The 56,917-nt window shown below is 58.3% G+C and carries 55 protein-coding genes (1 of these 55 cut by a window edge); 28 read left to right on the forward strand and 27 right to left on the reverse strand.

Features of this window, described 5'->3' with window-relative positions:
* The first annotated feature begins 95 nt into the window (after positions 1-95).
* The 3 genes from L2I46_RS12810 to dacC all read left to right on the forward strand — a co-directional run bounded on the left by L2I46_RS12810 (position 96) and on the right by dacC (position 2,368).
* Complete coding sequence (locus L2I46_RS12810) at positions 96-335, forward strand: hypothetical protein (protein WP_048334555.1); 240 nt, start codon at positions 96-98, stop codon at positions 333-335.
* A gap of 2 nt (positions 336-337) precedes the next feature.
* Positions 338-655, forward strand: a complete 318-nt coding sequence (locus L2I46_RS12815; RefSeq protein ID WP_224998366.1) for a hypothetical protein — start codon at positions 338-340, stop codon at positions 653-655.
* A 510-nt stretch (positions 656-1,165) separates the two neighbouring features.
* Positions 1,166-2,368 (forward strand): serine-type D-Ala-D-Ala carboxypeptidase, encoded by a 1,203-nt coding sequence (dacC, locus tag L2I46_RS12820; protein ID WP_004201290.1) that lies wholly within the window; start codon positions 1,166-1,168, stop codon positions 2,366-2,368.
* 53 nt (positions 2,369-2,421) lie between these two features.
* Here dacC and deoR read toward each other — a convergent pair whose 3' ends face one another.
* Both deoR and ybjG read right to left on the reverse strand, forming a co-directional pair.
* Entirely contained in the window at positions 2,422-3,180 is a 759-nt protein-coding gene (gene deoR / locus L2I46_RS12825; RefSeq protein WP_023288975.1) for a DNA-binding transcriptional repressor DeoR, read from the reverse strand.
* A gap of 102 nt (positions 3,181-3,282) precedes the next feature.
* Positions 3,283-3,876, reverse strand: a complete 594-nt coding sequence (gene ybjG / locus L2I46_RS12830) for an undecaprenyl-diphosphate phosphatase (protein WP_032455240.1) — start codon at positions 3,874-3,876, stop codon at positions 3,283-3,285.
* Positions 3,877-4,202: 326 nt separating this feature from the next.
* Here ybjG and kdeA point away from each other — a divergent pair, with 326 nt between their 5' ends.
* Entirely contained in the window at positions 4,203-5,435 is a 1,233-nt protein-coding gene (kdeA, locus tag L2I46_RS12835) for a multidrug efflux MFS transporter KdeA (protein WP_004201293.1), read from the forward strand.
* 38 nt (positions 5,436-5,473) lie between these two features.
* Here kdeA and L2I46_RS12840 read toward each other — a convergent pair whose 3' ends face one another.
* On the reverse strand, positions 5,474-6,286 hold the full coding sequence (locus L2I46_RS12840) for a Cof-type HAD-IIB family hydrolase (RefSeq protein ID WP_023288977.1): 813 nt from the start codon (positions 6,284-6,286) through the stop codon (positions 5,474-5,476).
* Complete coding sequence (locus L2I46_RS12845) at positions 6,286-7,488, reverse strand: MFS transporter (RefSeq protein ID WP_236947914.1); 1,203 nt, start codon at positions 7,486-7,488, stop codon at positions 6,286-6,288. The genes L2I46_RS12840 and L2I46_RS12845 overlap by 1 nt, the downstream gene beginning before the upstream one ends.
* Positions 7,489-7,570: 82 nt before the next feature.
* Between L2I46_RS12845 and L2I46_RS12850 the strand changes: the two genes are divergently transcribed.
* Complete coding sequence (locus L2I46_RS12850) at positions 7,571-8,134, forward strand: TetR/AcrR family transcriptional regulator (RefSeq protein ID WP_044521890.1); 564 nt, start codon at positions 7,571-7,573, stop codon at positions 8,132-8,134.
* A 178-nt stretch (positions 8,135-8,312) separates the two neighbouring features.
* Here L2I46_RS12850 and L2I46_RS12855 read toward each other — a convergent pair whose 3' ends face one another.
* A complete protein-coding gene (locus L2I46_RS12855) occupies positions 8,313-9,998 on the reverse strand; it encodes an aspartate:alanine antiporter (protein WP_004179131.1) in 1,686 nt (561 codons plus the stop codon).
* Between the two features lie 267 nt (positions 9,999-10,265).
* Between L2I46_RS12855 and ybjM the strand changes: the two genes are divergently transcribed.
* Entirely contained in the window at positions 10,266-10,649 is a 384-nt protein-coding gene (ybjM, locus tag L2I46_RS12860; protein ID WP_002896351.1) for an inner membrane protein YbjM, read from the forward strand.
* A 6-nt stretch (positions 10,650-10,655) separates the two neighbouring features.
* Here the strand turns inward: ybjM and L2I46_RS12865 are convergent, their stop codons facing one another.
* Positions 10,656-10,919: a GrxA family glutaredoxin gene (locus tag L2I46_RS12865; protein WP_002896352.1), complete on the reverse strand. Its 264-nt coding sequence runs from the start codon at positions 10,917-10,919 to the stop codon at positions 10,656-10,658.
* A 202-nt stretch (positions 10,920-11,121) separates the two neighbouring features.
* On the opposite strand from L2I46_RS12865, the gene L2I46_RS12870 reads away from it, so the two are divergent.
* The 12 genes from L2I46_RS12870 (at position 11,122) to L2I46_RS12925 (ending at position 22,241) form a co-directional block, all read left to right on the forward strand.
* Positions 11,122-11,409 (forward strand): YbjC family protein, encoded by a 288-nt coding sequence (locus tag L2I46_RS12870; protein ID WP_004201326.1) that lies wholly within the window; start codon positions 11,122-11,124, stop codon positions 11,407-11,409.
* A complete protein-coding gene (gene nfsA, locus L2I46_RS12875; RefSeq protein WP_032455244.1) occupies positions 11,393-12,115 on the forward strand; it encodes a nitroreductase NfsA in 723 nt (240 codons plus the stop codon). Before L2I46_RS12870 ends, nfsA begins: the two co-directional genes overlap by 17 nt.
* 114 nt (positions 12,116-12,229) lie before the next feature.
* Positions 12,230-13,132, forward strand: a complete 903-nt coding sequence (rimK, locus tag L2I46_RS12880; RefSeq protein WP_023288981.1) for a 30S ribosomal protein S6--L-glutamate ligase — start codon at positions 12,230-12,232, stop codon at positions 13,130-13,132.
* 88 nt (positions 13,133-13,220) lie between these two features.
* Positions 13,221-13,700 carry a YbjN domain-containing protein gene (locus L2I46_RS12885; RefSeq protein WP_002896365.1) on the forward strand — a complete coding sequence of 160 codons (480 nt, stop codon included), beginning with the start codon at positions 13,221-13,223 and terminating at the stop codon, positions 13,698-13,700.
* A gap of 348 nt (positions 13,701-14,048) precedes the next feature.
* The gene (potF, locus tag L2I46_RS12890; RefSeq protein ID WP_023288982.1) at positions 14,049-15,161 is read left to right on the forward strand and encodes a spermidine/putrescine ABC transporter substrate-binding protein PotF; all 1,113 of its coding nucleotides are present in this window, start codon (positions 14,049-14,051) and stop codon (positions 15,159-15,161) included.
* Between the two features lie 161 nt (positions 15,162-15,322).
* Complete coding sequence (gene potG, locus L2I46_RS12895) at positions 15,323-16,456, forward strand: putrescine ABC transporter ATP-binding subunit PotG (protein ID WP_044521950.1); 1,134 nt, start codon at positions 15,323-15,325, stop codon at positions 16,454-16,456.
* Positions 16,457-16,466: 10 nt separating this feature from the next.
* Positions 16,467-17,420 (forward strand): putrescine ABC transporter permease PotH, encoded by a 954-nt coding sequence (gene potH, locus L2I46_RS12900; protein WP_004201331.1) that lies wholly within the window; start codon positions 16,467-16,469, stop codon positions 17,418-17,420.
* Entirely contained in the window at positions 17,417-18,262 is an 846-nt protein-coding gene (gene potI, locus L2I46_RS12905; RefSeq protein ID WP_023288984.1) for a putrescine ABC transporter permease PotI, read from the forward strand. Before potH ends, potI begins: the two co-directional genes overlap by 4 nt.
* 57 nt (positions 18,263-18,319) lie before the next feature.
* Positions 18,320-18,808, forward strand: coding sequence for a YbjO family protein (locus L2I46_RS12910; RefSeq protein ID WP_023288985.1), 489 nt, complete (start codon positions 18,320-18,322; stop codon positions 18,806-18,808).
* A gap of 41 nt (positions 18,809-18,849) precedes the next feature.
* Positions 18,850-19,977, forward strand: a complete 1,128-nt coding sequence (rlmC, locus tag L2I46_RS12915) for a 23S rRNA (uracil(747)-C(5))-methyltransferase RlmC (protein WP_032455246.1) — start codon at positions 18,850-18,852, stop codon at positions 19,975-19,977.
* A 78-nt stretch (positions 19,978-20,055) separates the two neighbouring features.
* The gene (locus L2I46_RS12920; protein ID WP_023288987.1) at positions 20,056-20,772 is read left to right on the forward strand and encodes a response regulator transcription factor; all 717 of its coding nucleotides are present in this window, start codon (positions 20,056-20,058) and stop codon (positions 20,770-20,772) included.
* Positions 20,769-22,241, forward strand: coding sequence for a sensor histidine kinase (locus L2I46_RS12925; RefSeq protein ID WP_110211720.1), 1,473 nt, complete (start codon positions 20,769-20,771; stop codon positions 22,239-22,241). Before L2I46_RS12920 ends, L2I46_RS12925 begins: the two co-directional genes overlap by 4 nt.
* Positions 22,242-22,324: 83 nt before the next feature.
* Here L2I46_RS12925 and artJ read toward each other — a convergent pair whose 3' ends face one another.
* From artJ to yahO, 7 genes are all read right to left on the reverse strand, one after another.
* Positions 22,325-23,056 (reverse strand): arginine ABC transporter substrate-binding protein ArtJ, encoded by a 732-nt coding sequence (gene artJ / locus L2I46_RS12930; protein WP_032455247.1) that lies wholly within the window; start codon positions 23,054-23,056, stop codon positions 22,325-22,327.
* Positions 23,057-23,239: 183 nt separating this feature from the next.
* A complete protein-coding gene (gene artM, locus L2I46_RS12935; protein WP_004201338.1) occupies positions 23,240-23,908 on the reverse strand; it encodes an arginine ABC transporter permease ArtM in 669 nt (222 codons plus the stop codon).
* Positions 23,908-24,624, reverse strand: a complete 717-nt coding sequence (gene artQ, locus L2I46_RS12940) for an arginine ABC transporter permease ArtQ (RefSeq protein WP_023288989.1) — start codon at positions 24,622-24,624, stop codon at positions 23,908-23,910. Before artQ ends, artM begins: the two co-directional genes overlap by 1 nt.
* A 6-nt stretch (positions 24,625-24,630) precedes the next feature.
* A complete protein-coding gene (artI, locus tag L2I46_RS12945) occupies positions 24,631-25,362 on the reverse strand; it encodes an arginine ABC transporter substrate-binding protein ArtI (RefSeq protein WP_002896390.1) in 732 nt (243 codons plus the stop codon).
* A gap of 20 nt (positions 25,363-25,382) precedes the next feature.
* Positions 25,383-26,111 (reverse strand): arginine ABC transporter ATP-binding protein ArtP, encoded by a 729-nt coding sequence (gene artP, locus L2I46_RS12950; RefSeq protein WP_032455249.1) that lies wholly within the window; start codon positions 26,109-26,111, stop codon positions 25,383-25,385.
* Positions 26,112-26,337: 226 nt separating this feature from the next.
* Entirely contained in the window at positions 26,338-26,853 is a 516-nt protein-coding gene (locus L2I46_RS12955) for a lipoprotein (RefSeq protein ID WP_023288991.1), read from the reverse strand.
* 253 nt (positions 26,854-27,106) lie between these two features.
* Positions 27,107-27,379 carry a DUF1471 family periplasmic protein YahO gene (gene yahO / locus L2I46_RS12960; protein WP_023288992.1) on the reverse strand — a complete coding sequence of 91 codons (273 nt, stop codon included), beginning with the start codon at positions 27,377-27,379 and terminating at the stop codon, positions 27,107-27,109.
* A gap of 361 nt (positions 27,380-27,740) precedes the next feature.
* On the opposite strand from yahO, the gene L2I46_RS12965 reads away from it, so the two are divergent.
* Positions 27,741-28,880, forward strand: a complete 1,140-nt coding sequence (locus tag L2I46_RS12965; RefSeq protein ID WP_023288993.1) for a GGDEF domain-containing protein — start codon at positions 27,741-27,743, stop codon at positions 28,878-28,880.
* A gap of 31 nt (positions 28,881-28,911) precedes the next feature.
* Complete coding sequence (locus tag L2I46_RS12970) at positions 28,912-29,742, forward strand: N-acetylmuramoyl-L-alanine amidase (RefSeq protein WP_048297142.1); 831 nt, start codon at positions 28,912-28,914, stop codon at positions 29,740-29,742.
* Here the strand turns inward: L2I46_RS12970 and L2I46_RS12975 are convergent.
* From L2I46_RS12975 to poxB, 4 genes are all read right to left on the reverse strand, one after another.
* On the reverse strand, positions 29,739-30,752 hold the full coding sequence (locus tag L2I46_RS12975) for an NAD-dependent epimerase/dehydratase family protein (RefSeq protein ID WP_065881864.1): 1,014 nt from the start codon (positions 30,750-30,752) through the stop codon (positions 29,739-29,741). The genes L2I46_RS12970 and L2I46_RS12975 overlap by 4 nt on opposite strands.
* A gap of 87 nt (positions 30,753-30,839) precedes the next feature.
* Complete coding sequence (locus L2I46_RS12980; protein ID WP_236947915.1) at positions 30,840-32,282, reverse strand: SDR family oxidoreductase; 1,443 nt, start codon at positions 32,280-32,282, stop codon at positions 30,840-30,842.
* Between the two features lie 10 nt (positions 32,283-32,292).
* Complete coding sequence (gene ltaE / locus L2I46_RS12985; RefSeq protein WP_236947916.1) at positions 32,293-33,294, reverse strand: low-specificity L-threonine aldolase; 1,002 nt, start codon at positions 33,292-33,294, stop codon at positions 32,293-32,295.
* Between the two features lie 38 nt (positions 33,295-33,332).
* Entirely contained in the window at positions 33,333-35,051 is a 1,719-nt protein-coding gene (gene poxB / locus L2I46_RS12990; protein WP_236947917.1) for a ubiquinone-dependent pyruvate dehydrogenase, read from the reverse strand.
* A gap of 151 nt (positions 35,052-35,202) precedes the next feature.
* On the opposite strand from poxB, the gene L2I46_RS12995 reads away from it, so the two are divergent.
* A complete protein-coding gene (locus tag L2I46_RS12995) occupies positions 35,203-35,637 on the forward strand; it encodes a DoxX family protein (RefSeq protein ID WP_236947918.1) in 435 nt (144 codons plus the stop codon).
* Positions 35,638-35,723: 86 nt separating this feature from the next.
* On the opposite strand, the gene hcr is transcribed toward L2I46_RS12995, so the two are convergent.
* From hcr to aqpZ, 4 genes are all read right to left on the reverse strand, one after another.
* A complete protein-coding gene (hcr, locus tag L2I46_RS13000; protein WP_236947919.1) occupies positions 35,724-36,692 on the reverse strand; it encodes an NADH oxidoreductase in 969 nt (322 codons plus the stop codon).
* Between the two features lie 10 nt (positions 36,693-36,702).
* Positions 36,703-38,355 carry a hydroxylamine reductase gene (gene hcp, locus L2I46_RS13005; RefSeq protein ID WP_032455260.1) on the reverse strand — a complete coding sequence of 551 codons (1,653 nt, stop codon included), beginning with the start codon at positions 38,353-38,355 and terminating at the stop codon, positions 36,703-36,705.
* 143 nt (positions 38,356-38,498) lie between these two features.
* Entirely contained in the window at positions 38,499-39,398 is a 900-nt protein-coding gene (locus L2I46_RS13010; protein ID WP_023289001.1) for a lysine exporter LysO family protein, read from the reverse strand.
* 115 nt (positions 39,399-39,513) lie between these two features.
* The gene (aqpZ, locus tag L2I46_RS13015; protein ID WP_004201355.1) at positions 39,514-40,209 is read right to left on the reverse strand and encodes an aquaporin Z; all 696 of its coding nucleotides are present in this window, start codon (positions 40,207-40,209) and stop codon (positions 39,514-39,516) included.
* Positions 40,210-40,627: 418 nt separating this feature from the next.
* Between aqpZ and L2I46_RS13020 the strand changes: the two genes are divergently transcribed.
* The 3 genes from L2I46_RS13020 (at position 40,628) to macB (ending at position 45,485) form a co-directional block, all read left to right on the forward strand.
* Positions 40,628-42,286 carry an ATP-dependent endonuclease gene (locus L2I46_RS13020; RefSeq protein ID WP_023289003.1) on the forward strand — a complete coding sequence of 553 codons (1,659 nt, stop codon included), beginning with the start codon at positions 40,628-40,630 and terminating at the stop codon, positions 42,284-42,286.
* A gap of 146 nt (positions 42,287-42,432) precedes the next feature.
* Positions 42,433-43,548, forward strand: a complete 1,116-nt coding sequence (gene macA, locus L2I46_RS13025) for a macrolide transporter subunit MacA (RefSeq protein WP_023289004.1) — start codon at positions 42,433-42,435, stop codon at positions 43,546-43,548.
* Complete coding sequence (gene macB / locus L2I46_RS13030) at positions 43,545-45,485, forward strand: macrolide ABC transporter ATP-binding protein/permease MacB (RefSeq protein ID WP_023289005.1); 1,941 nt, start codon at positions 43,545-43,547, stop codon at positions 45,483-45,485. The genes macA and macB overlap by 4 nt, the downstream gene beginning before the upstream one ends.
* Positions 45,486-45,561: 76 nt before the next feature.
* Here the strand turns inward: macB and cspD are convergent, their stop codons facing one another.
* Positions 45,562-45,783, reverse strand: coding sequence for a cold shock-like protein CspD (cspD, locus tag L2I46_RS13035; protein WP_002896516.1), 222 nt, complete (start codon positions 45,781-45,783; stop codon positions 45,562-45,564).
* Between the two features lie 325 nt (positions 45,784-46,108).
* Here cspD and clpS point away from each other — a divergent pair, with 325 nt between their 5' ends.
* Both clpS and clpA read left to right on the forward strand, forming a co-directional pair.
* The gene (gene clpS / locus L2I46_RS13040; protein WP_002896520.1) at positions 46,109-46,426 is read left to right on the forward strand and encodes an ATP-dependent Clp protease adapter ClpS; all 318 of its coding nucleotides are present in this window, start codon (positions 46,109-46,111) and stop codon (positions 46,424-46,426) included.
* A gap of 30 nt (positions 46,427-46,456) precedes the next feature.
* Entirely contained in the window at positions 46,457-48,736 is a 2,280-nt protein-coding gene (gene clpA / locus L2I46_RS13045; protein ID WP_236947920.1) for an ATP-dependent Clp protease ATP-binding subunit ClpA, read from the forward strand.
* 122 nt (positions 48,737-48,858) lie between these two features.
* Here the strand turns inward: clpA and infA are convergent, their stop codons facing one another.
* The 5 genes from infA to trxB all read right to left on the reverse strand — a co-directional run bounded on the left by infA (position 48,859) and on the right by trxB (position 54,743).
* Entirely contained in the window at positions 48,859-49,077 is a 219-nt protein-coding gene (infA, locus tag L2I46_RS13050; protein WP_001040187.1) for a translation initiation factor IF-1, read from the reverse strand.
* A gap of 353 nt (positions 49,078-49,430) precedes the next feature.
* Entirely contained in the window at positions 49,431-50,132 is a 702-nt protein-coding gene (gene aat / locus L2I46_RS13055) for a leucyl/phenylalanyl-tRNA--protein transferase (RefSeq protein WP_023289006.1), read from the reverse strand.
* Between the two features lie 39 nt (positions 50,133-50,171).
* Entirely contained in the window at positions 50,172-51,893 is a 1,722-nt protein-coding gene (gene cydC, locus L2I46_RS13060) for a heme ABC transporter ATP-binding protein/permease CydC (RefSeq protein ID WP_023289007.1), read from the reverse strand.
* Positions 51,894-53,660 (reverse strand): heme ABC transporter permease/ATP-binding protein CydD, encoded by a 1,767-nt coding sequence (gene cydD, locus L2I46_RS13065; RefSeq protein ID WP_023289008.1) that lies wholly within the window; start codon positions 53,658-53,660, stop codon positions 51,894-51,896.
* Positions 53,661-53,774: 114 nt separating this feature from the next.
* Positions 53,775-54,743, reverse strand: a complete 969-nt coding sequence (gene trxB, locus L2I46_RS13070) for a thioredoxin-disulfide reductase (RefSeq protein WP_002898019.1) — start codon at positions 54,741-54,743, stop codon at positions 53,775-53,777.
* Positions 54,744-55,275: 532 nt separating this feature from the next.
* Between trxB and lrp the strand changes: the two genes are divergently transcribed.
* Positions 55,276-55,770: a leucine-responsive transcriptional regulator Lrp gene (lrp, locus tag L2I46_RS13075; protein WP_000228469.1), complete on the forward strand. Its 495-nt coding sequence runs from the start codon at positions 55,276-55,278 to the stop codon at positions 55,768-55,770.
* A 135-nt stretch (positions 55,771-55,905) separates the two neighbouring features.
* Positions 55,906-56,917, forward strand: the 5' portion of a protein-coding gene (gene ftsK / locus L2I46_RS13080) for a DNA translocase FtsK (protein ID WP_236947921.1). 3,269 nt of this gene lie beyond the right edge of the window; 1,012 of the gene's 4,281 nt are visible here — the first part of the coding sequence; its start codon is at positions 55,906-55,908; its stop codon lies off the right edge, out of view.

Raw genomic sequence — 56,917 nt, forward strand, 5'->3', positions numbered from 1 at the left:
CAGGAGCCCGGTGCGTAAATCGCGCACGCCGGGATCTGTGCGGGGGGTATCCGGTAACGGGTATCCCTACCGCGACAAGTTTGACAGGGGGAAGTATGCCGCGTTTATACGAAATCGAGACGGCCTGCCGTAAGGCAATAGATATCCTGCCTAACGGAAAGCGCATCCTCACCACCAGGCGATTTCTGCAGGAACTGGAGAGATATAACTGGCACTGGTCACCGCGGCAGGCTAATCAGTGGATAGAGGGCTACGTGACAACATTCCGCGACGTCTCAACGCAGGAAGGTGACGATCGCACGTTCCAGCTTTACAACCCGAATGGAGGGCTGTAATCGTGGGATTTCCATCGCCAGCATCAGACTATGTGGAGGGGCGGTTAACGGTTAACTCGATCTGCAATGTCGGTCCAAATACGCTCGTCTTCGAGCAATCTGGCGGTTACGTTGTGCTGGATGTCTCCCTGAAACCAAAGCAGGGTAGTCAGGTTCTGATCCAGCACGGCGGCGGGACGGAGCTCGCCACGCTTAGAGGAAAGTCTCTGATTACCGAGGATGGCGAAGCGATCGAAGGTGAGGCTCTGGACGATGTCATTGTTATCGGCGTCGTGACATTTACTATCTGCGATGCCCGCGGGGACAACACCGTTGTTTAGTTGCTGTTGGTTGTACCGGCGGCGGTGGCGCTGATAGCATCATGGTGTTTGAAGAGCTGGCGAAATGGCTTACTCACCTGCGCGACCTTCGATGAAATCAGTCCATAACTTCATTATCATCCCTGATGGGCTTTTTGAGAGCAGAGGCTGGCAATTTTGGGGCAGATTTTGGGGCAAATCGGCGTTTGGGGCATGATTTGGGGCAACCAAATGTCCGCATTTGTCCGCATTTGTCTTGCCATAAATTTTTGTATCTTATTGAAATGTGGCTATATCATTGATTTTTGAACGGTAAGTTTTTTCTTGCCATAATAAAGTTAATATTTAGGCAATCACGATCAAAAAAATTGTTCTGATTAAAGCACAGCGGCATGTTATTGCGTAAACTTTAAAAACTTTACCAACTCGCTGTTTCTTTAAGGTCATTTGTACGCTTTACTCACCGGTTGCTGCGGCGCGGTCAGAGTGGCGCGGCATATTTTGTTTGGAAAGGATACTTGGGTGGCTCTTATGATGCATGACGCTTTTTCCCTTCGCGGCCTCGCGGCAGGTTGCGCGCTGTTATTTCTTGTCGCACCTGCGGTGCAGGCTGCAGAACAACTCCCCGACGCCCCTTCGATTGACGCTCGCGCCTGGATCCTGATGGACTACGCCAGCGGGAAGGTGCTGAGCGAAGGCAATGCCGATGAAAAACTCGACCCGGCCAGTCTGACGAAGATCATGACCAGCTACGTGGTGGGGCAGGCGATAAAAGCGGGAAAAATTAAACTGACCGATATGGTGACCGTCGGGCGCGATGCCTGGGCGACCGGCAACCCAGCGCTGCGCGGTTCATCGGTGATGTTCCTCAAGCCCGGCATGCAGGTTTCAGTAGAAGATCTGAACAAAGGGGTCATCATTCAGTCCGGTAACGACGCCAGCATTGCCATTGCGGACTACGTGGCGGGCAGCCAGGACGCTTTCGTCAGCCTGATGAACGGCTACGCCAAAAAAATGGGGCTGACCAACACCACCTTTATGACCGTCCACGGCCTCGATGCGCCGGGGCAGTTCAGTACCGCCCGCGATATGGCGTTACTGACCAAAGCGATGATCCACGACGTACCGGAAGAGTACGCGGTACATAAAGAGAAAGAGTTTACCTTTAATAAAATTCGCCAGCCAAACCGTAACCGCCTGCTGTGGAGCACCAACCTCAACGCCGATGGCGTGAAAACCGGGACCACCGCCGGGGCCGGCTATAACCTGGTTTCTTCGGCTACTCAGGGCGATATGCGTCTGATTGCCGTGGTGCTGGGGACCAAAACCGACCGCATTCGCTTTAACGAGTCGGAAAAACTGCTGACCTGGGGCTTCCGCTTCTATGAAACCGTGACGCCGATTAAACCGGATGCCACCTTCGTCACCCAGCGCGTGTGGTTTGGCGATAGCAGCGAAGCGAAACTGGGGGCCGGCGAAGCGGGCTCTATCACCCTGCCGAAGGGCCAGCTGAAAAACCTGAAAGCCAGCTACACCTTAAACCAGCCGCAGCTTACCGCGCCGCTGGAGAAGGGGCAGGTGGTCGGGACTATCGACTTTAAGCTGAATGATAAAACCATCGAGCAGCGCCCGCTGATCGTCATGGAGCCGGTGAAAGAGGGCGGCTTCTTCAGCCGGATGATCGACTTCGTACTGATGAAACTGCACGGCTGGTTCGGCAGCTGGTTCTCCTGATGCCATGACCGCGCCCGGCGGGGCGCGGTCAGTTACGCTTCAATAGTGACGCTTCAATACAGCAGGGAGATCTGCTGTGCCTTCGCCAGCGCCACCAGCTCATCATCCGGGCAGATATCGCTGGCGATCACGTCAAACTTCGCTAACGCCCCCATGCGCGCCGGACGCACTTTGCCAAACTTGCTGTGGTCGACCACCAGCACGTGGTAGCGCGCGTGTCGCATCGCCCAGTGTTTGACCGGCAGCTCCTCCAGGTTATAGCAGGTCGCCCCCTGTTCGCAGTCAATGCCCGCCGCCGAGTAAAAGGCGATGTCAGGGCTCAGATGGCTGAGGGTATCCTCAAGGCTCAGCGGCATAAAAATCGCGTTGCTGGCATGAAATTCTCCACCACACAGGACCGCGCGGCACTGGGGCTTTTCCTGCAGGGCCAGAAAGGTGTTCAGGGAGTAGCAGACGCCGGTGAAGGGCAGGGCATCGTCAATGGCGTCGATGATCCACGGGGTGGTGGTCCCGCAGTCGAAGAAGGCCATCTGATGGGGCTCCAGCAGCGCAGCCGCATGGCGGGCGGCGCGGCGTTTCTCCTCGACCAGCCGGGTCTTTTGGTCGCTGAGCAGGTAATGGGTGGCGCTGCGCGGCTCCAGCACAATGTATCCGCCGAGCAGCACGACCGGACCGCTGTGGCCGTTGAGGTCGCGACGAATGGTCATTTCCGACACCCCAAGCAGGGAGGCCGCTTCTTTCAGATGCAGCTTATCGCTGCGCTTGAGTGCCTGAATGAGTTGACTGATGCGTTCGTCACGGCGAGTTTCCATATTCCCTCTGCGCTAAAATCGCCCTGCGGAGGCAGGGCGTTAGCGGGATTTTACCTGTCGCTTGCGGGTTAGTCACGCGGTGGCCGCCGCGACGGTCGGCGTTTAGCCGCGCACCCAGCCTTTGCGGATCGGCAGGGAGAAGCAGAGGCGATAGAGGCGCTGCAGCTGACGGTACAGCGCCGGGCCGACAGTATGCCAGATTAGCGCCGCGCCAAGGCAGCCGCACATCCCGGCCAGCAGGCCGCCAACCATGTCCAGCGGCCAGTGGACGCCGAGATAGACGCGGGACCAGGCGATGGCGGCGGCAAGGGCCATCAGCAGGGCGCCGGACCACAGGCGATGCCAGAACAGAAAGGCCAGGGCAAAGGTAAAGCTGACGGTGCCATGGTCGCTGGGGAAGGAGTCGTCCGCCGCATGGTGCAGGAAGTTATAGCCCACGCCGGCGACAAACGGCCGATCGTGCGGATAGAGGTGGCCGATCGCCCATGAGACGGTCAGGCTGATCGTCAGCGCCAGCATCAGCTTAAACACCATCTGCCGCTGGGCAGGCCCCCACAGCCACAAGGCCACCACCAGCAGGGGGACGATCAGAATCAGATCTTTAGCGATGAAAATCGCCACCTCAATGGCCCACTGCGGCGAGGCCGGGGTCGCGTTGAGCAGGGCGAACAGCGCGTAGTTAATATTTTCCAGCATAGACTTCCAGGCTCGTTGGTCCGATAGCAAATAAGCCGCCTACCCTAAATAAAAGCGGTGCGGAGATAAAGCAGCATTGTCTTAAAGATCAGGTTGTTATGAAATGTCGCCTCCTGAGGCGCGGCGCTAACCCCCTGAAAAGGGTCAGTATATCCTTTGTCACATTGCTGAAACATAAACGGAATATATACGCCGAGTGAATTGCAAAGAAGAAGTCTGACGGTGGCGCGCAACTCGCAATATTGTGCGGTGTCACCCACAATTCACTATCTCCGCGCCGGGAGTTTCATTACACTTTGCGCGATTTTTGATAGATAAGAGATTTCATGCAAAATTATTCGCTTTCAGGCCGCCGCCTCGGAAGGCAGGCGCTGCTGTTCCCGCTATGTCTGGTGCTGTACGAGTTCTCCACCTATATCGGCAACGATATGATCCAGCCGGGTATGCTGGCCGTGGTTCAGGAATTCCAGGTGGGCAACGAGTGGGTTCCCACCTCGATGACCGCCTATCTGGCCGGCGGCATGTTTTTACAGTGGCTGCTGGGGCCGCTGTCGGACCGTATTGGCCGCCGTCCGGTGATGTTGACCGGGGTGGTGTGGTTTATCGTCACCTGCCTGGCGACGCTGCTGGCGCAGACCATTGAGCAGTTCACCCTGCTGCGCTTCCTGCAGGGGATCAGCCTGTGCTTTATCGGCGCGGTCGGCTACGCGGCGATCCAGGAGTCCTTTGAGGAGGCGGTGTGTATTAAAATCACCGCCCTGATGGCCAACGTGGCGCTGATTGCTCCGCTGCTGGGGCCGCTGGTGGGCGCCGCCTGGGTGCATATCCTGCCGTGGGAGATGATGTTCGTGCTGTTCGCCGTGCTGGCGGCCATCTCGTTTGTCGGCCTGCAGCGAGCGATGCCGGAGACCGCGACGCGGCTGGGTGAAAAGCTGTCGGTCAAAGAGCTGGGCCGCGACTATCGGCTGGTGCTGAAGAACCTGCGCTTCGTCGCCGGCGCGCTGGCCACCGGCTTTGTCAGCCTACCGCTGCTGGCGTGGATTGCCCAGTCGCCGGTCATTATTATCAGCGGCGAACAAGCCACCAGCTATGAGTATGGCATGCTGCAGGTGCCGATTTTCGGCGCGCTGATTGCCGGCAACCTGGTGCTGGCGCGCCTGACTTCGCGCCGTACCGTGCGCTCGCTGATTATCATGGGCGGCTGGCCGATCGTGTTTGGCCTGCTCCTCTCCGCGGCGGCGACGGTGGTCTCTTCCCACGCCTATCTGTGGATGACCGCCGGCCTGAGCTTCTACGCCTTCGGGATTGGCCTGGCGAACGCCGGCCTGGTGCGCTTAACCCTGTTCGCCAGCGAGATGAGCAAAGGCACGGTTTCGGCGGCGATGGGAATGCTGCAGATGCTGATCTTCACCGTCGGCATCGAGCTCAGCAAACATGCTTACGAGCTGGGCGGCAATGGGCTGTTCAGCCTGTTTAACCTGCTGGGCGGGGTGCTGTGGCTGGGGCTGATGATCTACTTCCTGAAAGATAAAAGCGTCGGCAATTCGCAGCAGGGGTAACCGGTTTTCAACCCGGATGCGCTTGCATCCGGGTCTTATCAGGCGAACGGCGCTTCGCGATCCAACACCTTATCGATAATCTGCAGAACCCCCTCTTCGTTGTTGTGCGGCGCATGATAGCGGGCGACGGCTTTGACGTCTTCCCGGGCGTTGGCCATGGCGAAGCCAAACCCGGCGTGCTGCAGCATTTCGATATCGTTGCCGCTGTCGCCGAACGCCACCACCTCATGATCCTCGATGCCCCAGCGCTGCTGCAAAATACGCAGGCCGTTGGCTTTGTGCACCCCCGGGATAATTAAGTCGATGCTGCCGTAGCCGGTGGCCACTGCGGTCACCATGTCCCCCAGCGCCGCGTGCAGCCTCGGCTGAATTTCCGGGATCAGGCGGTCCGGCACGTTGAGACCAAATTTGAGGATGGTGTCATCGAGATGGTTAAAATCATCCACCAGTTCAAGGCGGTGATAATACTTCGCCGCCACCGTCTTCAGCGCGTCGTTGTAGCGGTTGAGGGTGTAGGCGCTGCGCTTCCCGCAGGCGATGATTTCGATATTCGGCAGCGTCTGCAGATGATCGACCACGGCGTTGAAATGGTGAACCGGCAGCTGGCAGTTGAAGACATCTTCATTGCCGCTCACTACCCAGCCGCCGTTTTCCGCCACGAAGGCGATCTGGTGGGCGATCTCCGGAAAGAAGGAGATCAGCTGGTAGTACTGGTTGCCGCTGGCGACCACGAAGCGAATGTTCTGCTCGCGCATTCGTTGATACTGGGCGAGGAAGCGCGGCCGGTTGTAGGTTTTGGCATCGCTTAAAAAGGTGCCGTCCATATCCACCGCAATCAGTTTGATGCTCATTAGCTGTTCTCCATAACGGGTTCAGACTGTGGCTTAGCCACCGCGCGGGCGACCAGCGCCGCCACCATCACCAGGCCCAGCACCACCAGCATCGCGCTGCGCAGGCCGAAGTGCTCGCCGAGGAAGCCCAACAGCGGCGGCCCGACGAGGAAAGCAAGATACCCGGTAATCGCCACCACGCTGACGCGCTTAGGGGCATCCGGACCGGTATCGCTGGCGGCGGAAATAGTCAGCGGGAAGCCGAGCGAGGCGCCGATGCCCCACAGCAGCACCGAGATGCCCGCCACCCAGGGGTTATCGACGAAGATAATCAGGCCGATACCCAGGGCGCCCATCACTGCGCTGCCGCGAACCACCGTCACCCGGCTGTAGCGATCGATAAACCAGCCGCCGGTAAAGCGGCCCAGCGTCATGCCGAGGGTGAAGCCGGCATAGATCAGCGAGCCGGAGGTGGGGCTAAAGCCGTGGCCGTCCACCATCAGCAGCGGCAGCCAGTCATTGGCCGAGCCTTCGGCAAAGGCCATCGCCAGGACGATGACCCCGATAAGCAGCAGCTGCGCGTCGCGCCATACCGGCAGACCTTTCGCCTCGCCGTGGGCGGCTTCGGCGGCATTTTTACCGGTACCCTCCGGAATGGCGCGGATGGCAATGGCGATGGGCAGAATGGCCACCAGCGCGGCCGCCAGGATATGCGGGGCGGCGGGCAGGCCGAACCCGGTCACCGCCATTCCCACCCCGGCGCCGAACAGGGTGCCAAAGCTGTAGAAGCCGTGCATCATCGGCAGCACCGTTTTATTCATCTCCCGCTCAACCGCCGCCCCCTCGACGTTAATGGCGACCTCTGCCGAGCCAAAGCTGGCGCCAAAGATGGCCAGACCGAAGGCGAACAGCGGGGCGGAGGTGACCCACAGCGCCAGGCTGAGCACCAGCATGCCGAGTACGGCGAAGGACATGGTGGTGCGGATGACCTTGCGGGTGCCAAAGCGCTTCACCAGCCACGCCGAGCAGAGAATACCGCTCATCGATCCCACCGACAGGCCAAACAGCACGACGCCCATATCTGCGGTAGAAAGCGCCAGCAGATCGCGGATCGCCGGCGTGCGGGTGGCCCAGGAGGCCATTAATAAGCCGGGGATGAAAAAGAACATAAACAGCGCCCACAGTCGAAGCTGGAGCGCTCTGCGCGAAGATTGCGTCGTCATCCGTAAACGCCTTAAAGGAGAAGAGTGAAGACAACAGTAGCAAGCATGTGTACATTTGTACATAAACCGGAAGAGGAAAATCATGGCCCGTAGACCGAACGATCCGCAGCGCCGCGAGCGCATCCTGCAGGCGACGCTGGACACCATCGCGGCGCACGGCGTCCATGCGGTGACGCACCGTAAAATCGCCACCTGCGCGAATGTGCCGCTGGGGTCGCTGACCTACTATTTCAGCGGCATCGAGGCGCTGATCGCGGAGGCGTTCAACCTGTTTACCGCCGAGATGTCGGCGCAGTATCAGCAAAGCTTCGCCGGGGTAACGAACCGGCAACAAGCCTGCGATGCCATCGCGGAGCTGATCTTCAGCGCCCAGGTGACCACGGCGCGTAATATGGAGCTGATGTACCAGCTGTACGCATTCTGCAGCAGCCAGCCAGCGCTGAAGGCGGTGATGCAGAACTGGATGCGGCGCAGCCAGCAGACGCTGGAGCAGTGGTTTGCCCCGGACACCGCCCGCGGCCTTGACGCCTTTATTGAAGGGATGACCCTGCACTTTGTCACCGACCGCGCGCCGCTGTCGAAGGCGGCGATCCGCATGATGGTCGGGCAGCTGGCAGGGGAGAGGGCGCAGGAAGAGGGGCGCTGAGGCGGTGTTTCAGCCGGAATGGCTAAACGCAGGCAACAAAAAACCCATCAACCTTGAACCGAAGTGGCGGGGTTGATGGGCTCCACAAAATGGGGACATCAAAGAAAAGCAGTGGCATTACTTATGACTGATGCCCTGAGAAAAAGTTCTGCCTGTGGCGGCTTTTTTCGCAAAAAATTTATTGTAGCCCCGGCCAGATGATCACGATGAGCGTCCCGGCAAGGGTGAGCAGCACGTTGGCGATGGCGTAGGTGCCCGCATAGCCGAGCGCCGGGATGTTGCTGCGCGCGGTATCGCTGATGATCTCCATCGCCGGGGCGCAGGTGCGGGCCCCCATCATGGCGCCGAACAGCATCGCCCGGTTCATGCGCAGCACGTAGGCGCCGAACAGGAAGCAGATCACCACCGGCACCAGGCTGACGATAAGCCCGGCCGCCAGCATCTGGCCGCCGACGGCGCCCAGCCCGTTATTGATCCCGGCCCCGGCGCTGAGCCCGACCCCGGCCATAAACACCATCAGGCCAAACTCTTTCACCATGTTCAGCGCCCCCTGCGGGATATAGCCGAAGGTTGGGTGGTTGGCGCGCAGGAAGCCAAGCATGATGCCGGCGAACAGCAGGCCGGCGGCGTTGCCGATGCCGAAGCTGAAGGAGCTGAACTGGAAGGTGATCATGCCGATCATCAGGCCGACGATAAAGAAGGCGCAGAAGGCGAGGAGGTCGGTCACCTGGCTGTGAATGGAGATAAAGCCGATGCGGTCGGCTACGGTCTTCACGCGGCGGGCGTCGCCGCTGACCTGCAGCACGTCGCCTTTGTTCAGCACCACGTTGTCGTCGATAGGCATCTCGATCTGGCTGCGAATGACCCGGTTCAGGAAGCAGCCGTGATCGGTAAGCTTGAGCTGCGCCAGGCGGCGGCCGACGGCGTTGTGGTTTTTGACCACAATCTCTTCGGTGACGATGCGCATGTCGAGCAGGTCGCGGTCGAACACCTCTTTACCGTTGCGGAAGCTCGGGTCGAGGCGGGCGTGCGCGTCCGGGTAGCCCACCAGCGCAATATCGTCGCCCATCTGCAGCACCGCGTCGCCGTCCGGGTTGGCCAGAATGCCGTTGCGGCGGATGCGTTCGATATAGCAGCCGGTCTGGCGATAAATGCCCAGCTCGCGCAGATTTTTGCCATCCGCCCACGCCACCAGCTCCGGACCGACGCGATAGGCGCGGATCACCGGCAGGTAGACTTTACGTTTGGAATCGGTATCGAGGCCGCGCTCGCGGGCGATTTGCTGGGCGCTGGTCTGCAGATCCTGATGCTGCAGCTTGGGCATATAGCGGGCGCCGACGATCAGGCTCACCAGACCAACCAGGTAGGTCAGGGCATAGCCGAGGCTCAGGTGATCAAGCGACTGCGCCAGCTGATCGCTGGGCAGGCCGAAATGGCGCAGGGTGTCCCCCGCGCCCACCAGCACCGGGGTGGAGGTCATCGCCCCCGCCAGCATACCGGCGGTGAGCCCGATATCCCAGCCGAACACTTTACCCAGCACCATGGCGATCAGCATCGCGCTGCCGACCATCACCAGGGCCAGCATCAGATAGTTTTTCCCGTCGCGGAAAAAAATCGAAAAAAAGTTAGGACCGGCTTCCACGCCGACGCAAAAAATAAACAACATAAAGCCGAGATTAAGGGCATCGGTGTTAATCGCGAAATGCTGCTGACCTAATAATAGAGAAACGACTAAAACGCCAATGGAATTACCAAGTTGTACTGAGCCGAGACGCAGTTTTCCCAGGCATAGTCCTAATGCAAGTACAACGAATAATAACAGGATGTAATTCCCGTTTAACAAATCTGCGACGTTTATATTCACGAAAGCCAACTTCTCGTTTACTAGTAAGTTGTTGAAGGAAATGGTTATTTGGTCTAAGGTTGCTCAGGCGTTCGCGTTGTCGCGAACCTATTCTGGCACCCTGTTATAACCAGCAAAAATATACCCGCTAGTTTAATCCTTCCTGGATGCGGCGGCTAGTGACAATCGTTTTTAGGCTGGTAGGGGAGTTATTGGCATGGATTGCCGAAATGCTTTATCTGACTGGGCGACGTGGACGTGAGTTAGAGGCAACATCAGGAGGATACGGTGAAATCTGAGCGTAGTTGGGCCGGCATTATCTGTGGCTTCGTTCTGTTCATTGTGGTGTGCTTATCGTTGTTGTTACATATGAAAGGGGCCTTTCGCGCCAGCGGCAACCCGGAGCTGGGCCTGCTCTTCTTTTTGCTGCCAGGGGCGGCGGCGAGCTGTCTCTCTCCCGGACGGCGGGTGCTGCGTCCTTTGCTCGGCGCGATACTGGCGGCGCCGGTCTGTATGGTGACGATGCGGCTGTTTTTCGTCACGCACCGGACGTTCTGGCAGGAGATGGCGTGGGTACTGAGCGCGGTGTTCTGGTGTGCGCTCGGGGCGTTGTGCTTTTTGTTTATCTGCGCCTGGCTTGATACCTGGCGCAGTCATTCATCGAGTAAATAAATTTACTCAGGCAAACAGGCCAAGGTTCTCTTTCGCCCAGGCTTCGAAATCGGTGCAACCGCCGATGTGTTTCTGGTCGACGAAAATCTGCGGTACGGTTTCAACCGGTTTGCCGACGGTTTTTTCCAGATCAGCTTTGCTGATGCCTTCGGCGTGAATATCCACGTAACGGTAGTTAAAGTCATCACGCTCGTTGGTCAGTTTTTCTGCCAGCTCTTTGGCGCGAACGCAGTAAGGGCAGCCTGGACGACCAAAAATAACGGTAAACATTGCTTCTCTCCTTAAACCTCAGCCGGATGGCGAATGGCGCTTATGATGCCTGCATTGGCCGGTGAGGGAAAGAAGGTTCTGCCTTTTGCTTCGATGGTTTACGGCTATGTTTGATAAATGTCGTACTATCAAAACCCGTATACTGACCCGGCGGCGCGGTGGCATTGGCTGGCGCGCCGCGTTTATCAACCGGAGAGGCGTGATGCGAAAATTTGCCCCGTTGCCAAAAAGCATACTGCTGGTTGAGATCCTCGGGATGGGGCTGTTAACCCTCGCCTGGCTCTCGCTTAACCAGTATGTCCAGCTGCCTGCGCCCATTGCCAGCCCGACCGCGGCGCTGGTGATGCTCTTTGCCGGGATCGTGCTGATGATCCCCGCCGCCATCGTCGTGATGTGGCGGATGGCGCAGATCGTGGCCCCGCAGTTAACCCACTCTCCTGAGCCTGAATCCTTGTCTGACAGAGAAAAACGAAATGACGCCGACCATTGAGCTGCTACGCAGCCACCGTTCTATCCGCCACTTCACCGATGCGCCCGTGAGCGACGAACAGCGCGCGGCGATTATCGCCAGCGCGCAAGCGGCATCTACCTCGAGTTTTTTACAGTGCACCTCCATCATCCGTATTACCGACCCGGCCCTGCGTGAACGTCTGGTCCCGCTGACCGGCGGCCAGCAGCACGTTGCCCAGGCGGCGGAGTTTTGGGTCTTCTGCGCCGACTTTAACCGCCACCTGCAGATCTGCCCGCAGGCGGAGCTGGGGCTGGCGGAACAGCTGCTGATCGGCGTTGTCGATACGGCGCTGCTGGCGCAAAACGCGCTGACCGCCGCCGAGTCCCTCGGGCTGGGTGGCGTCTATATCGGCGGGTTGCGCAACAGCATCGAGGCGGTGACCGAGCTGCTGGAGCTGCCGCAGCACGTTCTGCCGCTGTTCGGTCTTTGCCTTGGCTGGCCGGCGGATAACCCGGACATCAAGCCGCGGATGCCGGCCGCCATGCTGGTGCATGAGAACCGCTATCAGCCGCTGGATAATGCGCTGCTGGCGGAGTATGACGAACAGCTGGCGCACTATTATCTGTCGCGCGGCAGCAACGCCCGCCGCGATACCTGGAGCGATCATATCCGTCGCACTATCGTGAAAGAGAGTCGTCCGTTTATTCTCGACTATCTGCATAAGCAGGGGTGGGCAACGCGCTGATTACGTGTACACTGCTGCTCCGGCCAGGCGGTATCCGACGCTGGCGGCAGGAAAGGTGGAAGTGTGTTCGATAGCTGAGGCCCGCCAGTGCGGGTCTTTTTGCAGAGGTGCAGGATGAAAATTGCCATATTATCCCGGGATGGAACGCTTTATTCATGTCGACGCCTGCGCGAAGCGGCGCAACAGCGCGGGCATCAGGTCGAGATCCTCGATCCGCTTTCCTGTTATATGAACGTCAGCCCGGTGGCCTCTTCGATCCACTATAAAGGGCGCCAGCTGCCGCACTTTGATGCGGTGATCCCGCGCATTGGCTCGGCGATTACCTACTATGGCACCGCGGCCCTGCGTCAGTTTGAGCTCCTGGGAAGCTATCCGCTGAACGAATCGGTCGCCATCACCCGCGCTCGCGATAAGCTGCGCTCGCTGCAGCTGCTGGCGCGCCAGGGCATCGATCTGCCGCTGACCGGCATCGCTCACTCCCCCGATGACACCAGCGATCTGATCGCCATGGTCGGCGGCGCGCCGCTGGTGGTGAAGCTGGTGGAGGGCACCCAGGGGATCGGCGTGGTGCTGGCGGAGACCCGCCAGGCGGCGGAGAGCGTGATCGACGCCTTTCGCGGGCTGAACGCCCACATCCTGGTGCAGGAGTACATTGCCGAGGCGAAAGGCTGCGATATTCGCTGCCTGGTGGTCGGCAATGAGGTGGTGGCGGCGATCGAACGGCGGGCGAAAGAGGGCGATTTTCGCTCTAACCTGCACCGTGGCGGCATGGCTACGGTGGCGCAGATTAGCGATGAGGAGCGCGCCATTGCCATCAAGGCGACGCAAACCCTGGGCCTGGACGTCGCCGGTGTCGATATTTTACGCGCCACCCGCGGGCCGCTGGTGATGGAGGTGAATGCCTCGCCCGGACTGGAAGGCGTGGAAACCACCTCCGGCGTGGACATCGCCAGCAGGATGATCGCCTGGATCGAGCGCCAGGCGACACCGGAATTCTGTTTGAAAATAGGCGGCTAACCGCCGGATGCAAGACTGTCATGGTATGCGGCGCTTTTTTTGCGTAAGCTATGGCGTCGTTTTTCCACTGTAAGAGGTCACAGGCACTATGGATTCACTGGTCGTTCCAGGTCTGGATACGCTACGTCGCTGGCTGGATGAGATCGGCATCAGCTTTTTTGAGTGCGATTCCTGTCAGGCATTGCACCTGCCGCATATGCAGAATTTCGACGGTATTTTTGATGCCAAAATTGACCTGGTGGATAACGTGGTGCTCTTTTCCGCCCTGGCGGAGGTGAAGCCGTCTGCTTTACTGGCGCTGTCGGCGGATCTCTCGGCCATCAACGCCAGTTCGTTAACCGTGAAGGCGTTTATCGACATTCAGGACGATAATTTGCCCAAGCTGGTGGTCTGCCAGTCGCTGTCTATCGGCCCCGGGGTGACGATGGAGCAGTTCGCCTGGTTCTTCCGCCAAAGCGAGGAGCAGATCTCGATGGTGATCCTCGAAGCCGGAGCCAATCAGCTGCTGTACAAAGGCGAAGAAGAAGAGCCGGCCGCAGAAAACGTGCAATACCATTTTCTTCACTAAACCTGCCTAAAATTAGCGCAGCCACTACCGCAGCGGCTGCGTATTACCCGCTTTTATTCTGCATTTAACCTTTCTTTAAAGCATTATTCACCGCCATTCAGGCCGTTTTGGCTTATCACGTAGACCGTTATTGCATAAAAATTTGATAAAAGGCGTTTTTTTACCTGGGCTATAGCCTCTTATTCTGGCTACAGTTATTCTGGCGATGCTTCCAGTTGCGAGCAACCACTCCGGGAGAGATCCGCTCTCCTTTTCTCAGGCAATGAAAAAATATGCATGATTTTTGCATGCGTAGAAATGCGTATATTTGAGCCCGTAAGTTAACGGGCGTTGAGAAGGAAAAGAGATATGACCGCCTTTGGTAAAAAATGGTTAACAGGTCTGGTTACGGGTGCGCTGATGGCCGTCTCTGCCGGTTCGCTCGCCGCCGAACAAAAAACCCTGCATGTCTATAACTGGTCTGATTATATTGCGCCGGACACCGTGGCCAATTTCGAAAAAGAGACCGGGATTAAAGTCGTGTATGACGTTTTTGATTCCAATGAAGTGCTGGAAGGTAAATTAATGGCCGGCAGCACCGGTTTCGATCTGGTGGTGCCATCGGCCAGCTTCCTTGAGCGCCAGCTGGCGGCGGGCGTGTTCCAGCCGCTGGATAAGAGCAAGCTGCCGAACTGGAAGAATCTCGACCCCGAAGTGCTGAAGCTGGTCGCCAAGCATGACCCGGAGAATAAATACGCCATGCCTTACCTGTGGGCGACGACGGGCATTGGCTACAACGTGGATAAGGTGAAAGCCGTCCTCGGCAAAGATGCGCCGGTGGACAGCTGGGATCTGGTGCTGAAGCCGGAGAACCTTGAAAAACTGAAAAGCTGCGGCGTCTCCTTCCTCGACGCGCCGGAAGAGATTTTCGCCACCGTGCTGAACTACCTTGGCAAGGATCCGAACAGCAGCAAAGCGAATGATTACACCGGTCCGGCCACCGATCTGCTGCTGAAGCTGCGGCCGAACATCCGCTACTTCCACTCTTCGCAATATATTAACGACCTCGCCAATGGCGACATCTGCGTGGCGATCGGCTGGGCAGGGGACGTCTGGCAGGCGGCGAACCGCGCGAAAGAGGCGAAGAACGGCGTCAACGTCTCCTACTTTATTCCTAAGGAAGGCGCCCTGGCGTTCTTTGACGTCTTTGCGATGCCGGCCGACGCTAAGAATAAAGATGAGGCCTATCAGTTCCTTAACTATCTGATGCGCCCGGATGTGATCGCCAAAATCAGCGACCAGGTGTTCTACGCCAACGGCAACAAGGCCTCTACGCCGCTGGTCAGCGAGACTATCCGTAACAACCCGGCGATTTATCCGCCAGCGGATGTGTTCGCCAAACTGTTCACGCTGAAGGTGCAGGATCCGAAGATCGACCGCGTGCGCACCCGCGCGTGGACCAAAGTGAAGAGCGGTAAATAAACTCTGACGGCCCGGTAAGCGGGCCGTATCAGAACGGCACTCGCCGGGAAATGGCAGCGCGCCCGGCGAGCAGAAGCACCAGGATGGTGCACCTGCACTGTTAAGCACGAAGTATGGCACCGGACCATATGGTGATCGTTTTTTTGCCGGAGAGCACCCGATTGAACGACGTAATGCCCCGCCCACAGGCGAAAGCCCCCAAAGCGCTGACCCCGCTGCTGGAAATCCGTAACTTAACCAAGTCGTTTGATGGCCAGCACGCTGTCGACGATGTCAGTCTCACTATTTATAAAGGCGAAATTTTTGCTCTGCTGGGCGCATCAGGCTGCGGGAAATCGACCCTGCTGCGCATGCTGGCGGGCTTTGAGCAACCGACCGCCGGACAGATTATGCTCGACGGCGTGGATCTGGCGCGCGTACCGCCCTATCAGCGGCCTATCAATATGATGTTCCAGTCCTACGCCCTGTTTCCCCATATGACCGTTGAGCAGAATATCGCTTTCGGTCTGAAGCAGGATCGTCTGCCTAAGGCGGAAATCACCGCCCGGGTGCAGGAGATGCTGGCTCTGGTGCACATGCAGGAGTTCGCTAAACGTAAGCCGCACCAGCTCTCTGGCGGTCAGCGCCAGCGCGTCGCGTTGGCGCGCAGCCTGGCGAAACGACCAAAGCTGCTGCTGCTCGACGAGCCGATGGGGGCGCTGGATAAAAAGCTGCGCGATCGCATGCAGCTGGAGGTGGTGGATATTCTTGAGCGCGTTGGCGTGACCTGCGTGATGGTGACTCACGATCAGGAAGAGGCCATGACCATGGCGGGCCGTATCGCCATCATGAACCGCGGAAAGTTTGTGCAGATTGGCGAACCGGAAGAGATTTACGAGCACCCGACCACCCGCTACAGCGCCGAGTTCATCGGCTCGGTGAACGTCTTTGAAGGGCTGGTGAAAGAGCGTCTGGAAGATGGCCTGGTGCTGCGCTCGCCGGGACTGGTGCATCCGCTGAAGGTCGACCCCGACGCCTCGGTGGTGGACAACGTGCCGGTGTGGGTGGCGCTGCGTCCGGAGAAGATCATGCTGTGCGATGAGCCACCGGCGGATGGCTACAATTTTGCCGTCGGCGAGGTGATTCATATCGCCTATCTGGGGGATCTCTCCATCTACCATGTGCGCCTGCAAAGCGGGCAGATGATCAGCGCCCAGCTGCAGAATGAGCACCGCCATCGGAAAGGGACGCCCACCTGGGGTGACGAGGTGCGTTTATGCTGGGATGCGGACAGCTGCGTTGTACTGACGGTGTAAGGAGAGGGCGATGAGTACCGTTGAATCCCCGTCAGGGGCGAAAAAACCGGGCGGCTTCGCGCTGTGGGCGGCGCGCCTGCAGATGGCGCATGGCCGCAAGCTGGTGATCGCGCTGCCCTATCTGTGGCTGATCCTGTTGTTTATGCTGCCGTTCCTGATCGTGTTCAAGATAAGTCTTGCCGAGATGGCGCGGGCGATCCCTCCCTACACCGATCTGATGGAGTGGGCGGATGGTCAGCTGACGCTGACCCTTAACTTTGCCAACTTCCTGCAGCTGACCGACGATCCGCTCTATTTTGAGGCTTATCTGCAGTCGCTGCAGGTGGCGGGCATCTCGACGCTCTGCTGCCTGCTGCTGGGCTATCCGCTGGCCTGGGCGGTGGCGCACAGCAAGCCGTCGACGCGCAATATTCTGCTGTTGCTGGTGATCCTCCCGTCGTGGACGTCGTTTTTGATCCGCGTCTATGCCTGGATGGGACTGCTGAAAAGCAACGGGGTGTTGAATAACTTCCTGCTGTGGCTAGGGGTTATCGATCAGCCGCTGGAGATCCTGCACACCAACCTGGCGGTATATATCGGTATCGTCTATGCCTATCTGCCGTTTATGGTGCTGCCTATCTACACCGCGCTGACCCGCATCGACTATTCGCTGGTGGAGGCCTCGCTGGATCTCGGCGCCCGGCCGCTGAAGACCTTCTTTCAGGTGATCGTTCCGCTCACCAAAGGGGGGATTATCGCTGGCTCCATGCTGGTGTTTATCCCGGCGGTGGGGGAGTTCGTGATCCCGGAGCTGCTGGGCGGGCCGGACAGCATTATGATTGGCCGCGTGCTGTGGCAGGAGTTCTTTAACAACCGTGACTGGCCGGTGGCTTCGGCGGTGGCGATTGTCATGCTGCTGCTGCTGATCGTGCCGATCATGTGGTTCCATAAGCACCAGCAAAAACAGATGGGAGAGCAGGGATGAACGACTTGCCGGTAGTACGCTCGCCGTGGCGCATTCTGATCCTCGTGCTCGGGTTCACCTTCCTCTATGCCCCGATGCTGATGCTGGTGATCTACTCCTTCAATAGCTCAAAGCTGGTGACGGTCTGGGCCGGGTGGTCAACGCGCTGGTATAGCGAGCTGTTCCACGATGACGCGATGATGAGCGCGGTGGGGCTCAGCCTGACTATCGCCGCCTGCGCGGCGACGGCGGCGGCGATCCTTGGCACCATCGCCGCGGTGGTGATGGTGCGCTTTGGACGTTTTCGCGGCTCCAACGGCTTCGCGTTTATGATCACCGCGCCGCTGGTCATGCCGGACGTGATCACCGGGCTCTCGCTGCTGCTGCTGTTCGTGGCGCTGGGACATGCCATCGGCTGGCCGTCGGATCGCGGGATGCTGACCATCTGGCTGGCGCACGTCACCTTCTGTACCGCCTACGTGGCGGTGGTGATCTCCTCGCGCCTGCGTGAGCTGGACCACTCGATCGAAGAGGCGGCGATGGATCTTGGCGCCGCGCCGCTGAAGGTCTTCTTCGTCATCACGCTGCCGATGATTATGCCAGCGGTGATCTCCGGCTGGCTGCTGGCCTTCACGCTGTCGCTGGATGACCTGGTGATCGCCAGCTTTGTCTCCGGTCCCGGGGCCACGACCTTGCCGATGCTGGTCTTCTCCAGCGTGCGCATGGGGGTCAACCCGGAGATTAACGCCCTGGCGACGCTCATCCTCGGCGTGGTCGGCGTTGTTGGTTTTATCGCCTGGTATTTGATGGCCCGCGCAGAAAAGCAGCGAGTGCGCGATATCCAGCGTGCAAGACAAGGCTGAACCACCTAAAATCGGTACAGCAGCCTCCGGTCGGCGCCACTCTGTGGCGCCGTTTTCATGGAAGACATTACGTTGGGATTGTTTACGAAAACTCGCTCATCGCATGCCCGCCTTAACGTCCCTGCGCTGGTGCAGGTGGCGGCCTTTGCGATTATTTTGATTCGCGGTCTGGATCTGCTGATGATCCTCAATTTGTTGGGCCTGCAGGGGCTGAACGAATTCATACACCGTAGCGTCCAGACCTGGAACCTGACGCTGGTCTTCCTCGGCAGCCTGGCGCTGGTGTTTATCGAAATCTGGTGCGCCTTCTCGCTGGTGAAAGGGCGCAACTGGGCGCGCTGGGTCTATCTGCTGACGCAGATGATAGCCGCCGGCTACCTGTGGGCGGCGTCGCTGGGCTACGGGTATCCGGAGCTGTTCAGTATTCCCGGCGAATCCAAACGGGAGATCTTCCACTCGCTGGTGATGCAAAAACTGCCGGATCTACTGGTCCTGACGCTGCTGTTTGTGCCAGCGACCTGCCGTCGGTTTTTCCGCCTGCAATAACGGTGATACAATCCCCGCCCCTGGAATTTTGAAGGTCAATTATGCATTGCGCACTCTACGACGCCGGCCGCTGCCGTTCCTGTCAATGGCTGGAACGGTCGGTTCCGCAACAGCTCGCCGATAAAATGGCCGACCTGCGCACGCTGCTGGCGGCAATCCCCGTCGCCGACTGGGGCGAGCCGGTCAGCGGGCCGGAGGCGGCTTTCCGTAACAAGGCCAAAATGGTGGTCAGCGGCAGCGTGGAGCGTCCGCTGCTGGGGATGCTGCACCGCGATGGCACCCCGGTGGACCTCACCGACTGCCCGCTCTATCCCGCCGAGTTTGCGCCGGTGTTTGCCGGCCTGAAGCCCTTTATCGCCCGCGCCGGGTTAACTCCCTACAACGTCGCGCGCAAGCGCGGGGAGCTGAAATATCTGCTGCTGACCGCCAGCCAGCAGGGGGAGATGATGCTGCGCTTTGTGCTGCGCTCAGAGGCCAAGGTGGCCCAGCTGCGCGCAGCGCTGCCCTGGCTGCAGGCACAGCTCCCGCAGCTCAAGGTGATCACGGCGAATATCCAGCCTGTGCATATGGCAATCATGGAAGGCGAGCAGGAGATCTTCTTCACCGAACAGCAGGCGCTGGGCGAGGTCTTTAATGAGGTGCCGCTGTGGATCCGTCCGCAAAGCTTCTTTCAGACTAACCCGACGGTAGCCAGCCGGCTGTACGCCACCGCCCGCGACTGGGTGCGCGCGCTGCCGGTCCAGCATATGTGGGATCTGTTTTGCGGCGTCGGCGGTTTTGGCCTGCACTGCGCGACGCCGGCGATGCGCCTGACCGGGATAGAGATTGCCCCGGAAGCGATCGCCTGCGCCAGGCAGTCTGCCGCGCAGCTGGGGCTCGGCAATCTGCATTTTCAGGCGCTGGACTCCACGCGGTTCGCCACGCATGAAGCGGATATCCCGCAGCTGGTGCTGGTCAACCCGCCGCGACGCGGCATTGGCCCTGAACTGTGCGACTATTTAAGCCGCATGGCGCCGCCCTACATTATCTATTCCAGCTGTAACGCCCGCACCATGGCGACCGACATTGCCCGTCTTAGCGGCTATCGCGTCGAGCGGGTCCAGCTGTTTGATATGTTCCCTCATACCGCCCACTACGAAGTGCTGACCCTGCTGGTCCGCGAAGTTTAAACAAAATGTGAAGGCTTTGCGCCGCCGAAATCGGGTAAGCTTGACGCAGCATGTTTTGTTATTGGTGGGGGGAATCTAATGGCCAAAACCATTCTGCTGGTGGAAGATGATGAGGATATAGCCACGCTGCTGCGGCTCAATCTGCAGGATGAGGGCTATCAGATTGTGCATGAGGCCGATGGCGGCCAGGCCCTCGCCCGACTGGAAACGCGGGTCTGGGATGCGGTGATCCTCGATTTGATGCTGCCCGGCGTCGATGGCCTGGAGATCTGCCGGCGCATCCGCCAGATGACCCGCTATCTGCCGGTGATCATCATCAGCGCTCGCACCAGCGAAATGCACCGTGTGCTGGGCCTGGAGATGGGCGCCGACGACTATCTGGCGAAACCCTTTTCGTTACTGGAACTTATCGCCCGCGTTAAAGCGCTGTTTCGTCGCCAGGAGGCGATGGGGCAGAACCTGCTGATGGACGCCGGGCGCCTGTCCTGCCATGGTCTGAGCATCGATCCGCTGTCCCGCGAAGTGAGGCTGCGCGGCGAGATGGTGGACCTCACGCCGCGCGAATTCGAGCTGCTGTATTACTTTGCCCGCCATCCCGGGGAGGTGTTTTCCCGGCTGGCGCTGCTGGAGCAGGTCTGGGGATATCAGCATGAGGGCTATGAGCACACGGTCAATACCCATATCAACCGCCTGCGCAGTAAAATCGAACGTGACCCGGCCGAGCCGGACATCATTCTGACCGTCTGGGGAAAAGGCTATAAGTTCGCCCCGGTGACCCAGGAGGCCGCCCCGTGATCCGCCGACTGAGCCTCAGCCAGCGGCTGGCGCTGGTGGTGGTCTCCCTGCTGATGCTGTGCGCGGCGGCGGTGTGCGCCGTTCAGTTACACAGCAGCGCGCAGTATGGCAACGCCATGGTGCAACGCCTCTCCGCCGGGCTGGCTCAGCAAATTGTGGCCCGCGAACCGCTGTTGGATGCCCACGGCGAGGTCAACCGGCAAACCCTGAAGTCGCTGTTTGACCGCCTGATGACCTTTAATCCCAGCGTGGAGCTCTATCTGCTGTCGCCGGATGGCGACCTGCTGGCCGATGCGGCGCCGCCGGGCCATATCCAGCGCCAGCGGATCGACATGGCGCCGGTACAGGTTTTTCTCACCGGCAGTACGTCGCCGGTGTATGGCGACGATCCCCGCAGCCTCGACGGGCGAAAAGTCTTCAGCGCCGCCCCGCTGCGCGTCGACGGCCAGCTTCGCGGCTACCTGTATATCATTTTGCAGGGGGAGACCTTTAATCAGCTGGCGGCCGACGCCTGGCAAAAAACGCTGTGGAGCATTGTTCTGTGGACCCTGCTGCTGGTGGCCCTGTTTGGTCTGCTGGCGGGAGGCCTGGCATGGTTCTGGGTTACCCGGCCTGTCCGCCAGCTCACCGCCCAGGTGGCGGCGAACGATCGGGACAGCATCAGCGCCATCAAAACCCTGGCGGCCCGCACGCCGGAGCCACAGCCCGGTAATGAGGTAGCGGTTCTTGAGAACCGCTTTATTGACCTTGCCCGGCAGATAGCCGGTCAGTGGGATCGGCTGGCCGACAGCGACCGCCAGCGCCGCGAATTTGTGGCCAATATTTCCCACGATTTGCGCACACCGCTGACTTCGCTGCTGGGGTATCTGGAAACGCTGACCCTGAAGGACGAAAGGCTGACCGCCGAGGAGCGCAGGCAGTATCTCACCATCGCCCTGCGCCAGGGCAACAAGGTGCGCCATCTTTCACAGCAGCTGTTTGAGCTGGCGCGACTGGAGCACGGGGGCATTAAGCCGCAGCGCGAGCGTTTCGCGATGGCGGAGCTGATTTCCGACGTGGCGCAGAAGTTTGAACTCACCGCCCGCACGCGCGAGGTGAACCTGCAAATTGATGTGCCGGGGCCGTTGCCGCTGATCAACGCCGATGTGTCGATGATTGAGAGGGTGGTGACCAACCTGCTCGATAACGCGATGCGGCATACTCCCGTCGGCGGGGAGATCCGTCTGGCGGTCTGGCAGGAGAATCAACAGCTCCAGGTTGAAGTGGCAGACAACGGAACGGGCGTCGATGCCGCGCTGCGCGATGATCTGTTCCAGCGGCCGTCGGCGTTGTCTACCCAGGCGTCGCGGGAGGATCGCGGTGGGTTAGGGCTGCTGATTGTGAAACGGATGCTGGAGCTGCACGGGGGCGGGATCCGGCTGGTGGAATCGGTAAGCGGGGCGCGGTTCAGGTTCTTCGTGCCACTTTGAGAAATTGCCGGGTGGCGGCTACGCCTTACCCGGCTACGGGGACGGAGCAGGCCGGGTAAGCGCAGCGCCACCCGGCAAAAAAGTTACTCCGGGAACCACTGGTTGCTGATTTTCTGGTAGGTACCGTCGGCTTTAATCGCCTTCAGCGCGGCGTTCAGTTTCTCCAGCAGCGCCTTGTTATCCGGGCGCACGGCAATCCCAAGGCCGGTGCCAAAGTATTGCGGATCGGTTACTTTCGGCGTGGCTGCCCCCAGCTGCGGGTTGGTTTTCAGCCACTCGTTGACCACCGCCGTGTCGCCGAACACGCCGTCGATACGGCCATTTTTCAGGTCGATAATCGCGTTCTGGTAGCTGTCATAGGCGACGGTCTTCACCTCAGGATGTTTATCCTGCAGATATTTCTGGTGGGTGGTGCCGTTTTCCATGCCGATCCGTTTGCCTTTCAAATCATCGAACGAGTGGAACGCGTCTTTTTTGGCGATCACCAGCGCGGAGTTGGCGTAGTACGGGTCGGTGAAGGCCACCTGCTTGCTGCGTTCCGGCGTAATATCCATTCCGGAAATCACCGCGTCATACTTCTTAAACTTCAGCGCCGGGATCAGGCTGTCAAACGCGTGGTTGGTAAAGGTGCAGTCTGCCTGCATTTGTTTGCACAGCGCATGGGCCAGATCGATATCAAAGCCGACAATCTGGTTATTCGCGTCCATCGATTCAAACGGCGGATAGGTCGCGGACACGCCGAAGCTGATTTTCTCCGCGGCGGCGGCGCCGAAGGTGAACGTGGTGAGCAGTGCAGCCAGAACTAACTTTTTCATCGTGGAACTCCCGTCTGTCAATCTTATGATTATTCGCCGTGTCTGCGGCATAGGGTGACAATGCCATTAAATGAATTTGTATTCAATAAAAATGATTAACTATTTTATTTGATATAAAAAAAGACGGACAGGTATTAGACTTGTCCGTCTTGTTGTTCGCTTATTATGCAAATACGCCAGGCGCTAGTTACGTCGTTCGAAAGCTAGCGCTTTGCGCTCCACCAGGCGCATCAACAGGGTCAGCAACCCGTTGACGATGAGATAAATAATCCCGGCGGCGCCGAACACCATCACGTCGTAGGTCCGTCCGTACAGCAGCTGGCCGTGACCCATCACTTCCATCAGGGTGATGGTGTAGGCCAGAGAGGTACTTTTGAATACCAGCACCACTTCGTTGGAGTAGGACGACAGCGCGCGTTTAAAGGCGTACGGCAGCAGGATCGCCAGGGTATCCTTTTTACTCATCCCCAGCGCGCTGCACGACTGCCATTGCCCGTCGGGGATCGCCCGGATGGCGCCGTAAAACAGCTGGGTGGTATAGGCGGCGCTGTTAAGCGACAGGGCGATCAGGGCGCACAGCCACGGCTCGGAGATAAGATGCCACAGCCATGGATATTCCTGCAGCGAAGGAAACTGCCCGGGGCCATAGTAGATCAGGAAGATCTGCACCAGCAGTGGCGTACCGGTAAACAGGGTGATGTAGCCGCGCACTATCCACACCAGCCCCGGCGTCTTCAGCGTCAGGATAATGGTAAAGATCAGCGACAGGATCAGCGCCACGATAATCGACGCCACGGTCAGCGTCAGGCTGGTATGCAGGCCTTTCAGCAGTTCGGGTAAGTAGTCGAGCATCAGCCTGGTCTCCGTTCGAAGCGCGTCGCACGCTGGTCAATCCGCTTAAGGATGTATTGACTCAACAGGGTGATGACGAGATAGATTGCTGCGGCAATGATATACCAGTTAAAGGGCTCCTGAGTGCGGGTGGCGATGCTTTTGGTCTGCAGCATCAGATCGTTGACGCTGATCAGGCTCACCAGCGCGGTGTCCTTCAGCAGCACCAGCCACTGGTTGCCGAGACCGGGCAGGGCATGGCGCCACATCTGCGGCATCACCAGGCGGAAGAAAATGGCCGCTTTCGACAGCCCCAGCGCCTGGCCGGACTCCCACTGACCCTGCGGAACGGCTTTCAGCGCGCCGCGCAGCGTTTGCGAGGCGTAGGCGGCATACAGCAGCGACAGGGCGATCGCCCCGCAGAGGAACGGACTGACGTCAAAGTTCTCAATCTGCATCTGCACCGGGATCTGCGTGAACCCGAGCGGGATGGTGAAACCGTCAGAGAGCGTCAGCAGCAGCTGGGACGAGCCGAAATAGATAAACAGCACCACCAGAATTTCCGGTAGGCCGCGCAGAATGGTCACAATGCCGGTTGCAAGCCAGGCTACCGGGCGCCATTTCACTGACTCCAGTACCGCGAAGAGCATCGCCAGGACGAGGCCGATGGCGAGCGCGCAAACGGCAAGGCCGACGGTCATCCCGGCGGCGCTTGCTAATGGAAAAATTTCGTTCATTCAGTCTTACTTCTGGAACCATTTGTTATAGATGGTCTGGTAAGTGCCGTCTTTCTTCACTTTTTCCAGCGCAGCGTTAAATTTCTGCTGCAGGTCGGTGTTGCCCTGACGCACGGCAATGCCCAGCCCGGTGCCGAAATAGGCTTTGTCGGTCACTTTATCGCCCACGGCCGCCAGCTTCGGATTGCTCTTCAGCCATTCGGTGACCACGGCGGTATCACCGAAGACCGCGTCAATACGACCGTTCTGCAGATCCAGCTTCGCATTCTGGTAGCTGTCGTAAGGCACGGTGGTGATTTCCGGATGTTTATCCGTGATAAATTTCTGGTGGGTGGTGCCGTTCTGTACGCCCACTTTTTTGCCCTTCAGCTGGTCAATGCTGGTGAACTTGCCCTGCTGACCGACGAACAGCGCCGAGTTGTCATAATACGGGGTGGAGAACAGGACCTGCTTTTCACGCTCAGGCGTGATGTCCATCCCGGCCATGACCGCGTCGAAACGGCGGAATTTCAGGCCCGGGATCAGGCTGTCAAAGGCCTGGTTGGTAAAGGTACAGGTGGCGTCGATCTCTTTACACAGCGCGTTAGCCAGATCCACATCGAAACCGACGATCTGGTTGTTGGCATCCACCAGCTCAAACGGAGGGTAGGAGGCCTCGGTGGCGAAACGAATGGTTTGCGCGGCGGAAGCGGAGAGGCTCATGCCTGCGAGCAGGGCGGCAATCAGTACTTTTTTCATCGTCATTTCCCCGAAAAACATCAGTGTGAAAGATAGTTTTTAAACGCGTCAGTTTGCGGATGCGTGAAGCAGGAGGCATCCCCTTGCTCGACGATATGGCCATTTTCCATATACACCACCCGGCTGGCCGTCTTGCGCGCCACTTCAACTTCATGGGTGACGATAACCTGGGTGATGCCGGTTTCAGCCAGCTCGCGGATGATACTAACGATCTGGGCGGTGATTTCCGGGTCGAGCGCCGCGGTAGGCTCATCGAACAGCAGAACCTGCGGCTCCATCATCAGCGCGCGGGCGATCGCCACACGCTGCTGCTGACCGCCGGATAAATGCAGCGGGTAACGATCGCTGTAGGGCTTCAGACGCAGGCGCTCCAGCAGCTTCTCTGCGCGAGCCAGCGCCTGATCCTTGCTTAACCCCAGTACGCGACAGGGGGCCTCGATCAGGTTCTGCTGTACCGTCAGGTGCGGCCACAGGTTGTACTGCTGAAAGACCATGCCGACGTTCTGCCGCAGTTCGCGAATCGCTTTATCGGACGGCGCTCTGGTGAAGTCGAAATGGTTACCGGCGATGGCTAATGAACCGGAACGCGGCATCTCCAGCAGGTTGAGTACGCGCAGCAGCGAGCTCTTCCCGGCACCGCTGGGGCCGAGCAGCACCAGCGTTTCCCCCTGCGGGCAATCCAGCGTGATGTCGAACAGCGCCTGGTGCGCGCCGTAGAAGCAATTAATGCCGTTTAGTTTAATACTCATCTGGGCAGTCTGATACGAATAGCTATTGAGGCCGCAAATACTACCTTTGGCAGAATAGTTATGCAATATTTATGCGTTAAAAGTTAAATCTAAACCACGTTTAGCTTTAAAGTTAGCACAAAATATTGCCTGGTGGGTGAGGGGGGAGTAAATGTCGGCATTCTCGGGGCGAATACCGACATTTTACCGGGGTTATCGTTTCAGCGACGTCGCTTCAACTCCGGAACTAACGTTTCTCCAGACTCTGTCGCAACGTCCCGGCCGGCGCGTGGCTGTTGTTGCCGAGATAGCGAACGTCATCGACGGCCCAGCACTGGCCTTCCTGGATCATCAGCACTTCGTCTTTCCAGCTCTGGGTTCCCTGCTTCAGCTCCACGCGCAGCGGAATGTTGCGCGCATCGCGATTAGGGATGGTTGAGGCGCTGGCGACGACGGCGCTGTCCGCCGGGGTGCTGCTGCTCGAGAACAGGTTAGCCTGCAGCAGTTTGCTGTTGGCCGGATCCTGACGGGCGTCATTGAGTAGCTTCGCCAGGCCGTCGCTGAGATAGGGGCGCAGCGCCGCCGGATCCTGCGTACGGTTCTGGAGCTGGGTGTCGTAGAATTTTTGCGCTACGTCGTCAGGGCCGCCTTCGACACAGGGGCCGCTGCGGGTGCCATTATCTTTATAGGCCGGGGTGACGGTCGTACAGGCGCTGAGCGCCAGCGCGCAAGGGAGAAGTGCTGCAAGAAGTTTGTAGCGCATGATGATTTCCTTATAAGCGAACTACGTTTTCAGTTTCCGTTAAAGCATAGCGTATAGCGTGCGGATTGTACTTGACGCAAAGAGCTAAGACCTTGATGTGACTACGGCCTTAGGGCAGGACATCGACAGGGAAGATCGCTGTATGATATTAAGGCAGGAAAATCTGGGGCCGTTTAAAAATAAACAGACTTTTTGGGCAAACAAGAAACATTACCCGGGCAATATGATAATGTTTCTTGAAATATAAGATTAATTACTTCTTCTTATAGATGTTAGCGGAGATGTGCAGTTTTTTATCGGTATTACCGGAAGAGAGCACGATAACGTCTGCGCCTTTCTCATCGGCCTTTTTAATCAGTTCTTCACGGGCATCGCTGGGTGCAGTCTGACCGGTAGAAGAAATGGTACCGATTTTAGTATATTGCGTATGGACCTTATCGAAGGCTTCTTTCGTTAAAATTTCTGCAGAGAAGGCGTTCGCCGTTAAAAACAATGCTGCACCTGCCACTAAAGCTGCATATTTCATATTTTTAGACTCCATTGTTTATCTTGCTATCATCATGCTCTTGTTTTATCTCACCAATGAGCGGTTTCAGATTGTACTAACACCGTTTTTTTTTCAAGTGGAATACTGCAATTTTATGACGGTTAGTTAACTCTTTTTTAAAGAAAAGATGACGTATTTCGCATTGATAATGCTTGCTTTTTTTTGCCGGATACACATAGGGAGAGGACCAGACCCTTTTCATCTGACGTTAGCAGAAAATCAGCTTAAGGCGCCGGGGCAGAAAGGGGGGCAGCGTTGACAGACATTCCCGGAAACATGGTTTATCATAAAGCAAAGCAGGGTCTGCGCCCATGGTCATGCAGGTCACCAGGGAGATAAGATGTTAACAAATAAGCAAGAGGGCGTCCGCCAGCTGCGAACCGAGCTGTGGGCCACCAGAGATAATGTCCAGCGCCATGCGCTATCCATGAGTATGCCCTGGCTGGCCTTTGTCAATATCGCTTTTGCGTTAATGGTTTTCTTCCGCAATTTTATCTTTACTCATTTTGATAAGAAGCTGTTAACGCACCAGGCGGTTATTCCTTATGTCGAAGTCGCGCTGATCGCGGTTATTATTATTTCGGTAATTTTAGCCATTATTGCCGTCACGCCGCGCCTGGCGCAGGGGCGCTATACGTTGAGCATTATCACCGGCCTGCAGCTGGCACTCAGCCTGTGCTGGTCCCTGAGTAATTACTGTTTCATCTTTTTCTGGACACTGCCCTTCGCCTGGCCGCTGCTGGTGATATTAATGACTACTGGCCTCGCCGCGCTGTATCACCATTGGCCCGGCATTATCGCTTTTTTGCTTCCGCTATGGGGAACCGCCCTGCTGGCGGGACTACAGATCCACCCTCACACTGAGGTCCGCTTTTTGATCCTGTGGGGCATTTTTACGGCGATTTTACTCTATGGCAGGCGTATTCTTAAGCGCTGGTATGATGAGGCCTGGAATACGCATCAGGAAAATATGCGGCTTATTCAGCGGCTGGAAAGTATTGCCAACCAGGATGCATTAACCGGGACCGCGAATCGCCGGGCGCTGAATGCCTATCTGGCGGAGATTTGGCAGCAAAAAACGCCGTTGGCGCTGATGATGATCGACGTCGATTACTTTAAGCGTTACAACGACCACTATGGCCATCAGGCTGGCGACGATTGCTTATCGACTGTTGCCCAGGTGCTTAAAATGGCGGTACGGGCAGAGGGCGATCTGGTCGCCCGCTACGGCGGCGAAGAGTTTGTCATCGCCCTGCCGGGGGTTTCCTTAGCGCGAGCCACCTCCATTGCCGAGCGCATTCAGCAGAAAATTAGCGAGGCGGCGATCCCCCATGAGGCTTCGGCGGTGGCCTCGGTGGTGACCGTCAGTATGGGGGTCGTCGCCTCCGACGGCACGGTTCCGATGGAGACGCTGATCGCCCGGGCGGACAGCGCGCTGTACCAGGCGAAAAATAAAGGACGAAATCGATGGTCTTATTAACCCAGAGACGCTGCCGGGCAAGGATGAAAGAATGACACGGATTGCGCTGATCGCGCTGCTGGCGTTACTGCTAAGCGGCTGTGCCGGCGAAAAAGGGATTATCGATCGCGATGGATACCAGCTGGACACCCGCCATCCGGCGCAGGCGGCCTATCCGCGAATAAAAGTGCTGGTGATCCACTATACGGCAGACAACTTTGATACTTCTCTGGCGACCCTGACCGATAAAGAGGTCAGTTCCCACTATTTAATTCCTGAACAGCCGCCGCGCCACCATGATAAACCGCGGATCTGGCAGCTGGTGCCGGAAGAGGATCTGGCCTGGCACGCCGGTGTCAGCTACTGGCGCGGCAGCACGCGCATCAACGATACTTCCATCGGTATTGAACTGGAAAACCGCGGCTGGCAGAAGACCGCGGGAGGTAAAAGCTTTACTCCCTTTCACCCGGAACAGATCGCAGCCCTGATCCCGCTGGCGCGCGATATTATCACCCGCTACCACATCGCGCCGCAGAACGTGGTGGCCCATGCCGATATCGCCCCGCAGCGCAAAGACGATCCGGGGCCGTTGTTCCCCTGGCAACAGCTGGCGCAGCAGGGGATTGGCGCCTGGCCGGACGAGCAGCGGGTGGCTTTTTATCTGAACGGGCGGCCGCCCAGTGAGCCAGTGGACCCTGAGGTGGTGCTGGATTTGCTGGCGCGCTACGGCTATCAGGTCACGCCGGAGATGACTCCCGCGCAGAAGAAACGGGTAATTATCGCCTTCCAGATGCACTTCCGCCCCCAGCGCTGGGATGGCGTAGCGGATGCGCAAACCGAAGCGATAGCCGAGGCGCTGTTAGAGAAATATGGCCAGGGTTAGCGGTGAAGTTTACCGTGGTCGCGTAACCAGGCGGCGGTACGCACAATCCCGTCGTCCAGCGTCACCACCGGCTGATAGCCCAGCTCATCCTGCGCGCGCGTGATATCGAGCGTAAAATCAAAATTAAGTTTAGAGACGCCGTAGTGGGTAAAGGCCGGCTCTTTGGCCGTTTTATCGCCAAAACGCTCCATGCTGCGGGCGATAATATCCAGCATCGGGTAGGGAACTGAACGGATCCGGCATTTGATGCCCAGCTCATCGATCAGTTTCTGCACGATGCTGCGCAGAGTGCGCGGTTCGCCATTGCTGATATTCCACGCGCGGGCGGAGGGAAGATGATCGCAGGTCGGCTGGCTCGCCAGCCACATCGCGTGGACGGCATTTTCATAATAGGTCATATCGACCAGCGCGCTGCCGCCCCGCGGCAACAGGACGCTGCCGTAGTGCTGCATCATTTGCGCCAGCCGGGGAATAAAGACTTTATCGTGCGGCCCGAACAGGCTCTGCGGGCGCAAAATGGTAAAACGGGTGTGCGGGTTGGCCTGCGCCAGCAGGTTGATCACCTCTTCGCTGGCCGCCTTGCTGCGGGCAAACTCATTGGCGAAGCGGTGCGGGCGGAAATCTTCCTGAATATCGCGATGGTGGTGATAATCAAAATAGAGCGAGGGCGAAGAGATATGGACGAAATTGCGTACGCCCCATGCTACCGACCATTCGCCGAGGCGGCGCGTGGCGCGGACGTTAGCGAGATCGAAAGCCTGTTGCGTGCCCCAGGGCGAGGTGAAACTTGAGCAGTGCCACAGGGTATCGATACCGGCGAGCATCACTTTAGCCTGCGAAGAGACCAGCTCGGTTAAATCTGCCGGGATGAATTCCGCCCCCATTTTGCTCAGAAGCTTACCCATCGCTTCGTTGCGCCCGGTCGCTCGCACGCTGATGCCCTTGTTGCGCAGATATTCCACTGCGTTGCGGCCTAATCCGCTGGTCGCACCGGTAACCAGTACCTTCATATTACTCTACTGTCCCAGAAAAGAATTTCGTGCGCATTTTTCCGTGATTCTCCCGACTATGCAATGAGAATCATGAAAGAATAATGCTTATCCTTCGACTCTGCCTGAGATTTGTTCGGCCAACTGGGCGATGCGTTGCGCCATACCGCGGAAAATAAACAGGTGCGCCGGGATCATCAGCAACCAGTAGACCAGGCCCGGCATACCGTGCGGGTGCCACCAGGCGCGGACGTCCAGTTCACGACGATCGCCTTTATCGTTAATGGTAAAGCTTAACCGGCCCAGTCCCGGCGCTTTCATGCCGAACAGCAGAGTGAGCTGTTTTTCTTCCTCCACGATAATCACCTTCCAGCTGTCGACCGTATCGCCGGTCTGCAGATAGTCGCGCTGCGGTCGCCCTTTGGCCAGCCGGTGGCCGACCAGCAGATCCATCGCGCCGCGGGTTTTCCACAGCAGATTGCCGAAAAAATATCCCTCTTTACCGCCGATTTGGTTAACGACCTGCCACAGGGCTTTGCGGCTCGCCTGAGTGGTGATGGTGCAGCCTGCCTGTTTCGGATAATAGCCATACTCCGGTCGCCAGCGGGCGAAAGCCTGGGCGTCGTAGCCCCAGTCGCTGGAGTTTACCAGCTGCTCTTCTTCTTTCAGGGTGCGGCGAACCGCCTGATCGAAGGGGACCAGCGTTTGCGGGATCAGCGCCCGCAGCGCCCGGTCATCGGCGATCAGATCGTGCTTCAACCCTTGAATTAGCGCTTTGGCGATGGTCGGCGGCACCGAGGTGATGACATTGAGGAACCACACCGAGATCCAGCGCGTCGGCAGGGGAATCGGAATGAGCGGGCGGTGTTTGCCGCTGACGGCCATAAAGCGAATGAACTGCTGCTGATAGCTTAACACCTCCGGACCGGCGGCTTCGAAGACGCGGTGCGCGTCGGAAGGATGATTCAGTAGCTCAACGAGGTCAACGAGCAGGTTTTCCAGCGCGACAGGGGTGGTACGCGAACGCACCCAGCGCGGGGGGGTCAGCACCGGCAGGTTATAGACCATGTCGCGCATCACCTCGAAGGCGGCGGAGCCGGCGCCGACGATAATTCCGGCCCGCAGCTCGGTTACCGGCACGCCCGACTCGCGCAGGAGATCGCCGGTGACCTGACGAGCGCGCAGATGGTCGGACTGCTCCTGTGCTGGAGCCTGCAGCGAGCTGAGAAAGATAATCTGACGCACCGGCGTCTGGCGCAGGGCATCGCGAACATGCGTCGCCACCCGACGCTCATGGGCGATAAAATCGCCGCCTTCGCCCATGCCATGTACCAGATAGTAAAGGGTATCGATACCTGTGAGCAGCGCAGGCAGAGCCTGCGGCTGATTGAGATCGACTGACCGGCAGGTGACGCCGGGCAAAGCGAGTTTTTGCAGTCGGTCGGTATGGCGCGCCGCCGCCAGCACCGGATAACCCCGCGCGCTTAATTCGCGGACTAAATGTTGACCAATATAGCCGCTGGCGCCGAGCACCAAAACCGATTGCGACACGCCTGACTCCTTAGCGTTGTAAAAAAGCCTGCCAGTGGGCGACCACTTCGCCCAACTGCTGACGATTGACATCCAGGTGAGTGACCAGACGGACGATGGGCGAGGCGTTGATCAGCACGCCGCGCGCCTGCATAAACTCGCCGAGCGCCCGGGCCTGTTCATCACCGACGCGAACGAACAGCATGTTGGTATCGTGACGGGTGACGTCGGCGCCGATGGCGCGCAGCTGATCCGCCATCCACGCGGCGTTATCATGATCCTCCTGCAGGCGCTGCACGTTATTTTTCAGCGCGTACAGCCCGGCGGCGGCCAGAATGCCCGCCTGGCGCATCCCGCCGCCGACCATTTTCCGCCAGCGAACGGCGCGGCGAATGTACGCCTCACTGCCGACCAGCAGCGAGCCAACCGGGGCGCCAAGCCCCTTTGACAGGCAGATGGTGAAGGAGTCGCAGTACTGGGCGATATCGCGCAGCTCACAGCCGTAGGCGACCACGGCGTTAAAGATGCGCGCGCCGTCGACGTGCAGCGCCAGATCGCGCTGGCGGGTAAACGCCCAGGCTTCCTGGAGATAGTCGCGCGGCAGCACCTTACCGTTATGGGTGTTTTCCAGGCTCAGCAGGCGGGTCGGGGCAAAATGGATATCGTCAGGTTTGATTTTCGCTGCGACTTTATCCAGCGGCAGCGAGCCGTCCGCCGCGGCGTCAATCGGCTGCGGCTGAATACTGCCGAGAACCGCCGCCCCGCCGGCTTCGTACAGATAGTTATGCGCCCCCTGGCCGACGATATACTCTTCGCCGCGCTGGCAGTGGCTGAGCAGGCCGACGAGGTTGGCCTGGGTGCCGGTGGGCAGAAACAGCGCCGCCTCTTTGCCGGCCAGGTCGGCGGCGTAGCGCTGAAGTTCATTGACGGTAGGGTCGTCGCCATACACATCGTCCCCGACCGGGGCGGCCATCATGGCTTCCAACATGGCGCGCCCGGGACGGGTAACGGTATCACTGCGCAGATCGATCACGGCTTTTCCTTGTTCTGGTTCAGAGTATTGCTTCTGTTTTACCTGAGCCAGTTGGTTTTCGCCAGTTCGATGACTTCATCGCCGCGCCCGCTGATGATCGCCCGCAGCATATACAGGCTAAAGCCTTTCGCCTGCTCCAGCTTGATCTGCGGCGGGATCGCCAGCTCCTCTTTGGCGACCACGACGTCGACCAGCACCGGACCGTCGGTGCGGAAGGCGGTCTGCAGCGCTTCATCCACCTCGGCGGCTTTCTCAACGCGAATACCTTTAATACCGCAGGCTTCCGCGATGCGGGCGAAGTTGGTGTCGTGCAGCTCTGTGCCGTCGGTGAGATAGCCCCCGGCCTTCATCTCCATCGCCACGAAACCCAGCACGCTGTTGTTAAAGATGATAATTTTCACCGGCAGCTTCATCTGCGCCAGCGACAGAAAATCCCCCATCAGCATGCTAAACCCGCCGTCGCCGCACATGGCCACCACCTGACGCTCCGGCGCGGTGGCCTTGGCGCCAATGGCCTGCGGCATGGCGTTGGCCATGGAGCCGTGGTTGAATGAACCCAGCAGGCGGCGTTTGCCGTTCATCTTGAGATAGCGTGCCGCCCAGACGGTCGGGGTGCCGACATCGCAGGTGAAAATGGCGTCTTCATCGGCAAAATGGCTGATCTGCTGCGCCAGATATTGCGGGTGGATCGCCTTCTCGCTGGGCTTCGCCAGATCGTCGAGTCCTTTTCGCGCGTCGCGATAGTGCTCCAGCGCCTTATCGAGGAAGCGGCGATCGGTTTTCTCTTCCAGCAGCGGCAGCAGCGCCTTTAACGTTGATTTGATGTCGCCCACCAGCGCCATATCAACCTTACTGTGCGCGCCGATGCTGCCGGGGTTAATGTCGATCTGAATAATTTTGGCGTCGGTCGGATAGAAGGCGCGATAGGGGAACTGGGTGCCGAGCAGGATCAGAGTGTCGGCATTCATCATGGTGTGGAAGCCAGAAGAGAAGCCAATCAGCCCGGTCATGCCCACATCATACGGGTTGTCATACTCCACATGCTCTTTACCGCGCAGCGCATGGACGATGGGGGCTTTAATTTTTGCTGCGAACTCCACCAGCTCCTGGTGGGCGCCGGCGCAGCCGCTACCGCACATGAGCGCGATATTGCTGGAGTAGCGGATAAGCTGCGCCAGCTTGCGCAGCTCCTCGTCGGCCGGGGAGACCGTCGGCAACGGCGCATGGTACCAGTGGCTGCTGGCGCTCTCCGGGGCGGCTTTCAGCGCCACGTCGCCGGGCAGAACCACCACCGATACGCCGCGGTTAATCACCGCCTTACGCATCGCCACCGCCAGCACCTGCGGGATCTGCTCCGGGGTGGAGACCAGCTCGCAGTAGTGGCTACATTCGCGGAACAGCTCCTGGGGATGGGTCTCCTGGAAATAGCCGCTGCCAATCTCGCTGGAAGGGATGTGGGCGGCAATCGCCAGCACCGGGACATGGTTGCGGTGACAGTCAAACAGACCGTTGATCAGGTGCAGGTTACCCGGACCGCAGGAACCGGCGCAGACCGCCAGTTCGCCGGTCAGTTGCGCCTCCGCGCCGGCGGCGAAAGCAGCGACCTCTTCGTGCCGGGTGGCCATCCAGTCGATGGTGCCCATGCGGTTCAGGCTATCGCTCAATCCATTGAGGGAATCGCCGGTGACGCCCCAGATACGTTTCACGCCGGCCTGTTCCAGCATTTTGGCAATGTATGCGGCCACGGTTTGTTTCATGATCTCCATCTCCTTTTTTTGATAACGCCTTCAAGCTTAGATGAAACTGCAGCGTACGTTGCCGATTTCCCTCAATTTTTCGCTGGTTTTATTGCTGAAGTATTGGGCATACTCTGGGGTCTCACAGGGTGTAAAACAGGAAGCACATCAAATGGTTAAGGGATTGTTAAACACAGTAAACAGAACGCTGTCGCATGAAGATGCCGGTAAACTCTTGTTACGACTCGCCGTCGGCGGGTTAATGCTGTTTCACGGTTTGCACAAGCTGCTGGATGGCGTGAACGGCATTAGCGGGATGCTGGTGGCGAAGGGGTTGCCGGGGTTTATCGCCTACGGTGTGCTGGTGGGGGAAGTGGTTGCCCCCTGTTTGTTGATTGTCGGCATCCTGACGCGCCCAGCGGCGCTGGTGTTGGCTTTCACCATGGTAGTGGCGTGGCTGATGGTCGGTCTCGGCAAGACGTTTGCGCTTGATGCGGTGGGCGCGTGGGCGATCGAGAATCTGGTCTATTTTTTTGTTGGCGCGCTGGCGATAGCGCTTTTGGGCGCCGGGCGTTACTCGCTGGCCGGTCAGTCGGTCTGGCGATAGCCATGCGCCGAAAGGCGGAACAACTGCGTACGACGTAAAGCAGAAACAGAGGCCGGATAAGCATAGCGTCATCCGGCCTTTTAAGGTCAGGCCAGAACCAGATCGCCCAGCGGGTGACAGGAGCAGGCCAGCACATAGCCGTCGGCGATTTCGCCGTCGGTCAGCGTCATGGTGCTGGTGACGCTATACTCCCCGGAAACGACTCTGGTTTTGCAGCAGCCGCAGACGCCGGCGCGGCAGGCGACGGTCACCGGCACCTGATTGCTCTCCAGCGCATCGATCAGGGTGGTGCCCACCGGCGCGTAAAATTCTCGCGCCGGCTGCAGTTTGGTGAATTTCAGCCCGCTGGTGGCGGCCTCCGCCACCGGGGTGAAGAACTTCTCCTTAAAGAAGCGGGTAACACCCAGGGCGGCAACGTCCTGTTCAACTTTCTCCATATACGGCGCTGGCCCGCAGGTCATCACGGTGCGGCTGGCGATATCCGGCACGCTCTGCAGTAGTTCCGGGGTCAGACGGCCGGCGACAAAACCGTGCGTCGCGTGGTGCTCCGCCACCAGGGTAACCGGATAGTTGCGCCACTCTTCGGCAAAGATCACATCCTCCGGCGAACGAACGCTATAGATCACCTGCACGTCGGCCTGCGGACGGTACTTCGCCAGCCAGCGGCGCATCGACATGATCGGCGTGACGCCGCAGCCAGCGGCCAGCAGCAGGAACTTATCATCCGCTTTATCCTCGCAGGTGAAATCCCCCATCGCGTCGGACAGCCAGATATAGTCGCCGCGCTTTACGTCGCGGGTGAGCCACTGTGAGCCCGCGCCATCGTCAATACGGCGAACGGTCAACGTAATATATTCGCTGACGCCCGGCGTGGACGAAATAGTGTAAGCGCGCAGGGTCTCTGCCGAATGACGCACGCTGACCAGGGCGTACTGCCCGGCACGGTACGGATAATAGTCATGGCAGAGCAATGAAACGGTCCACACATCCGGCGTTTCCTGATGGATGTGATGCACCTGCATTCGCCACGGGCATTGTGAGGTTGGCATGGTCATCAGGGACTCCTTACGCGCTCAGCAGCTGCTGCATATCTTGTTCCACGGTGGTCACGGAACGCAGACCAAACTTCTCATTGAGGATAGCCAGCAGATCCGGAGTGAAGAAGCCAGGCGCCGTCGGGCCGGTGACAATGTTTTTCACGCCGAGAGACAGCAGCGTCAGCAGGATGACGATCGCTTTCTGCTCGAACCAGGAAAGCACCAGCGACAGCGGCAGATCGTTGACGCCGCAGCCCAGTTTTTCCGCCAGCGTGACCGCCAGAATAATCGCCGAGTAAGCGTCATTGCACTGCCCGGCATCCACCAGACGCGGCAGGCCTTCGATATCGCCGAAGTCCAGCTTGTTGAAGCGGTATTTACCGCAGGCCAGGGTCAGGATCAGGCAGTCGTCCGGCACGCTGGTGGCGAAATCGGTGAAATAGTTACGTTCCCCGCGGGCGCCATCGCAGCCGCCGACGAGGAAAATGTGACGCAGTTTTTCCCGGCTGACCAGATCGATCAGTGTGTCCGCCGCGCCGAGCAGGGTCTGACGGCCAAAGCCGACGGTGATCAGATGCGGGATTTCACTGTACGGGAAGCCAGCCATCTGCTGCGCCTGGGCGATAACCGGCGCGAAGTCTTCACCTTCCAGGTGGTTCACGCCCGGCCAGCCGACGATGCTGCGGGTCCAGATACGATCGTCGTAGGCGCCGACGGTGGGGTCGATGATGCAGTTAGAGGTCATGACGATGGGGCCCGGGAAGCGGGCGAACTCCACCTGCTGGTTCTGCCAGCCGCTGCCGTAGTTCCCAATCAGGTGTTTGAATTTACGCAGCTCCGGATAGCCGTGCGCCGGCAGCATTTCCCCGTGGGTATAGACGTTAACGCCGGTGCCTTCGGTCTGCTCCAGCAGGTTATAGAGATCTTTCAGGTCATGGCCGGAGATCAGGATGCACTTGCCCTCGGTCGCTTTAACGTTGACCTGGGTTGGGGTCGGATGACCGTATTTGCTGGTCTCACCGGCGTCCAGAATGCTCATGACTTTGAAGTTCATCTGGCCGATCTCCATTGAGCACTCCAGCAGCGCGTTCATATCGGCAGGCCAGGTACCCAGCCATGCCATGATTTTATGGTACTGGGCGTAGATGTCGTTGTCGTACTGGCCGAGAACGTGCGCGTGCTCCATATAAGCCGCAGCGCCTTTCAGGCCGTACAGGCACAGCAGGCGCAGGCCGAGAATGTTGTCGCCGATGGCCGCTTTGTCTTTGTTCGGAGTAAATTCCGCCGCCTGACGCTGCAGGTCGCCCAGATCGTCGCTAGCCAGTTGCAGAGCGGCCATCGGATTGTTAACCGTCGCGTGGGCATCAATGTTCAGGCACTGCGCTTTAAGCGCTTCACGCATGGCGATAGCCTGGCGCGCATAGCCAACGATACGCGGGGAGTCGAAGTTAACGTTAGTCAGCGTAGAGAAAAAAGCGCGCGGCGCAAAGCCATCGACGTCGTGGTCGATAATGCCATATTCGCGGGCCTTGAGCGCCCAGGCGGAGAGGCCTTGCAGTGACGCAATCAGCAGATCCTGTAGATCGGAGGTTTCCGCTGTTTTACCGCACATCCCCTGCGCGTATGAGCAGCCGTTGCCGGCCGGGGTACGAATGGTTTGTTCACATTGCACACAAAACATGGTCACACCTTTAAAGTTATATTTGATATACATGTTTAAGGTTATGCCCGAGCGCGTGAGGAGAAAAGGTATTTCTGATACAACTTAAAGGGAGATTGATTTAGCGCAAAATTGGCGGCAGGAAGTCTGCCGCCAGCGCCTGCTCAGGCGGCAAAAAAGGCGATCAGGATCGGGACCAGCAGGCTCAGCAGAAAACCGTGCACGATGGCGGCAGGGACGATCTCCACGCCGCCGGAACGCTGCAGCACCGGTAAGGTGAAGTCCATGGAGGTGGCGCCGCACAGCCCCAGCGCCGTGGAGCGGCTACGGCGAATCAGGCCCGGAATTAACATGATGGCCAGCAGCTCGCGGCACAGGTCGTTAAAGAACGCCGCGCTGCCGATCACCGGGCCAAAGGATTCGGTCAGTAAAATACCGGAGAGTGAATACCAGCCGAAGCCGCTGGCCATCGCCAGACCGGTCTTTAGCGGCAAATCCAGAATAAAGGCGTTGAGGATGCCGCCGAGTAATGAACTGGCCGTGACCACCACGGCGACGATCATTCCCCGCCGGTTAAGGACTATTTGTCGCAGACTCATTCCATTATTGCGTAATTGAATACCGACGAGGAACAGGAGAAAGATCAGCGTATATTCGCTGGCTTCGGTGGCGTGTTGTAAAAAAGACAGGCCGGTCAGGCCAAGCAAGAAACCGAGCACCACCACACCGCACAGCTGGAGTGATTCCAGGGCCATGGCCAGGCGCGAGGGTAATTTCTCCTGACGATGCAGACTGCGCCAGGGCATTTTTCTTTCCAGCCACAGCAGAGCGGTAATATTACACAGTAAAATGATGACCACGCTCACCGCGGCGTAATGCAATATCGCCAGCAGATTGCTGGCCAGATTGTCGAGAAACGCCAGGCTGATACCCATAAAAAAGAGGATCACATAGACAATCCAGCTCAGCATCCGGTTAATCAGTTTTAACGCGGAGGAGTGACGAAGAGGCAGTAAATAGCCGACGACCAGCGGCAACAGAATGATGAACAGTCCCGAGAACATGAACGATGCAACCCTTGCATGATGAGAATAGCGCTCATGACACTATCCAAATAGCCGGGCAGAGTAAAGCTGTCGCCAGAAAGAAAAAGCCCGGGGACCCGGGCTTTAGAAAAGATTAATCGCGTTTTTCCAGCAGAGTGCGGTACAGCACGCCGCCGAGGATCCCGCCGACGATCGGCATGACCCAGAACAGCCACAGCTGCTGCAGCGCCCAACCGCCCTGGAAAATCGCCACCGCGGTGCTGCGCGCCGGGTTGACCGAGGTGTTGGTGACCGGAATGCTGATCAAATGGATGAGGGTCAGCGCCAGGCCGATAGCGATCGGCGCGAAGCCCGCAGGCGCGTGTTTGTCGGTAGCGCCATGGATAACCAGCAGGAAGCCGCAGGTCAGTACGATTTCAATAACGATAGCCGACAGCATAGAGAAGCCGCCCGGGGAGTGTTCGCCATAGCCGTTGGAGGCAAAACCGCTGGCGGCGGCATCAAAGCCGGCTTTACCGCTGGCCACCACGTACAGCACCGCGGCGGCAATAATTCCGCCGACCACCTGGGCGATAATATAGCCAATGACCTCTTTCGCCGGGAAACGACCGCCGGCCCACAGGCCTAAGGTCACCGCCGGGTTGAAATGACCGCCGGAAATATGGCCAACCGCATACGCCATGGTTAATACGGTTAAACCAAATGCCAGCGCCACGCCGGCAAAACCGATACCCAGCTCGGGAAATGCTGCGGCAAGGACGGCGCTACCGCAGCCGCCAAATACAAGCCAGAAGGTGCCGAAGCATTCGGCTGCTAATTTTCTGAACATAACCACCTCAATTTAAATGTTTACGCGCACGAGCGGACCGTGCCGTTCTTTATTTATCGTGATAAGGGACGACGATAAAAATAAAGCGGCGTTATTCTAGAGATAATCGCCATCCCAGAGCCAGTTAAATATATTGATATTATTTGATTTAGGGCAAGGTGAAGGGATTGCTTTTGCCAGTTTAACTATTCCTATATCCATCCAAGATTATCAATAGTGTAGAACATAACGTCTGAAATAAAACTATTTTGTTCGATGAATAATCAACAGCGGTTAATAGGCGGTAAGTGTGTAATTTTATGAATATATTTAACCTCCTGAATAGGATGCGCGAGGTGACTAAGCGGAGTGTCATCTTGCCGCCGCCCTCGCTATACTGTTGATTACTGAAGGAGAGTGGTGGTGTAGCGGAGGGGATATGCTTCTTGAGCGCGTAGAAATCGTCGGTTTTCGCGGTATCAATCGTCTGTCGTTGATGCTCGAGCAAAATAACGTCCTGATCGGGGAGAACGCGTGGGGGAAGTCCAGTCTGCTTGATGCGCTGACCCTGCTTTTGTCGCCAGAGTTCGATCTTTATCACTTTGTTCGCGATGACTTTTGGTTCCCCGCGGGCGACATCCAGGGGCGCGAGCACCATTTGCATATTATTCTGACCTTCCGCGAAACGGAGCCGGGACGCCATCGGGTGCGGCGTTTCCGTCCGCTTCAGCGCTGTTGGGTGCCCTGTGATGACGGGTATCACCGGGTGTTCTACCGCCTGGAAGGCGAACTCGCCGATGACGACAGCGTGATGACCCTGCGCAGTTTTATCGATGGCGAAGGCGAAGCGCTGGCGCTGGAGGATATCGATGAGCTGGCCAGACACCTGGTGCGTTTGATGCCGGTGCTGCGTCTGCGCGACGCGCGCTTTATGCGGCGCATTCATAACGGAACGGTACCGCACTCGCCGCAGATAGAGATCACCGCCCGCCAGCTGGATTTTCTGTCCCGCGAACTGGTCAGCCACCCGCAAAATTTATCCGACGGTCAGATCCGCGAGGGGTTGTCGGCCATGGTGCAGCTGCTGGAGCATTATTTTGCCGAGCAAAGCAGCGCCCAGACGCGACATCGCCTGATGCGGCGGCGTTCCCATGATGAACAGCGTAGCTGGCGTTATCTGGATATTATCAACCGGATGATCGACAAGCCCGGCGGGCGCAGCCATCGGGTGATCCTGCTGGGGCTGTTCGCCACCCTGCTGCAGGCGAAAGGGACGGTGCGCCTCGATCGCGACGCGCGGCCGCTGCTGTTGATTGAAGATCCCGAGACCCGCCTGCATCCGATCATGCTCTCCGTCGCCTGGCATCTGCTGAATTTGCTGCCGTTGCAGCGGGTGACCACCACCAACTCCGGAGAGCTGCTGTCCCTGACGCCGGTGGAGCAGGTGTGTCGGCTGGTGCGTGAATCGGCGCGGGTGTCGGCATGGCGGCTGGGGCCCGGCGGAATGAATGCCGAAGAGAGTCGGCGCATTGCCTTTCATATCCGCTTCAATCGCGCCTCATCGCTCTTCGCCCGCTGTTGGCTGCTGGTGGAGGGGGAGACGGAAACCTGGGTTATCAACGAACTGGCCCGCCAGTGCGGCCATCATTTTGATGCTGAAGGGGTGAAAGTCATTGAATTCGCCCAGTCGGGCCTGAAGCCGTTGATCAAATTCGCCCGCCGGATGGGGATCCAGTGGCACGTGCTGGTGGACGGCGATGAGGCAGGGAAAAAATATGCTGCGACCGTACGCGGCCTGCTGAATAACGATCGCGAGCTGGAGCGCGACCATCTGACCACTCTGCCGGCGCTGGATATGGAACACTTTATGTATCGTCAGGGATTTGATGACGTTTACCACCGGGTGGCGCAGATCCCGGATAATGTGCCCATGAATATGCGGCGGGTGATCACCAAGGCCATTCATCGTTCATCCAAGCCGGACCTGGCGATTGAGGTGGCAATGGAAGCCGGCCGCCGTGGGGTGGACGCAGTGCCGACGCTGCTGAAAAAAATGTTCTCGCGGGTACTGTGGCTGGCCCGCGGTCGCGCCGATTAATCTCTTCGCCGTCGGGGGGCTCGGCGGCGCAAAGCTCTCCGGCAGCTAAACAAAACGTCATTGGCGCGAAAAAGGGATGTTCTGTTGCCAACGGGTTTCGATAGAATCACCGCCTGGATCGGCAGGGAAACAGCAGGAATCGGAATATGAAATTGAAGGGAAAACGCAGGACCGTCTGGTGGCTGTTGGCGATCGTGGTGCTGGGTCTGGCTGTCTGGGGATGGCGGATCCTCAACGCGCCGCTGCCGCACTACCAAACACTGGTGGTGCGCAAAGGCGACCTCCAGCAGAGCGTGCTGGCTACCGGCAAGCTGGATGCCCTGCGAAAAGTTGACGTCGGCGCCCAGGTCAGCGGACAGCTGAAGACGCTGCACGTGAATATCGGCGATAAGGTCAAAAAGGACCAACTGCTGGGGGTTATCGATCCTGAGCAGGCGCAAAACCAGATCAAAGAGGTGGAAGCGACGTTGATGGAACTGCGCGCCCAGCTCAATCAGGCGCGCGCGGAGAGTAAGCTGGCGCAGGTGACTCTGGCCCGTCAGCAGCAGCTGGCGCAGCGCCAGCTGGTCTCGCGACAGGACCTCGATACCGCGGCCACCGACCTGGCGGTGAAACAGGCGCAAATCGGCACCATTGAAGCGCAAATTAAGCGCAACCAGGCGACGCTCGACACCGCGAAGACCAACCTCGACTACACGCGGATCCTGGCGCCGATGGCTGGCGAAGTGACGCAAATTACCACCCTTCAGGGACAGACGGTGATCGCTGCCCAGCAGGCGCCGAACATTCTGACCCTGGCGGACCTCAGCACCATGCTGGTTAAAGCGCAGGTCTCCGAAGCGGATGTCATCCATCTCAGACCGGGGCAAAAGGCGTGGTTTACCGTGCTGGGCGACCCGTTAACCCGCTATGAAGGCAAGCTGAAGGACATTCTGCCGACGCCGGAAAAAGTCAACGACGCCATCTTCTATTATGCCCGCTTCGAGGTCCCGAACCCGCAGGGGATCCTGCGCCTCGACATGACCGCGCAGGTGCATATTCAACTGGCCGAGGTAAAGAACGTGATCACCATCCCGCTGAGCGCCCTGGGCGATGCGGTCGGTGATAACCGCTACCACGTCCGGCTGTTGCGTACCGGCGAGGTCAAAGAGCGTGAGATTGTCATTGGCGCGCGCAATGATACCGACGTCGCGGTGGTACAGGGACTTGAAGAGGGGGATGAGGTGATCGTCGGCGAGAGCGCGAGCGGGGCGGCAAAATGACGGCCCTGCTCGAGCTGCGTGATATTCGTCGCAGCTATCCTTCCGGCGACGGCAGCGTTGAGGTCCTCAAGGGGATCACCCTCAGTATCCATGCCGGGGAGATGGTGGCGATCGTGGGCGCCTCCGGCTCGGGTAAATCAACGCTGATGAACATCCTTGGCTGCCTTGATAAACCCACCAGCGGCACCTATCGGGTGGCGGGAACCGATATTGCACAGCTGGATGGCGATGCGCTGGCCCGTCTTCGGCGGGAACACTTTGGTTTTATCTTTCAACGCTATCACCTGCTGTCGCATCTGACCGCCGCGCAGAACGTCGAAGTGCCGGCGGTGTATGCCGGCAGTGAACGGCGGGCGCGCCTGGCGCGCGCTCATGAGCTGCTGGTGCGCCTGGGGCTTGGCGATCGCGCCGACTATCAGCCGTCGCAGCTGTCCGGCGGCCAACAGCAGCGGGTCAGTATCGCCCGCGCCCTGATGAACGGTGGGGAAGTGATCCTCGCCGATGAGCCGACCGGCGCGCTGGACAGCCATTCCGGCGAAGAGGTGATGGCGATCCTGCACCAGCTGAAAGCGCAGGGGCACACGGTCATCATTGTCACTCACGATCCGCAGGTCGCCGCTCAGGCGGAGCGGATCGTCGAGATCCGCGATGGCGAAATCGTCCGCAACCCCTCCGCCAGCCGCCAGGGCGGTGGGCTGCGCGCCCGTCAGCAGGAGGAGCCCTCGGCGTGGCGTCAGTTCACCAGCGGCTTTCGCGAGGCGCTGGTCATGGCCTGGCGGGCGATGGCGGCGAATAAAATGCGCACCCTGCTGACCATGCTCGGCATTATTATTGGGATTGCCTCGGTGGTGTCGATCGTCGTGGTGGGCGATGCCGCCAAACAGATGGTGCTGGCAGATATTCGCGCGATAGGCACCAATACCATTGACGTCTACCCTGGCAAGGATTTTGGCGATGACGACCCGCGTTATCAACAGGCGCTGAAGTATGACGACTTGCTGGCGATCCAGAAACAGCCGTGGGTGCGTTCCGCTACGCCGGCGGTGTCAAAAAGCCTGCGTCTGCGCGCCAACAATATTGACGTAGCCGCCAGCGCGGAAGGGGTGGGGCCGCAATACTTTAATGTTTACGGCATGACCTTTAGCGAGGGCAATACCTTTAATGAGCTGCAGCTCAACAGCCGGGCGCAGGTGGTGGTGCTCGACAGCAATACCCGTCGCCAGCTGTTTCCCAACAAAGCGAAAGTGGTGGGCGAGGTGATTCTGGTGGGCAATATGCCGGCCACGGTGATTGGCGTTGCGGATGAAAAGCAGTCGATGTTCGGCAGCAGTAAAATTCTCCGCGTCTGGTTGCCCTACACCACCATGGCGGGAAGGGTGATGGGCCAGTCGTGGCTGAACTCGATCACCGTCCGCGTTCATGAAGGCTATGACAGCGACACCGCTGAAAAGCAGCTGCTGCGTTTGCTGGAGCTGCGGCATGGTAAAAAAGATGTATTCACCTGGAATATGGACAGCATCTTGAAAACCGCCGAAAGGACCACACATACCTTACAGCTGTTCCTCACATTGGTGGCGGTGATCGCCCTGGTGGTCGGCGGGATTGGCGTGATGAATATTATGCTGGTGTCGGTGACCGAACGGACGCGTGAGATAGGTATCCGCATGGCGGTTGGCGCCCGGGCCAGCGATGTGCTGCAGCAGTTTCTCATCGAAGCGGTGCTGGTTTGCCTGGTCGGCGGCGCGCTGGGGGTGACATTGTCGCTGATGATTGCGTTTATTCTGCAGCTGTTTCTCCCCGGCTGGGAGATCGGTTTTTCGCCGCTGGCGCTGGTGACAGCGTTTCTCTGTTCGACGTTAACCGGGGTGCTGTTTGGGTGGCTGCCGGCGCGCAATGCGGCGCGGCTCGATCCGGTGGATGCCCTGGCGCGGGAGTAGTCGGGATGAGAAATAAAAATGCCAGTCAGAAGGACTGGCATTTTATTAGCAGGATGTACACAATGAAGCAAAAGAGTTATGCAGCCGTTTCCGCTTCCACAGGCACGATCACGCTGGCGTGGTTGCCTTTTGGCCCCTGGTGAACATCAAACCGAACGGCTTGTCCGGCTTTTAGCGTTCTGTAACCATCCATCTGGATGGTGGAGTAATGGGCGAAAATGTCTTCGCCGCCGCCCTCAGGGCAGATAAAACCGAACCCTTTGGCATTGTTGAACCACTTAACAGTACCCATTTCCATACTTCGACATCCTTCGTAAATCTTTATTAGTAAGATGGAATGAACCGGTGGTGGAGTGACGAGTTGTTCAATTGCTCGCCAACTCTCGCCACTACAATTTAGAGAAATACGAAAACGCGTCAAGCGATTGAGGAGGGGGAGCGGCGAAAAATGCGTCAAAATTTGAAGCAGTTAACGCTATTGCCGGGGAATGTGACAGCCGTCGCGGATAGAAGCGATAGATGATAGTTATCTATGATCTGTTGTAGATTTGTGATGAGCATAACCTCTGGTCATCGACAGGCCTCCGCCTGTTGGCAACAGCAACCGATGATGAACACTGACGATGAGTAAGAGAGATTGGCTGGACTTCGAGCACCTGGTTGACGACGAAGTTCGTGATGCGATTAAACCGCCATCTATGTATAAAGTGATATTGGTCAATGATGACTACACTCCAATGGAGTTTGTTATTGACGTGTTACAAAAATTCTTTTCTTATGATGTTGAACGTGCAACGCAACTGATGCTCACGGTTCACTATGAAGGTAAGGCGATTTGTGGCGTGTTTACCGCGGAAGTGGCGGAGACCAAAGTCGCTATGGTGAATCAGTACGCGAGGGAGAACGAGCATCCATTGCTGTGTACGCTGGAAAAAGCCTGAATACAGGCATGAAAATTGGGGGAGGTGCCTATGCTCAATCAAGAACTGGAACTCAGTTTAAATATGGCTTTCGCCAGAGCGCGCGAGCACCGTCATGAGTTTATGACCGTCGAGCACTTGCTGCTGGCTCTGCTAAGCAACCCCTCGGCCCGTGAGGCCCTGGAAGCGTGTTCAGTGGACCTGGTGGCATTGCGTCAGGAACTTGAAGCCTTCATCGAACAAACCACACCCGTCCTGCCAGCCACGGAAGAAGAGCGCGACACCCAGCCGACGCTGAGCTTCCAGCGTGTGCTGCAGCGCGCCGTCTTCCACGTGCAATCTTCTGGCCGCAGCGAAGTGACCGGCGCCAACGTGCTGGTGGCGATTTTCAGCGAGCAGGAGTCGCAGGCCGCCTACCTGCTGCGTAAACATGAAGTGAGCCGACTCGATGTGGTGAACTTCATTTCTCATGGTACACGCAAAGACGAGCCGAGCCAGTCTTCCGATAACAGCGGAAGCCAGCCTGGCAATGAAGAGCAAGCCGGCGGGGAGGAACGTATGGAAAACTTCACCACCAACCTCAATCAGCTTGCTCGCGTCGGCGGCATTGATCCCCTGATCGGCCGTGAAAAAGAGCTGGAGCGCGCCATTCAGGTTCTGTGCCGTCGGCGTAAAAATAACCCGCTGCTGGTGGGGGAATCCGGCGTCGGTAAAACCGCCATCGCCGAAGGCCTTGCCTGGCGTATTGTGCAGGGCGATGTGCCGGAAGTCATGGCTGACTGCACCATCTACTCGCTCGATATTGGTTCTCTGCTGGCCGGGACGAAATACCGTGGCGATTTTGAAAAACGCTTTAAAGCGTTGCTCAAACAGCTGGAGCAGGATACCAACAGCATCCTTTTCATTGATGAGATCCACACCATCATCGGTGCGGGGGCGGCGTCTGGCGGTCAGGTCGATGCGGCTAACCTGATCAAACCGCTGCTTTCCAGCGGCAAGATCCGGGTGATTGGCTCCACCACTTACCAGGAGTTCAGCAACATCTTTGAGAAAGATCGTGCGCTGGCCCGCCGTTTCCAGAAAATTGATATTACCGAACCGTCGGTGGAAGAGACCGTCCAGATTATCAACGGCCTGAAGCCGAAGTACGAAGCGCACCACGATGTGCGTTATACCGCCAAGGCGGTGCGTGCCGCGGTTGAGCTGGCGGTGAAATACATTAACGATCGTCATCTGCCGGATAAGGCGATTGACGTGATTGACGAGGCAGGGGCGCGGGCGCGCTTAATGCCGGTCAGCAAGCGTAAGAAAACGGTTAATGTGGCGGATATCGAGTCAGTGGTGGCGCGCATTGCGCGGATCCCTGAGAAGAGCGTCTCCCGCAGCGATCGCGATACGCTGAAAAACCTTGGCGATCGACTGAAAATGCTGGTCTTTGGTCAGGATAAGGCCATCGAGGCGCTGACGGAAGCTATCAAAATGGCGCGCGCCGGGCTGGGCCATGAGCACAAGCCGGTGGGTTCATTCCTGTTCGCCGGGCCGACCGGGGTGGGGAAAACCGAAGTGACCGTGCAGCTGGCGAAGGCGCTGGGTATTGAGCTGCTGCGTTTTGATATGTCCGAATATATGGAACGTCATACCGTCAGCCGTTTAATCGGGGCGCCTCCGGGCTACGTCGGCTTCGATCAGGGCGGGCTGCTGACCGATGCGGTGATTAAACATCCGCACGCGGTGCTGCTGCTCGATGAGATCGAAAAAGCGCATCCGGACGTGTTCAACCTGCTGCTGCAGGTGATGGATAACGGAACGCTGACCGATAACAACGGACGTAAAGCGGACTTCCGCAACGTGGTGCTGGTGATGACCACCAACGCCGGGGTGCGGGAAACCGAGCGTAAATCGATTGGCCTTATCCAGCAGGACAACAGTCCGGATGCAATGGATGAGATCAAGAAGATCTTTACGCCGGAGTTCCGTAACCGTCTCGACAACATTATCTGGTTCGATCACCTCTCCACCACGGTGATCTATCAGGTTGTCGACAAGTTTATCGTCGAGCTGCAGGTTCAGCTGGATCAGAAAGGCGTCTCTCTGGAAGTCAGCCAGGAAGCGCGCGACTGGCTGGCGGAAAAAGGCTACGACCGGGCGATGGGGGCACGTCCGATGGGACGCGTCATTCAGGACAACCTGAAAAAACCGCTGGCGAACGAGCTGCTGTTTGGCTCGCTGGTCGACGGGGGGCAGGTGACGGTCTCTCTGGACAGCGTGAAAAATACGCTGACTTACGACTTCCAGAGCGCGCCGAAGCACAAACCGGAAGCCGCCCACTAAGGCGATATCTTGCATGTAAAAACCGGCCATTGGCCGGTTTTTTTTTGCTGGCTGGCGGTAGAAATGAAAAGACCGGGAATTATCCCGGCCTTCAGCATCTGACGCCTTAGTGGCGAAAACAATCAGCGACTACGGAAGACAATGCGGCCTTTGCTCAGGTCGTACGGGGTCAGCTCAACAGTCACTTTGTCGCCCGTCAGAATGCGGATGTAGTTTTTACGCATTTTACCGGAGATATGCGCGGTTACCACGTGACCGTTTTCCAGTTCTACGCGGAACATAGTGTTAGGCAACGTTTCAAGTACGGTGCCCTGCATTTCAATATTGTCTTCTTTGGCCATCTAGTCCTCTGGGGTATCACTACCGTAGTTTTGAACCGGCAAGATAATGCCGAAGTTCATCATGTAAGTAAAGTTTTACGTGTCTACCCTGAATCATTCACCTTACCGCAAGGCGCGCAGTCAGCACGCCGGCAATGGAAATATGACGGGTATGAATCGCCGAAGTAGTTTTGGCGCATTGCCCGGGACACACACGGCCATGCCGCGTGACAGGCGCAAACGTAAAGGGGAGTGACAGAACGATGGGCGTTATCTGACTCTTATTATTCCCAAACGGCGGCGGGGCAACAGGCAGAAGCTACTCTACCGCGCAATTATACCATCCTGACGCAAAATGTGCTGAAAACATTTTATTATCCGCCCGGAAATAGCACCCGTGGTACCCAAAATCGCTCGGGTAGACGGTAGCCGCGTAATACCGAGAGATAGTCCAGATAATCGCGGCGGGGAATATCCACTGCGCCTAATGACGCGGTGTGGTTGTTCAGCACCTGACAGTCAATTAATTTACCGCCGCTCTGCGCAAAGTCCTGGCAAAATACCAGCAGCGCGGTTTTAGAGGCATTTTCCGCCCGGCTGAACATCGACTCGCCGCAAAACAACGCCCCCTGCGCCACGCCGTACATTCCCCCCACCAGGGTATTTTCCTGCCAGACTTCAATGGAGTGGGCATGGCCCAGCTCATGCAGCTGGTGATAGGCGCGAACGATGCTGCTGGTTATCCAGGTGCCTTCGTCACGATCGCTGGCGCAGCCCTCAATCACCTCGCCAAAGGCATGATTGAGCGTGACGCGGTAGGGGGAGCGCTGATGAAAGCGCTTCATGCTGCGGCTGAGATGGAACTGTTCCGGCCAAAGCACTGCCCGGGGATCGGGCGACCACCAGAGGATCGGGTCGCCGGGGGAAAACCAGGGAAAAATACCACGCTGATAGGCCATCAGCAGACGCGCGGGGCTTAGATCGCCGCCGAGCGCCAGCAGGCCGTTAGGTTCACGCAGGGCGCCTTCCGGAGAAGGGAAGGCGATAGAATGCCGGGAGAGCTGAACCAGACGCATTTTAACCTCAATACGCATCAGCAAAAATTAGATAATAGCCTACAGACGCTGTTTAAACTGGAAGTACCGGCCCTGTTTAGCGAGCAGCTCCGCGTGACTACCTTGCTCAATTATCTGGCCGTTGTCCATGACTATTATCTGATTAAAACGCGCCAGGCCTCGCAGGCGGTGGGTGACCATCAGCACGGTTTTCTCGCGCATGACTTCCGCCAGCAGATGCAGGATCTGGCTTTCGGTGGCGGCATCCAGACCTTCTGTCGGTTCATCCAGCAGCATCAGCGGCGCATCGTGGAGCAGCGCGCGGGCGATGGCCAGCCGGCGCAGTTCGCCGCCGGAAAGCTGGCGTCCGCCTTCGCCCAGCCAGCCGTTGAGTCCGCCATCTTCCAGCAGTTTTTCCAGGCCTACCTTCTCAAGGGTGGCGCAGAGCAGTGTATCATCAGCCTCAGGCGCCGCCAGCCGCAGGTTGTCGCGCAGGGTGGCGCTGAACAGATGCACGCGCTGCGGCACCACGCTCATTGACTGCCGCAGGGTGGCTTCGCTCAGCCCGGACAGCGGCTGGTCGTTGAGCAATATCTCTCCCTGCGCCGGATCCCATGCGCGGGTGAGCAACTGCAACAGCGTCGACTTTCCGCAGCCGGTTCGGCCAAGAATAGCGATATGTTCCCCGGCGGCAATCTGCAGGGAGATGTTCTCCAGGGCGGGGGAGGGCTGCTGCGGGTAGCGGAAGGTGACCTGCCTGAAGGTTAAGGCCACCTGCGCAGGCCTGCTGGCCTCGCCCTCAACGAAGGAGACTTCCGGCTGCTGGTCAGTGATCTGCGAGATCCGCAGCGCGGAGGCGATCACCTGACCTAAATGCTGGAAAGCGCCGGTGACGGGCGCCAGGGCTTCGAAAGCCGCCAGGGCGCAGAAGACGAACAGGGCGATCAGCGCCCCGGGCTGACTGTTGCCGCCGACGCCGTCTGAGGCCAGCCAGAGCATGGCCACCACGGCGATTCCGCCAATTAACAGCATTAGCGCCTGTGAAAGCGCGGTCAGCTCGGCCTGGCGACGCTGCGCGTCCTGCCAGCTGAGCTCGGTTTTTTCCATTTGCGCGCGATAGCGGTCGCTGGCGTTAAACACCATCAGCTCCGCCTGGCCCTGCAGCCAGGCGGTAAGCTGTTGCCGATACTGACCGCGCAGCTGGGTCATACTCTCTCCGGCCGGTTTACCGGCGCGATAGAACAGCGGCGGCATAACCAGCAGGGTCACCAGCATGATGCCGCCGAGCGTCAGCGCGAGGGTAACGTCGAGCAGGCTTAATCCGCAGGTCACCACCACAATCACCACCAGCGCGCCGACCAGCGGCGAAATGACACGCAGGTAGAGATGATCCAGGGTGTCGACGTCGGCGACTACGCGGTTGAGCAGTTCCCCCTGGCGAAAGCGCGCCAGCCCCGCCGGAGAGAGGGGGAGCAGTTTGCTGAAGGTGAAGACGCGCAGGTGCTGCAGCACGCGGAAGGTGGCATCGTGGCTGACCAGACGCTCGAAATAGCGTCCGGCGGTACGGATAATCGCTGCGCCGCGGACGCCCGCGGCGGGCAGCATATAGTTAAAACTGTAGATCCCGGCGACGCCCACCACCGCAGAGGCGGAGAGAAACCAGCCGGAGAGCGTCAGCAGGCCGATACTGGCCAGCAGGGTCACAATAGCCAGTACGATGCCGAGCAGCAGCATCCATTTGTGGCGTTTATACAGTGCCAGATAGGGTAAGAGCGCGCGCATTTAAATCTCCTCCTGACGATGGGCCAACAGCGCCGAGAAGACCCCGCCGGCGCGGGCCAGCGTGGCGTAGTCGCCTTGTTCGATAATCTGTCCGTTCTGCATCACCCAGACGGCATCCCAGTCCGCCAGTCCCTCAAGCTGATGGGTAACCAGCAGCGTGGTTTGCTGGGTGGAGGCGTGGGTCAACGCCTGCATGACCCGTTGTTCGCTATGGGCGTCGAGGCTGGCGGCGGGTTCATCCAGCAGCAGCAGGCGGCACGGCACCAACAGCGCGCGGGCGACCGCGATACGCTGCGCCTGGCCGACCGACAGACGGCCCGCCTGATCGCCCACGGCGGTATGGATCCCATCCGGCAGCAGAGCGATAAACTCGCTCACCCAGGCCTTGTCCAGCGCCAGCCGAAGCTGGGCATCGCTGGCTTCCGGCCACGCCAGCAGCACATTTTCCCGCAGCGTGGCGGCAGGAAGCTGGGGATTCTGCCCCACCCAGCTTAACAGGCGACGCCAGCGATCGGCGTCCAGCTCGCGCAGCTCCACGCCGTTGACCTTCAGCGAACCTTCATAGGGCAAAAAGCCGAGCAGGGTGTTCAGCAGGGAACTTTTCCCTGAGCCGCTCTGTCCCACCAGCACCACCCGCGCGCCTGCAGGCAGTGAAAAATTCAGCGGCCCGGCGAGGACTTTCCCGTCGGGGGATTTAATCAGCAGATCGCGCGCTTCCACGCCAATCAGATCGTTATCATTTAAGGTTTTTTCGCCACGCTCCACCTGGGTCAGCGGGGTTTCCATAAACGTTTTCAGACTGTCCGCAGCGCCGACGGCCTGGGCTTTGGCATGGTAGAAGGTGCCCAGGTCGCGTAATGGCTGGAAAAACTCCGGGGCGAGGATCAGCGTCAGGAAGCCCGCCATCAGCGTGACGCCCGCGCCATAGTGGCCGAAGTTAAGCTCGCCCAGGTATGAGAAGCCGAAATAAACCGCTACCAGCGCAATGGAGAGCGAGGTGAAAAACTCCAGTACTCCGGAGGAGAGGAACGCCAGGCGCAGGACTTCCATGGTGCGTTGGCGAAAGTCCTGCGAGGCGTCGCGAATATTATCCGTTTCGGCCTGACCACGGTGAAAAATACGCAAGGTTTCCATGCCGCGCAGACGGTCGAGGAAGTGGCCGCTGAGGCGGGCCAGCGCCTGGAAGTTACGCCGGTTGGCATCGGCGGCGCCCATCCCAACCAGGGCCATGAACAGGGGGATCAGCGGCGCGGTGCCGAGGAGGATCAGCGCGGCGGCCCAGTTGATCGGGAAAATAGTGATAACGATCAGCAGCGGCACGCAGGCCGCCAGCGTCATCTGCGGCAGGTAGCGGGCATAATAGTCATGCATATCGTCGATCTGCTCGAGGATAAGCGTCGCCCAGCTGCCGGCCGGTTTACCCTGGATCCACGCCGGGCCCGCCTGCTGGAGACGGTCGAGCACCTGGCGGCGAATTTCATAGCGAATATGCTGTCCGGCCTGAAAGCCGACCCGTTCACGCAGCCAGACCACCCAGGCGCGCAGCACAAAGGTCAGCACCAGCAGGGTCAGCGGCAGCAGCAGGGCGGTCGCAGGAATATTCTCCATCACCATCCGGTGCAGGATCCGCGCCAGGAACCAGGCCTGCGCCACGATCAGCAGACCGCTCGCCACGCCGAGGAGGCGGGAAATCATCAACCAGCGACGGGAGATAATGCTTTGCTGTTTTAACCAGCGGGTTAACTCTTGTTGACGGGTTTTATTCATTGCGCGCTTAGCAGGTGTCGTTATGGGAATATTGGGCACGGCAATGTTACATCGCGGCAAAAATAAAGGCGACTTTTCGTCGCCTTCTTTACCTTTGTTACTGACTTGTAAAGATTATTTGCACGCGTCAGCCAGACCGTCGAGGTAACGTTCAGCGTCCAGCGCCGCCATGCAGCCGGTGCCGGCGGAGGTGATAGCCTGACGATAAATATGGTCCATGACATCGCCGGCGGCAAACACGCCCGGGATGCTGGTCTGGGTCGCGTTGCCGTGGATACCGGACTGCACTTTGATGTAGCCGTTCTCCAGCTCCAGCTGACCTTCAAAGATGGCGGTGTTCGGGCTGTGGCCGATGGCGACAAACAGACCGGCTACTTCCAGGGACTCGACGTTGTCGCTGTTTTTGGTATCGCGCAGACGCAGGCCGCTGACGCCCATCTGGTCGCCGGTCACCTCTTCGAGGGTGCGATCGGTATGCAGCACGATGTTGCCGCTTGCCACTTTGTCCATCAGGCGTTTGATGAGGATTTTTTCCGCACGGAAGGAATCGCGACGGTGGATCAGATGTACCTCAGAGGCGATGTTCGACAGATACAGGGCCTCTTCAACCGCGGTGTTGCCGCCGCCGATCACCGCCACTTTCTGGTTGCGATAGAAGAATCCGTCACAGGTGGCGCACGCGGAAACGCCGCGGCCCTTGAAGGCTTCTTCGGAAGGCAGACCCAGGTAACGGGCTGAAGCGCCGGTGGCGATAATCAGCGCGTCACAGGTGTATTCGCCGCTGTCGCCGGTCAGACGGAACGGCCGGTTTTGCAGGTCGACGCGGCTGATATGGTCGAAAATAATCTCGGTTTCAAATTTCGCGGCATGCTCGTGCATGCGCTCCATCAGCAGCGGACCGGTCAAATCGTTCGGATCGCCTGGCCAGTTTTCCACTTCCGTCGTGGTGGTCAGCTGACCGCCTTTTTCCATCCCGGTGATCAGCACCGGCTGCAGGTTGGCGCGCGCGGCATAGACCGCCGCGGTGTATCCCGCAGGTCCAGAACCAAGAATAAGCAGTTTACTGTGTTTGGCTGTGCCCATGAGATCCCCATAATAATTGGCATACATTGGGCTGGGATTGTAGGGAATTTGTTGTCGTAAAAAAAGAGCGCAGCGATTTTGTTAACGATGTGTGCAATAGAAGCGGCCGATGAATTGGCGATTTTCCCGGCAAGGAATATAACTATTTCTACTGTTGGCGGGACAATTATAAGACGAAAAAATGAGAATCAACCAGGGTGGATGATGAATATCTGGCATCTTGTACTAAAAATCGATGTTTTGCTTTGACAATCCCCTGTGCTTTTGCGAAAACATTCAAGGAAGAAGAAAAGCAGTATTTGGCGTGCGGCGAATTTTCATGCACGCAAATGCCATTTTTATCCGGGTTAACGAAATCTACGCATGGTGTGGACAGACGCCATGCGTGATATCGGTGACTGCCGTCAGGCAACGGGCTTCTCACGTACCCCTGGGTTACCTAATGTCGTACGGGTAATAACAGGATGGGCTCTGGCAGTGAAGGCACAGAGCCGGAACAGGAGTAGGGAAGGAATACAGAGAGACAATAATAATGGTAGATAGCAAGAAGCGCCCTGGCAAAGATCTCGACCGCATTGATCGTAACATCCTGAATGAATTGCAAAAAGATGGGCGAATTTCTAACGTCGAGCTTTCTAAACGGGTGGGACTTTCTCCGACGCCTTGCCTTGAGCGTGTGCGTCGTCTTGAAAGACAGGGTTTTATTCAGGGCTATACGGCGCTGCTCAACCCGCATTATCTGGATGCATCACTTCTGGTATTTGTTGAGATTACTCTGAATCGTGGCGCACCGGATGTGTTTGAGCAATTTAACGCCGCAGTGCAAAAACTTGAAGAAATTCAAGAGTGTCATCTGGTTTCCGGTGATTTCGACTATCTGTTGAAAACCCGCGTACCGGATATGTCAGCGTATCGTAAATTACTGGGCGAGACCTTGCTGCGCCTGCCGGGCGTTAACGACACCCGTACCTATGTGGTAATGGAAGAAGTCAAGCAAAGTAATCGTCTGGTTATTAAGACGCGCTAACACGGAACAGGTGCAAACTCGACGTAGTTTGATTACACTCCTGTTAATCCATACAGCAACAGTGCCGGGGAGACCCGGCGCTGTTGTCCGTTTTAGCAGCAGGCAGGAAACAGCCTGATACCTGGAGAGCCTTTCTTGAGCCAGGAATACACCGAAGACAAAGAAGTCAAACTTACCAAACTCAGCAGCGGGCGCCGACTCCTTGAGGCGATGCTCATCCTTTGCTCCCTCTTCGCCATCTGGCTGATGGCGGCATTACTGAGCTTTAACCCCTCGGACCCAAGCTGGTCGCAAACGGCATGGCATGAGCCTATTCATAATTTAGGCGGCGCCCCCGGCGCGTGGCTTGCCGATACCCTGTTTTTCATTTTTGGCGTCATGGCCTATACCATCCCGGTGATCATCATCGGCGGATGCTGGTTTGCCTGGCGGCATCAGGAAAACGACGAATACATTGATTATTTCGCCGTTTCTCTGCGTCTCATCGGTGCGTTAGCCCTGATCCTGACCTCCTGCGGTCTGGCGGCGATTAACGCCGATGATATCTGGTACTTCGCCTCTGGCGGGGTGATTGGCAGCCTGCTGAGCACCACCCTGCAACCGCTGCTGCACAGCAGCGGCGGCACCATCGCTCTGTTGTGCATCTGGGCGGCCGGCCTGACGCTGTTTACCGGCTGGTCGTGGGTCAGCATTGCGGAAAAACTGGGCGGCGGCATCCTGTCCGTACTCACCTTTGCCAGCAACCGCACCCGTCGGGATGATACCTGGGTCGATGAAGGCGAATACGAAGACGACGATGAAGAGTACGACGACGAAGAGGCGGCAACCCCCCAGGAGTCGCGTCGGGCCCGTATCTTGCGCAGCGCGCTGGCGCGGCGTAAACGTCTGGCCGAGAAGTTTACCAACCCTATGGGGCGTAAAACCGACGCGGCGCTTTTCTCCGGCAAACGGATGGACGACGGGGAAGAGGCCGTGCAGTACAGCGCCAGCGGTGCGCCTGTCGCCGCCGACGATGTACTGTTTTCCGGCGCCAGCGCCGCGCGTCCCGCAGAGAATGATGTGCTATTTTCCGGTGCCAGCGCCGCGCGCCCGGGCGATTTCGACCCTTACGATCCGTTGCTGAACGGCCACAGTATCGCTGAGCCGG

This window comes from Klebsiella sp. 2019SCSN059 (genome assembly GCF_021739525.1).
GTDB lineage: Bacteria > Pseudomonadota > Gammaproteobacteria > Enterobacterales > Enterobacteriaceae > Klebsiella > Klebsiella quasipneumoniae.

Excerpts from the sequence above, each read along its gene's own strand:
- deoR (WP_023288975.1), bottom strand. The coding sequence starts at position 3,180 with ATGGAAACTCGCCGTGACGAACGCATCAGTCAACTCATTCAGGCACTC.
- potF (WP_023288982.1), top strand. The coding sequence starts at position 14,049 with ATGACCGCCTTTGGTAAAAAATGGTTAACAGGTCTGGTTACGGGTGCG.
- infA (WP_001040187.1), bottom strand. The coding sequence starts at position 49,077 with ATGGCCAAAGAAGACAATATTGAAATGCAGGGCACCGTACTTGAAACG.
- L2I46_RS12870 (WP_004201326.1), top strand. The coding sequence starts at position 11,122 with ATGCGAAAATTTGCCCCGTTGCCAAAAAGCATACTGCTGGTTGAGATC.
- kdeA (WP_004201293.1), top strand. The coding sequence starts at position 4,203 with ATGCAAAATTATTCGCTTTCAGGCCGCCGCCTCGGAAGGCAGGCGCTG.
- yahO (WP_023288992.1), bottom strand. The coding sequence starts at position 27,379 with ATGAAATATGCAGCTTTAGTGGCAGGTGCAGCATTGTTTTTAACGGCG.
- potH (WP_004201331.1), top strand. The coding sequence starts at position 16,467 with ATGAGTACCGTTGAATCCCCGTCAGGGGCGAAAAAACCGGGCGGCTTC.
- L2I46_RS12910 (WP_023288985.1), top strand. The coding sequence starts at position 18,320 with ATGGAAGACATTACGTTGGGATTGTTTACGAAAACTCGCTCATCGCAT.
- aat (WP_023289006.1), bottom strand. The coding sequence starts at position 50,132 with ATGCGTCTGGTTCAGCTCTCCCGGCATTCTATCGCCTTCCCTTCTCCG.
- L2I46_RS12920 (WP_023288987.1), top strand. The coding sequence starts at position 20,056 with ATGGCCAAAACCATTCTGCTGGTGGAAGATGATGAGGATATAGCCACG.
- L2I46_RS13020 (WP_023289003.1), top strand. The coding sequence starts at position 40,628 with ATGCTTCTTGAGCGCGTAGAAATCGTCGGTTTTCGCGGTATCAATCGT.
- cspD (WP_002896516.1), bottom strand. The coding sequence starts at position 45,783 with ATGGAAATGGGTACTGTTAAGTGGTTCAACAATGCCAAAGGGTTCGGT.
- L2I46_RS12965 (WP_023288993.1), top strand. The coding sequence starts at position 27,741 with ATGTTAACAAATAAGCAAGAGGGCGTCCGCCAGCTGCGAACCGAGCTG.
- artJ (WP_032455247.1), bottom strand. The coding sequence starts at position 23,056 with ATGAAAAAGTTAGTTCTGGCTGCACTGCTCACCACGTTCACCTTCGGC.
- L2I46_RS12975 (WP_065881864.1), bottom strand. The coding sequence starts at position 30,752 with ATGAAGGTACTGGTTACCGGTGCGACCAGCGGATTAGGCCGCAACGCA.
- trxB (WP_002898019.1), bottom strand. The coding sequence starts at position 54,743 with ATGGGCACAGCCAAACACAGTAAACTGCTTATTCTTGGTTCTGGACCT.
- lrp (WP_000228469.1), top strand. The coding sequence starts at position 55,276 with ATGGTAGATAGCAAGAAGCGCCCTGGCAAAGATCTCGACCGCATTGAT.
- L2I46_RS12865 (WP_002896352.1), bottom strand. The coding sequence starts at position 10,919 with ATGTTTACCGTTATTTTTGGTCGTCCAGGCTGCCCTTACTGCGTTCGC.
- ybjG (WP_032455240.1), bottom strand. The coding sequence starts at position 3,876 with ATGCTGGAAAATATTAACTACGCGCTGTTCGCCCTGCTCAACGCGACC.
- rlmC (WP_032455246.1), top strand. The coding sequence starts at position 18,850 with ATGCATTGCGCACTCTACGACGCCGGCCGCTGCCGTTCCTGTCAATGG.
- clpS (WP_002896520.1), top strand. The coding sequence starts at position 46,109 with ATGAGTAAGAGAGATTGGCTGGACTTCGAGCACCTGGTTGACGACGAA.
- artQ (WP_023288989.1), bottom strand. The coding sequence starts at position 24,624 with ATGAACGAAATTTTTCCATTAGCAAGCGCCGCCGGGATGACCGTCGGC.
- cydC (WP_023289007.1), bottom strand. The coding sequence starts at position 51,893 with ATGCGCGCGCTCTTACCCTATCTGGCACTGTATAAACGCCACAAATGG.
- L2I46_RS13010 (WP_023289001.1), bottom strand. The coding sequence starts at position 39,398 with ATGTTCTCGGGACTGTTCATCATTCTGTTGCCGCTGGTCGTCGGCTAT.
- clpA (WP_236947920.1), top strand. The coding sequence starts at position 46,457 with ATGCTCAATCAAGAACTGGAACTCAGTTTAAATATGGCTTTCGCCAGA.
- macA (WP_023289004.1), top strand. The coding sequence starts at position 42,433 with ATGAAATTGAAGGGAAAACGCAGGACCGTCTGGTGGCTGTTGGCGATC.
- artI (WP_002896390.1), bottom strand. The coding sequence starts at position 25,362 with ATGAAAAAAGTACTGATTGCCGCCCTGCTCGCAGGCATGAGCCTCTCC.
- hcp (WP_032455260.1), bottom strand. The coding sequence starts at position 38,355 with ATGTTTTGTGTGCAATGTGAACAAACCATTCGTACCCCGGCCGGCAAC.
- L2I46_RS12810 (WP_048334555.1), top strand. The coding sequence starts at position 96 with ATGCCGCGTTTATACGAAATCGAGACGGCCTGCCGTAAGGCAATAGAT.
- L2I46_RS12850 (WP_044521890.1), top strand. The coding sequence starts at position 7,571 with ATGGCCCGTAGACCGAACGATCCGCAGCGCCGCGAGCGCATCCTGCAG.
- artM (WP_004201338.1), bottom strand. The coding sequence starts at position 23,908 with ATGCTCGACTACTTACCCGAACTGCTGAAAGGCCTGCATACCAGCCTG.
- L2I46_RS12955 (WP_023288991.1), bottom strand. The coding sequence starts at position 26,853 with ATGCGCTACAAACTTCTTGCAGCACTTCTCCCTTGCGCGCTGGCGCTC.
- cydD (WP_023289008.1), bottom strand. The coding sequence starts at position 53,660 with ATGAATAAAACCCGTCAACAAGAGTTAACCCGCTGGTTAAAACAGCAA.
- L2I46_RS12995 (WP_236947918.1), top strand. The coding sequence starts at position 35,203 with ATGGTTAAGGGATTGTTAAACACAGTAAACAGAACGCTGTCGCATGAA.
- L2I46_RS12970 (WP_048297142.1), top strand. The coding sequence starts at position 28,912 with ATGACACGGATTGCGCTGATCGCGCTGCTGGCGTTACTGCTAAGCGGC.
- poxB (WP_236947917.1), bottom strand. The coding sequence starts at position 35,051 with ATGAAACAAACCGTGGCCGCATACATTGCCAAAATGCTGGAACAGGCC.
- dacC (WP_004201290.1), top strand. The coding sequence starts at position 1,166 with ATGATGCATGACGCTTTTTCCCTTCGCGGCCTCGCGGCAGGTTGCGCG.
- aqpZ (WP_004201355.1), bottom strand. The coding sequence starts at position 40,209 with ATGTTCAGAAAATTAGCAGCCGAATGCTTCGGCACCTTCTGGCTTGTA.
- L2I46_RS12845 (WP_236947914.1), bottom strand. The coding sequence starts at position 7,488 with ATGACGACGCAATCTTCGCGCAGAGCGCTCCAGCTTCGACTGTGGGCG.
- macB (WP_023289005.1), top strand. The coding sequence starts at position 43,545 with ATGACGGCCCTGCTCGAGCTGCGTGATATTCGTCGCAGCTATCCTTCC.
- artP (WP_032455249.1), bottom strand. The coding sequence starts at position 26,111 with ATGAGTATTAAACTAAACGGCATTAATTGCTTCTACGGCGCGCACCAG.
- L2I46_RS12840 (WP_023288977.1), bottom strand. The coding sequence starts at position 6,286 with ATGAGCATCAAACTGATTGCGGTGGATATGGACGGCACCTTTTTAAGC.
- L2I46_RS12885 (WP_002896365.1), top strand. The coding sequence starts at position 13,221 with ATGGATTCACTGGTCGTTCCAGGTCTGGATACGCTACGTCGCTGGCTG.
- rimK (WP_023288981.1), top strand. The coding sequence starts at position 12,230 with ATGAAAATTGCCATATTATCCCGGGATGGAACGCTTTATTCATGTCGA.
- hcr (WP_236947919.1), bottom strand. The coding sequence starts at position 36,692 with ATGACCATGCCAACCTCACAATGCCCGTGGCGAATGCAGGTGCATCAC.
- potI (WP_023288984.1), top strand. The coding sequence starts at position 17,417 with ATGAACGACTTGCCGGTAGTACGCTCGCCGTGGCGCATTCTGATCCTC.
- nfsA (WP_032455244.1), top strand. The coding sequence starts at position 11,393 with ATGACGCCGACCATTGAGCTGCTACGCAGCCACCGTTCTATCCGCCAC.